The following is a 57,337-nucleotide window of genomic DNA, read 5'->3' as shown; positions in this document are numbered from 1 at the left end:
CGTCGGCGTGGTCGGCCGCAACGGTGCCGGCAAGTCCAGCCTGTTTGCCGCCGTGAAGGGGGAACTGGAGGCGGACAAGGGCGATCTCGACCTGCCCGGCAGGGTCCGTATCGCCAGCGTGGCCCAGGAAACCCCGTCGCTGCCCGATCCGGCGCTGCAGTTCGTGCTGGAGGGCGACACCGAGGTGGCCGCGGTCATGCGCGAGGAGGCCGAGGCCGCCGCGCGTGAAGACTGGGAGGCGGTGGCCAGCGCGCACCAGAAGATGGCCGAGATCGGCGCCTACGATGCCGAGGCGCGTGCCGGCAAGCTGCTGCACGGCCTGGGCTTCCCGGCCGAGACCCATTCGCGGGCGGTGTCCTCGTTCTCCGGCGGCTGGCGGGTGCGCCTGAACCTGGCGCGCGCGCTGATGATGCCCAGCGACCTGCTGCTGCTGGACGAACCGACCAACCATCTGGATCTGGACGCGGTGTTCTGGCTGGAGCAGTGGCTGCTCAAGTACCCGGGCACGCTGCTGCTGATCTCCCATGACCGCGAGTTCCTGGACAACGTGGCCACCCATACCCTGCACCTGCACGGCGGTGGCGCCAAGCTGTACCCGGGTGGCTATACCGATTTCGAGCGCCAGCGCGCCGAACAGCTGCGCCAGCAGCAGTTGGCCCACGACAAGGAACAGGCCGAGCGGGCCCACCTGCAGAGCTTCATCGACCGCTTCAAGGCCCAGGCCAGCAAGGCCGCGCAGGCGCAGAGCCGGATGAAGCGGCTGGCCAAGCTGGCCGGCACCGAGGCGGTGCGCGCCGAGCGCGAATTCCGCATCGAGTTCTCGCCGCCGGCCAAGCTGCCGTTCTCGCTGATCCGCCTCAATGGCGTCGATGCCGGTTACGGTGCCGATGCGGTGATCCTGCACAACGTGGGCTTCGGCCTGGAAGCCGGCCAGCGGATCGGCCTGCTCGGCCCGAACGGCGCGGGCAAGACCACCCTGGTCAAGACCCTGGTGGGCGAACTGGACCCGATCAGCGGCGAACGTGCCGCGCACCCGGACCTGCGCATCGGTTACTTCGCCCAGCACACGGTGGAATCGCTGCACGAAGGGCAGTCGCCGATGGAGCATTTCCGCGACCTGGCCCCGGACGCACCGAACCAGGCGTTCCGCGATTTCCTCGGCAAGTGGAACTTCGCCGGCGACCGTGCCTTCGAGCCGGTGGACGGTTTCTCCGGTGGTGAGCGCGCGCGCCTGGCGCTGGCGCTGATCGCCTACCAGCAGCCGAACGTGCTGCTGCTGGACGAACCGACCAACCATCTGGACCTGGAGATGCGCGAGGCGCTGGCCGAGGCCTTGGCCGACTTCGAGGGCGCGATCGTGATGGTGTCCCATGACCGCCACCTGATCGGACTGGTCTGCGATACGTTCTGGCGCGTAGCCGACGGCGTGGTCGAGCCGTTCGATGGCGACCTGGACGCCTATGCGGCCTGGTTGCGTTCGCGCCCGGCCGCGCAGGGGACCAAGCAGAAGATGGCCGCCGCTGCGCCCGAACCGCTGCCGCCGACCCCGCCGCTGCCGCCGAAGAAGCCGGTCAATCCCCACAAGCTGGCCGCCGCCGAAGCCAAGGTGGGCGAACTGGAGGCGCTGCTGGCCGATCTGGATCGCCAGCTGGCCGATCCGTCCAACTACGCCGATGCGACCCGCATGGCCGTGCTCGGCCGCGACCGCGAAGCCACCGCCAGCCTGCTCGGCAAGGCCGAGCAGGCGTGGATGGAGTTGCTGGAGGCCTGATCGCCGGCAGGTGTGGTGCCGCACGCATGCGTGCCGCACCACATCCGCGTAGATCCACGCCATGCGTGGATAGCGCAACGCCGGAACGGAGAGCATCCCCGCACGGCGTGGATCACCGGGTTTGCAACCACTCCCGGAACCTGCGCGCCGCGTCGCTCTCGGTACGCGAGCGCAGCCGGGTCAGCCAGTACCGGCCCAGGTCCAGCGTCTGCGCAAACGGCTGGATCAGGCGGCCCTGCGCCAGGTCCTGCTCGAACATCTTCAATGGCAGCAGTGCAACTCCGGCGCCCGCCGCCGCGGCACTGGCCAGGGTCAGCGAGGAGTCGAATACCGGACCGCGCGCGTCCAGTTCCGGGGCGCCGGCCGCCTGCAGCCAGCGCGGCCATTCATCGCTGCGGTAGGACCGCAGCAGCGGCGTGTTGGCCAGGTCGCGGGGGTGGTGCAGGCCGCGCGCCAGCGCTGGCGCGCACAACGGCGCAAAGGGTGCGTCCAGCACCGCGGTGCAGTGCTGGCCCTGCCAGTCGCCGTCGCCGAAGCGGATCGCCAGGTCCAGGCCTTCGCCGGCCAGGTCGATGCGGTTGTTGTGGGTCTGCAGGCGCAGTTCGATGTCGGCATGCCGTGCCGAAAAGTCCGCCAGCCGCGGCAGCAGCCAGCCGGTGGCGAAGGTGCCGACCACGCCGATGCTGAGCACGTCGCGGAAATGGCCGCCGACGAAGCGGTCCAGGCTCACTGCGATGCGATCGAAGGCCTCGTTGAGTACCGGGTACAGGCGCGCGCCTTCATCGGTCAGCGCCACCCCGCGTGGCAGCCGGTTGAACAGCGCTACCCCCAGCCGGTCCTCCAGTGCCCGGATCTGGTGGCTGAGTGCGGCCTGGCTGACGCACAGCTCCAGCGCGGCACGGGTAAAGTTCTGGTGGCGGGCGGCGGCCTCGAAGGCGCGCAGGGCATGGAGTGGCAGCTGGGGGCGGAGCATGCGGGGAGCCGTGAGCTGTAATGATGGGATCATCGCATTGTCGCGCGGGCCTGGGCGCTGAATGGCCGTCTGCGCCCGATGTTTCAAAGGCATCAGTGAATGGCGTGGACGGCGCACATTAGCCAGGCTAATGGCTCCCGCTGAAAATGGTTGCTGGTGGCCGGCCGGTGCGCTGGCAATACTCGGGCCTCACCACGGAGGATCCGCATGCTCGCTCGACGTCAATTCCTGCAATGGACCGGTGCCGCCGCCGCCTCGGCGCTGGCCGCCACCGCGTTCGCCAAGCCCCCGGCCGTGGCAACTGCCACGCGCCCGGCCGCCGGCGACTTTGCCGCCCTTGAGGCGGCCAGTGGCGGCCGGCTGGGGGTGACCCTGCTGGATACCGGCAGCGGAGCGCGGATCGGCCACCGCCAGGACGAGCGGTTCCCGATGTGCAGCACCTTCAAGTTCGTACTGTGCGCGTCGGTGCTGCGCCGGGTGGAGCAGGGCACGCTCGCGCTCGATCAGCGCATCGCCGTGCGCGCGCAGGACATCATCGCCCACGCACCGGTCAGCAGCCGTCATGTCGGCAAGGACCTCACCGTGCGCGACCTGTGCCGGGCGACCATGATCACCAGCGACAACCCGGCCGCCAATCTGCTGCTGGGAGTGGTCGGTGGCCCGGCCGGTGTGACCGCCTTCCTGCGCGCCAATGGCGATGCGGTGACCCGCAACGATCGCATCGAGCCGGAGATGAACCGGTTCGCGCCCGGCGACCCGCGCGACACCACCAGCCCGGCGGCGATGGCTGCCAGCCTGCAACGCTTCGTGCTCGGCGATGTGCTCGCGCCGGCGTCGCGGCAGCAACTGGCCGATTGGCTGATCGACAACGAAACCGGCGATGCGCGCCTGCGTGCCGGGCTGTCCCAGGCGTGGCGGGTGGGCGACAAGACCGGCAGCAACGGCAAGGACACCACCAACGACATCGCCATCCTGTGGCCGCTGGCCGGTGGTGCGCCCTGGGTGCTGACCAGCTACCTGCAGGGCGCGACGGTCGACGATGCCGGCCGCAACGATGTGCTGCGCCAGGTGGCGGTGATCGCCGAAGGCATCATGCAGTCGGCCCGGTAGGCCATGCAGCGCGGCAGGCACCGGGCGTTGGACGTGGTAGTGCCGGCCGCTGGCCGGCTCCTCATGAACCTGGCATTGCCTGGAGCCGGCCAGCGGCCGGCACTACCGGGGGGGATTGCCTGGAGCCGGCCAGTGGCCGGCACTACCGGGTGGGCTGTCAGGCCTCGGGATGGCTGTTGCGGACCGCTTCCAGGAACTCGCGCCCCCAGCGGTCCACGTCGTAGTACTCCACGCTGCCAAACAGCTGGCGCATGCGTCCGGTGGCTTCGTCCTCGGGCATCGACAGCGCCTGCAGCAGCCCGGCGGTCAGGTCGGCCGGGTCGTGCGGGTTGGTCAGCACCGCGCCCTTGAGTTCGGCCGCGGCCCCGGCGAACTCGCTCAGTACCAGCACGCCGCTGCTGCCTTCGATGCCCTGGGTGGCCACGAACTCCTTGGACACCAGGTTCAAGCCGTCGCGCAGCGGGGTGATCCACATCACCTGCGCGGCGGCGTAGTGCGCCACCACCTGCTCGAATGGCAGTGCCTGGGCGAAGAAGCGCACCGGGGTCCAGTCCAGCCGCGAGAAGCGCCCGTTGATGCGGCCCACCGCCTGTTCGATCTGGTTCTGCAGGGTGCGGTAGACGGTCATCTCGCGCGCGGCCGGTACGCAGATCATCAGCAGGGTGACCTTGCCCTGGCGCTCGGGATGCTGTTCGAGCAGGCGCTCGAAGGCTTCCAGCTTGGCCAGCGTGCCCTTGGTGTAGTCCAGCCGTTCCACCGACAGCACCAGTTGGCGCGCGCCGATCTCGCGGCGCAGCTTGAAGATATCGTTGCGTACATCGGCGCGCGCCAGCACGTTGTGGATGCGGCGCAGGTCGGTGCCGACCGGATGGGCGCCCAGCGCCACTTCACGGTCGCCCACCCGCAGCCGGGTGGTCATGGTGTCCAGGCCGACCGCGCAGCCGTAGGTCAGAAAGCGCGGCGCGCAACTTTCCCAGGCCAGGCGTTCGGCCGGCATCGCCCCGCGCACCACGTCCACGAAGTTCTCCACCTGGCGCGGGATATGGAAGCCGATGTAGTCGCAGCTGAGCAGGCTGCCGATGATCTCGCGCCGCCATGGCACCACGTTGAACACGTCGGCGGATGGGAAGTAGGTGTGGTGGAAGAAGGCGATCTTCAGGTCCGGGCGCAGTTCGCGCAGGGTGGCCGGCACCATCCACAGGTTGTAGTCGTGGATCCACACGGTGGCCCCGTGCGCGGCCTCGGCGGCGGTGGCATGGGCGAACTTGCGGTTGACCTTCAGGAACACCTGCCAGTCGTCCTCGCGGAACTTCGCGCGTTCCCAGAACACGTGCAGCATCGGCCAGAACGCTTCCTTGGAAAACCGCTTGTAGAAGATGTCCACTTCCTGCCTGCTCAACGGCACGCGCGCGGCGGTCAGGGTCGGGTAGCGGGCCGCATCGACGGCCAGGTGGGTCTGGAACGGGCCGCGCTTGGGCTCGTCGATGCCCCAGGCCACCCAGGAGCCCTTCTGGCCGCCGTCGAAGAAGCTCAGCAGCGAGGGAATGATGCCGTTCGGCGAGCGCGGCGGGCGCTGCACCAGCACGCCGTCTTCCATGACCTCGTCGAACGGCAGGCGGTGGTAGACCATCACCAGGTCGGCGCCATCGGCACGCGCCTGCACCGGCGGATACAGGTAGGCGTCATCGACGGCGAGCAGGCCGAACTGTTCGATCGCCTCGAGGATGCCGCCGCAACCGGGCGCCTGCGCGTGGTAGGTGTGGGCCAGGGTGGTGGTGGCCGCGGTCAGCGCCGGCTCCGAATCGCCCACGCACACCCCGCGGAAACCGGCGGTGTACATCGACAGGTCGTTGAGGGTGTCGCCGGCCACCAGGATGCGCTCGCGCGGCAGGTCCAGCAGGCGCGACAGCGCGGCCAGGGTGCGGCCCTTGTCGGTGTCCGGCGGCAGGATGTCCAGGTAGCGGTCGGCCGAATACAGCACATCGCAGCCCAGCGCCTGTGCGGCAGCCTGGATCTGCGCGCGCAGCGGCGCCAGCGTGTGGGGATCGCAGAAGTACGAGCAGCGGCGTTCCTGCGGCACGTCCTGGCGCTGCAGCGCGGGGAACGCGCGCATCGCCGCGGCCACCACCTGCTCGCCGGGCCAGTGCGCGTCGATCATCGATTGCAGCGGCTGCAATGGCTGCAGGGTGCGGCCATCGACCACGGTGGCGCCGACATCGCAGACCACGTAGTCCGGACGCGGAATGGCCGGGTCGGACAGCAACGGCATCACCGCCTCCAGGCCGCGGCCGGTGATGAAGATCAGGGCGATGCCGGGGTGCTGGTCGACCAGCCGGTACAGCCGGTGGCGCGCGGCGGCATCGCCGGCCAGGAAGGTGCCATCCAGATCGGTGGCCAGGATCAGTTGCGGCGCCGGCGGGGCCGGCGGTGTACGGGTTGGCGTGAGGGAGGTCGGTGTCGAAACAGTCAATGCACTTCCTTATCGGAGTCAGAGGGGAGGAGAGGGGCGGGATCCGGCGGCGCGATGTCGGTCTCGGGCATCAATTCCAGCGCCGAGGGGGTGGTGCGCAGCATCATTCGGAACCCGACCGGGTGGGTGCGCAGGCGCTGGAAACGCAGCAGGCGCGCGCCGGTGAACAGCGCCAGCAGGGTCAGCACCAGCGCGAAATACAACGGCAGCGCCGCCGGCCCGAACTGCTGCATCGCCACCCCGGCCAGCGCCGGGCCGAGCGCGGCGCCCACCCCGTGCACCAGCAGCAGGCTGGAGCAGCCCGGCAGCAGGTGCTGGCGCGGCAGGTAGTCGAGCATGTGCGCCACCGCAAAGGGGTATAGCGAGAACGCCAGCCCGCCGTAGAAGAAGAACAGCCCGAACAGCAGGTGGGTCTGCAGCTGGATCATCGGCAACGAGGCCACCACCGCGATGCCGGCGGCGGCCAGGCTCAGGGCCACCAGCCCGCTGCGGCGGTCGTGGCCGTCGCTGATGTGGCCCAGCGGCCATTGCAGCAGCGCACCGCCGCCGATCGCGGTGAGCATGAACAGCGCAACGCCGTTGTCTTCCAGGCCGACCTGGCCGGCATACACCGGTAACAAGCCCCAGAAGGCGCCCATCGCCAGCCCCGACAAGCCGGCGGCCACCGTGGCCACCGGCGCCATCGCATACAGCCGGGCCAGCTTCAGCCGGCTGACCACCGGCACTTCCGGCTGGCGCAGGCCGGTGGCGGTGACCGGCAGCACGGCGGCGCAGATCAGGATCGCGGTGAGCATGAACATCGCCACGGCGCTGGCGTCGCCGAGCATCAGCAGCACCTGGCCCAGCGCCAGCGCCGACAGGTTGACCACCATGTACAGCGAGAATGCGCGGCTGCGCCGGGCCGGGTCGGGCTCGGCGTTGAGCCAGCTTTCAATCACCGTATACAGGCCAACCAGGGCGATGCCGGTGGCGATGCGCAGCACGCCCCAGCCCAGCGGGTTGAGCCACAGGGGATGCAGCAGCACGGCGATGGCGGCCAGCGCGGCAAAGAACGCGAACGCACGGATATGCCCGATGCGGCCGATCAGCGAAGGTGCGAAGAAGGTGCCGAGGAAGAAGCCGGCGAAATACCCGGACATCGCCAGCCCCAGCGTGCCGGCCGAAAAGCCGGCCTGCCCGCCACGCACCGCCAGCAAGGTACCCAGAAGCCCGCTGCCGGTCAGCAGCAATGCCACGCCCGTGAGCAGGGCGGTCAGCCGCAACATGCGCGCGACCTTCGTGGGGAAGAAGGCGGAAATGTCACGCAACGACCATAACACAGCGCAATGAAGCGCCGTTTTCAGGTGTGGCGCGCGATGCGCGCCTGTACCGCATGACCGGTGCGGTACAGGCACGGCGCTGACGGCCGCGTTTGCGCTGCCCGTCCATGCCGGCTAGGGTGGGGCGCATGAACCTGTTCAATGCCGCTCCCCTCGCCGCCGTGCTGCTGCTCAGTGCCTGCAGCGCCGCGCACGACGACAGCGTCGCCCATGACATCGCCAATGCGCCGGCCGATGCGTTCCTGGCGGCGGTGGCCGCCCATTGCGGCAAGGCCTACGAAGGCCGGGTGATCGCCAACGAACCACGCAGCGATGGCCCCGATCCGTTCGACGGCAAGCGCCTGGTGATGCACGTGCGCGGTTGCGACGATCCTGCGCACGAACTGCGTATCCCGTTCCATGTCGGCGACGATCATTCGCGGACCTGGGTGATCAGCCGCACCGACCATGGCCTGCGGCTCAAGCACGACCACCGCCACCGCGACGGCAGCCCCGATGCGGTAACCCTGTACGGCGGCGACAGCGCGCCGCCAGGTACTGCCCAGCGCCAGGTCTTCCCGGTCGACGCCGATTCGGTGGCGATGTTCCGCAAGGCCGGCATGTTGCCGTCGGTGCAGAACACCTGGGCGATGGAGATCGAGCCGGACCAGCGTTTCGTCTACGAACTGACCCGCCCGGGCGGGCGCCGGTTCCAGGTGGCCTTCGACCTCAGCAAGCCGGTGGCGCTGCCGCCGGCGCCATGGGGCAGCACCACGCCGTAGCGCGGGGCTGCCCGCGGTGTCGCTGTCGCCGGTGCATGGTGGGCTGGCCGGCGCCCGCGAGCCGCCGGCCAGCGGCCGGCACTACCTCACGCCGAAGCGGGCGCGGCAGCCGTTGCTGACCCACAGGCTGCTGTTGGTATAGCCCCAGCTGCGGCCTTCCACGCAGGCACTGCCGGACAACTGCTGCAGCAGCACCGGGCGGCCCTGGCGGGCTTCCCAGGCGCAGGTCTGCTGGCGGTTGTCGTTGCTGCTGCAGGTCACGCTGTAGTTGCTGTTGCCGCCGCCCCAGCCGCCGCCGCTGTTGCCGCGGCCTTCGACGAACTCGGCGCGGCAGCCACCGCTGACCCACACCGTGCCGTTGCGCGAGCCCCAGTTGCGGCCTTCCACGCATTGGGTACCGGAGATCTGCCGGGACAGGCGCGCGCTGCGCCAGCCGGTGTTGCAGGTCTGGTTGCGGTTCTTCTGGCTTTCGCAGCGCACCACGCTGGTGTGGCCGCCACCACCGCCGTTCCAGCCGCCCCCGCCGCCATTCCAGCCCCCACCGTTGCCGCTGCCGCGCAGCGAGGTGGCGATGTCCTGCTTGATCCGGGAGAAGCCCCAGCCGGAGTTGACCTGGGCCAGGTAGAAGCGCAGCTGGTCGTCGGGGATGCGCCGGCCATTGGACTGGTCGGCGTATTCCTGGGTGATGACCCGGCTGCGGTCCGGTGTCGACAGCTGGGACAGGTTCTCCGGGGCATAGGCGCGGGTGCTGATCTGGGCCTGGCTGGCCGGGGCGGCACAGGCCAGCAGGGCGGTCAGGCAGGCAATGGTCAGGCGGCGGTTCATGGCGGCATCCCTTGCAGTCGTTGGTGCGCGGACTATAGGAGCGGGCGGGGTTCAAAAGGCGTGATGCCGCCGGGCCGGGCCCTGGCCCAGCAGGGCGGCCGGGCGGCATTTGCCCCGGCCGGGTCTGGGCCGCAGAATAACGGGCTTTCCGGCGCAGCTTGGCGTCGGCACTCTCCTGCGGAGCTTTACCCCCATGCGTACCCACTTCTGTGGCCTGGTCGATGAGACCCTGATTGGCCAAACCGTTACCCTCGCCGGCTGGACCGACGTTGCCCGCAACCAGGGCGGCGTGTGCTTCATCGATCTGCGCGATCATGAAGGCATCGTGCAGGTGACGGTGGAAGTCGACAACGCGGCCGTGTTCGCCGTGGCCGCCAGCCTGGGCTACGAGGACGTGCTGCAGGTGGAAGGCGTGGTGCGCGCGCGCCATGCGGCCAACGACAAGCTCCGCACCGGCAAGGTGGAAGTGATCGCCACGGCCATCACCATCCTCAACAAGGCCGAGCCGCTGCCGTTCCACGCGCACGAGAACCCGGGCGAGGAAACCCGCCTGAAGTACCGTTACCTGGACCTGCGCCGCCCGGAAATGCAGCGCATGCAGCGCACCCGCATCAAGCTGGTGCAGGCCCTGCGCCGCCACCTGGACGCCACCGGCTTTCAGGACATCGAAACCCCGATCCTGACCAAGGCCACCCCGGAAGGTGCCCGCGACTTCCTGGTGCCGGCGCGCATGCACCCGGGCGAGTTCTACGCCCTGCCGCAGAGCCCGCAGCTGTTCAAGCAGATCCTGATGGTGGCCGGCTTCGACCGCTACTACCAGATCGCGCGCTGCTTCCGCGACGAGGCCCTGCGTGCCGACCGCCAGCTGGAATTCACCCAGTTGGACATGGAGTTCGCCTTCGTGCGCGAGCAGGATGTGCAGGACTTCGTCGAGAACATGATCCGCGCCATCTTCAAGGAAGTGGTGGACGTGGACCTGGCCGCCAGCTTCCCGCGCATGACCTGGGCCGAGGCGATGCGCCGCTATGGCTCGGACAAGCCGGACCTGCGCATCGCGCTGGAGCTGGTGGACGTGGCCGAGCTGGTCAAGACCAGCGAGTTCCCGGTGTTCACCGCCGCCGCCAACGATGCCGATGGCCGCGTCGCCGCGCTGCGCATTCCGGGCGGCGCCAGCCTGAGCCGCAAGCAGATCGACGAATACGCCGCGCATGCCGCCAAGTACGGCGCCAAGGGCCTGGCCTATATCAAGATCGCCGACAACGGCGAGGTCAGCTCGCCGATCGCCAAGTTCTTCGGCGAAGAAGCCTTCGCCGCGCTGGTCGCCCACGTCGGTGCCGGCAACGGCGACATCGTGTTCTTCGGGGCCGGTGGCTACAACAAGGTGTCCGACTTCATGGGCGCGCTGCGCCTGAAGGCCGGCAAGGACTTCGGCCTGATCACCGCCGGCTGGACACCGCTGTGGGTCACCGACTTCCCGATGTTCGAATACGACGACGAAGCCCAGCGCTACGTGGCCCTGCACCACCCCTTCACCGCCCCGGCGGTGGACGACATCGCCGACCTGCGCGCCAATGCCAGGATCGCGGTGTCGCGTGGCTATGACATGGTGCTCAACGGCAACGAGATCGGCGGTGGCTCGATCCGTATCCACCGTTCGGACATGCAGAGCGCGGTGTTCGAGCTGCTCGGGATCGGCGCCGAGGAAGCCGAGGCCAAGTTCGGCTTCCTGCTCGATGCGCTGCGTTTCGGCGCGCCGCCGCACGGTGGCATCGCCTTCGGCATCGACCGCATCGCCGCGCTGATGGCCGGCACCGAGTCGATCCGCGACGTCATCCCGTTCCCCAAGACCACCGGCGCGCAGTGCCTGATGACCGGCGCCCCGTCGCCGATCCCGGACGAGCAGCTGGCCGAGGTGCACGTCCAGGTACGCCCGCGCAAGAACTGATCCATACACACCAACCAGGAGATCCAGGCAATGACCGAGTTTGCGTTTTCGCTGGAGTGGGAAAAGCTGGGCAATGAAGGCGCCGATGCCAACCTGGTGACCGAACGCGCGCGCGTGTTCGGTGGCTGGCTGGTGCGGGTGGGCACCAACCCCGCCGCGATGGCGCTGACCTTCGTCCAGGATGGCGAAGGCCGCTGGGATGGCGAGGACTTCGGCGTGGAAGACTACGAAGACGACGAGGAAGAGCTCGACGAGGAAGAAGACGAAGACGGCGACGAGGACGACGAGGAAGAGTACGAGGACGAGGAAGAAGAGGAGGGCGACGACGAAGCCGACGCCCCCCGCGGAGGGCAGGCCTGAGGCCTGCCCCGGACCTGCCCATGTACACCATCCGCCGTGCCGGCGTGGAGGACGCACCGACCCTGTCGGTGCTGGCCACGCGTACCTTCGTGGAAACCTTCGGCCACCTGTATCCGGCCGCCGACCTGCAGGGCTTCCTCGATGAAGCCTATGCCGTGGACCGCCAGCGCACCATCCTGGCCCACCCCGAGTACGCGGTGTGGCTGCTGGAGCGCGACGGGGTGGCCGTCGGCCATGCCGCGGCCGGCCCCTGCGGCCTGCCGCATGCCGACGTCCAGCCCGGCGACGGCGAACTCAAGCGCCTGTACCTGATCAAGGACGAACAGAGTTGCGGCTGGGGCAGCCGCCTGCTGGAAACCGCGCTGGACTGGCTGGAACGTGACGGCCCGCGCACGCTGTGGCTGGGCGTGTGGTCGGAGAACTTCGGCGCGCAGCGGTTCTACGCCCGCTACGGGTTCAGCAAGGTGGGCACCTACGAGTTCCCGGTCGGCGGCGTGCGCGACCTGGAATTCATCCTGCGCCGTCCTGCCGGCCCGGCGCGCTGAGCCGCCGGGCATCCCCCTTCATTGACATGGATCGGCAACGGCGGCTTCACCCGCCGTTGGCCGGTCCATTTGTCTAATGAAGCCGCTTTTTACCGCAGGTCCCAAGCCAACCCGCTAGGCTGAGTGCATGAATCCCCCCGTTTTACTGCTACACGGCATCTGGAATGCGCGCGCCTGGGTCGGCCCGCTGGCCTGGCGGCTGCGCGCCCGTGGCTTCACGGTCGATACCTTCGGCTATTCCAGCGTGTTCGGCGGCCCGGATGTGGCCGTGCCGCAGCTGCTGGAGCGGCTGCAGGGCAGCGGCCCGGTGTCGCTGGTCGGGCACAGCCTGGGCGGCCTGGTGGCCCTGGAAGCCCTGCGCCGGCAGCCGGAACTGCCGGTGTCGCGGGTGGTCTGCCTGGGCTCGCCGCTGCGCGGCAGCGGCACCGCCCGTTCGCTGGCCGAACATGGCTGGTCGCTGGCGCTGGGGCGCAGCAGCGAGCTGCTGCGCGACGGCCTGCCGGCCTGGGAGGGCAGGGCCCGGGTCGGTCTGATCGCCGGCTCGGTGCCGCACGGGCTGGGCAGTCTGCTCGGCGCGATCGGCGAGGCTTCCGACGGCACCGTGGCGCTGGATGAGACCCAGCTGCCCGGCCTGGCCGACCATTGCGTGGTCGCGGCCAGCCACAGCGGGCTGGTGTTTTCCCCGGAGGCGGCCCGGCAGACCGCCGCGTTCCTGCGCGAAGGCCGCTTCCGCCACGACCGCGCCGCCCATGCCGCCTGAGCCTGGCCGCCGGCGCCCCGGCCACCGGCCCGGGCGCGACTAACACGGTCGCGGCGGCCGATCAGGTAGAATCCGCGCCCTGTTCCTGACGCAAGCACGGAAACACCCATGGGTAGAGGTCCCTCGATCGAGAACCGCAAAAACGCGTCCGACGCGAAGCGCGGCAAGATTTTCACCAAGATCATCCGCGAGATCGGCGTTGCCGCGCGCGGCGGTGGAGGCGACCCCAACAACAACCCGCGGCTGCGCGTGGCCATGGACAAGGGCCTGTCCTCGAACATGTCCAAGGACGTGATCGAGCGCGCCATCAAGAAGGCCACGGGTGAACTGGAAGGGGTGGAGTACGAAGAGATCCGCTACGAGGGCTATGCCCCCGGTGGCGTGGCCGTGATCGTGGACTGCCTGACCGACAACCGGGTGCGCACCGTGGCCGATGTCCGCCATGCGTTCAGCAAATGCGGCGGCAACATGGGCACCGAAGGCTCGGTATCGTTCATGTTCAAGCGCGTGGGCGTGCTGCACTTCGCCGCTGGCGCCAACGAGGAAGCCGTCACCGAGGCGGCCATCGAGGCCGGCGCGGACGATATCGTGGTGTACCCGGAGGACAGCGCGATCGACGTGCTCACCGCCGCCGACAGCTACCACGCAGTCAAGGATGCGATGGCCGCGGCCGGGTTTGCCCCGGACCATGCCGAGCTCACTTTCCGCGCCGACAACGACATCAAGGTCGAGGGCGACACCGCCGCCCAGGTCAAAAAGCTGCTGGACATGCTCGAAGACCTGGACGATGTGCAGGATGTGTTCTCCAATGCCGACCTCGGCGCGGACGCCTACGCCTGAGGCACGCCTCGCCGGTCGCTTTGCGCGACCGGTGGGCGGACAATGCGGACCATGATGACTCCAGCCGTTCCCCGCCATCGTCGCCGCAGCCGTCCGTCCCGGGCCGTGCCCGGCCGCGCGTGTGCCGCATGACCCGCATCCTCGGCATCGACCCCGGTTCGCAGCGTACCGGGGTGGGCATCATTGATGTGGACGCCGCTGGCAAGGTGGTGCACGTCCACCACCTGCCGCTGGTCCTGCTGGGCGCCGACGACTTCCCGCAGCGGATGAAGCTGCTGGTGCTGGGTCTGAACGCGCTGGTGGAGGAATACCGGCCCGACGAGGTCGCCATCGAAAAGGTGTTCATGGCGCGCAACCCGGATTCGGCGCTGAAGCTGGGCCAGGCCCGTGGCGCGGCGATCTCGGCGGTGGTGATGCGCGATCTGCCGGTCAGCGAGTACGCGGCCACCGAGATCAAGCTGGCCGTGGTCGGCCGCGGTGGCGCGGAAAAGCAACAGGTGCAACACATGGTCGGGCTTATGCTCAACCTGAAAACCAAGCTGCAGGCCGACGCCGCCGATGCGTTGGCGGTGGCCATCACCCACGCCCACGTACGGGCCACGGCGCAGCGCCTGGGCGTCAATGCCCGCATGGCCTGGAGCCGGAAATGAGGAAAACAGCATGATTGGTCGTCTGCGCGGGATCGTGGCCTACAAGGCGCCGCCGTGGCTGCTGATCGACGTCAATGGCGTCGGTTACGAACTGGAGGCGCCGATGAGCACCTTCTACGACCTGCCCGAGCTGGGCCGCGAGGTCACCCTGTTCACCCATTACGCGCAGAAGGAAGACAGCGTGTCGCTGTACGGCTTCCTGCGCGAGGGCGAGCGCCGGCTGTTCCGCGATGTGCAGAAGGTCAGCGGGATAGGCGCCAAGATCGCGCTGGCGGTGCTGTCGGGGGTCAGCGTGGACGAGTTCGCGCGGATGCTGCAGGCCGGCGACATCACCGCGCTGACCCGCATCCCCGGGATCGGCAAGAAGACCGCCGAGCGCATGGTGCTGGAACTGCGCGACCGCGCGGCCAACTTCGGCGGTGGCGAGGCGGCGATCGCCGGTGCCGCGCCGGCCACCGACCCGGTCTCCGAGGCCACCGTGGCGCTGCAGCAGCTGGGCTACAAGCCGGCCGAGGCCGCGCGCATGGCGCGCGAGGCCAACGCCGAGGGCGACGATGTCGCCATCGTGATCCGCAAGGCCCTGCAGGCCGCGCTGCGCTGACCCGCGCGCTACCTGCCCACTGATACCGACCGCGTTGCCCCGGAGCCCCATGTCCACTTCTTCCACCCCGCACGACAACGGCCATTCCGCGCACGGCCACGCCCCGGCGGCCGGCGGCATGGCGTTGATGATCGGCGCCATCGGCGTGGTGTTCGGCGACATCGGTACCAGCCCGCTGTACACGCTCAAGGAGGCGTTCTCGCCGCACTACGGCCTCAACAGCGACCATGACACCGTGCTGGGCGTGCTGTCGCTGGCGTTCTGGGCGCTGAACATCGTGGTCACGCTCAAGTACGTCACCATCATCATGCGTGCCGACAACGAAGGCGAAGGCGGCATCATGGCGCTGATGGCGCTGACCCAGCGCACGCTGCGCCACGGCTCGCGCTCGGCCTACGTGGTGGGCATCCTGGGCATCTTCGGCGCTTCGCTGTTCTTCGGCGATGGGGTGATCACCCCGGCCATCTCGGTGCTGGGTGCGGTCGAGGGCCTGGAGGTGGCCGCGCCGGGCCTGCATGCCTTCATCGTGCCGATCACGGTGGTGGTGCTGCTGGCGGTGTTTGCCGTGCAGCGTTTCGGCACCGAGAAGATCGGCAAGCTGTTCGGCCCGATCACCTCGATCTGGTTCATTTCGCTGGCCGCGATCGGCATCTGGAACATCGTCGATGCCCCCGAAGTGCTCAAGGCCTTCAACCCGATGTGGGCGCTGCGCTTCTTCATGGAGCACGGCTGGCACGGGGTGTTCATCCTCGGTGCGGTGGTGCTGGCGGTCACCGGCGGCGAGGCGCTTTACGCGGACATGGGTCACTTCGGGGCCAAGCCGATCCGCCACGCCTGGTACTTCTTCGTGTTGCCGTGCCTGGTGCTGAACTACCTGGGACAGGGCGCGCTGGTGCTCAACCACCCCGAGGCGGTCAAGAACCCGTTCTTCGAGGCGGTGCCGGAGTGGGCGCTGTACCCGATGATCATCCTGGCCACGATGGCCGCGGTGATCGCCTCGCAGTCGGTGATTACCGGTGCGTTCTCGGTGTCGCGCCAGGCCATGCAGCTGGGCTATATCCCGCGCATGCGCATCACCCATACCTCGCACGACACCATCGGCCAGATCTACATCCCCGGCATCAACTGGGGCATCGCGGTGATGGTGATCGGGTTGGTGCTGGCGTTCCGCAGCTCGTCCAACCTGGCGGTGGCCTATGGCATCTCGGTGTCGGCGACGATGCTCATCGATACGCTGCTGCTGGCCCTGGTGGCGCGCGCGCTGTGGCCGACCTCGCGCTACTGGATCATCCCGCTGTGCGCGGTCTTCTTCGTGATCGACCTGGGCTTTGTGATCGCCAACGGCGCCAAACTGATGCAGGGCGCGTGGTTCCCGGTGGTGCTGGGCCTGGTGCTGTTCACCATGATGCGCACCTGGCGGCGTGGCCGCGAGCTGCTGCGCGATGAGATCCGCAAGGACGGTATCCGCATCGACACCTTCCTGCCCGGGCTGATGCTGGCCCCGCCGGTGCGGGTGCCGGGCACGGCGGTGTTCCTGACCGCCGACCCCTCGGTGGCCCCGCATGCGCTGATGCACAACCTCAAGCACAACAAGGTGCTGCACGAGCGCAATGTGTTCCTGCACGTGGTGACCCTGCCGGTGCCGTATGCGCCGGAGGGCCAGCGCCTGAAGATCGAGTCGGTGGGCGACGAGTTCTACCGCATCTACGTACGCTTCGGCTTCATGGAGACCCCGGACGTGCCGTTGGCGCTGATGCGCTCGTGCGACCACGGCGGGATCTATTTCGACCCGATGGACACCACCTTCTTCGCCAGCCGCGAGACCATCGTGGCCACGGCCAACCGCGGCATGCCGATCTGGCGCGACAAGCTGTTCGCGCTGATGCACCGCAATGCGGCGCCGGCCACCGGGTTCTTCCGGATTCCGGGTAATCGCCTGGTCGAACTCGGGGCCCAGGTCGAGATCTGACCGGACGGCCGACCAACGGTCGGCCGCTACCCTCCATTTTCTCGATCCTGGTAGGTGACGACCGTTGGTCGTCACGCTTTTTGCCGCATAATCGCGGGATGACCGACGACCGCATCATTGCCGCCGGTGCCACCCGTGAAGACGAGGGCACCGACGCCAGCATCCGCCCCAAGCGCATGGCCGATTACCTGGGCCAGGCGCCGGTGCGCGAGCAGCTGTCGATCTATATCGAGGCGACCAAGGCCCGCGGCGACGCCCTGGACCACGTGCTGATCTTCGGCCCGCCCGGGCTGGGCAAGACCACCCTGAGCCATGTGATCGCCAACGAACTGGGGGTGGCGCTGCGGGTCACCTCCGGCCCGGTGATCGAGAAGGCCGGCGACCTGGCCGCGCTGCTGACCAACCTGCAGCCGCACGATGTGCTGTTCATCGACGAAATCCACCGCCTCTCGCCCGTGGTCGAGGAAGTGCTGTACCCGGCGATGGAGGATTTCCAGATCGACATCATGATCGGCGAGGGCCCGGCGGCCCGCTCGATCAAGATCGACCTGCCGCCGTTCACCCTGATCGGGGCCACCACCCGGGCCGGCCTGCTGACCGCGCCGCTGCGCGACCGCTTCGGCATCGTGCACCGGCTGGAGTTCTACACCCCCGAAGAACTGACGAAGATCGTCCGCCGCTCGGCGGCCATCCTCAACATCGACTGCACCGCCGAGGGCGCGGCCGAGATCGCACGGCGCTCGCGCGGCACCCCGCGGATCGCCAACCGGCTGCTGCGGCGGGTGCGCGACTATGCCCAGGTCAAGGCCGCCGGGCATATCGACCAGGAGGTGGCGCAGGCGGCCATGCAGATGCTCAAGGTCGACCCGGAAGGCTTCGATGAGCTGGACCGGCGCATGCTGCGGACCATGGTCGACTACTTCGACGGCGGCCCGGTGGGCATCGAGTCGCTGGCTGCGGCACTGTCCGAAGAGCGCGGCACGCTGGAAGACGTGGTCGAGCCGTACCTGATCCAGCAGGGCTTCCTGATCCGTACCGCGCGTGGCCGGATGTGCACGCACAAGGCCTACCGGCACATGGGCCTGAAGCCGAAGAACCCGCCTGCGGACCTGTTTGCCGAGGCGATCGATGGGAATTGAGCCCCGGTCCATGGAAATTGAGCCCCGGTTCAGTTGGCCGACACGCATTTACTGGGAAGATACCGACGCTGGCGGGGTGGTCTACCACGCCCGCTACGTGGCCTTCATGGAACGGGCGCGGACCGAATGGATGCGGGCCTTGGGCCATGGCCAGGAGCGCATGCGCAGCGAGCACGGCCTGGTATTCGCGGTCCGCGCGATGACCATGGACTTCCTCAAGCCGGCGCGGCTGGACGATGCGCTGGAGGTGACCGCCACGCTGGTGCAGTGCAAGCGCGCCAGCATGGTGTTCGACCAACGGGTGTGTCGCGGCGATGAAACGCTGCTGACGGCCCAGGTCAGGATCGCCGCATTGGATGCGGCCACTTTCAAACCACGCGGCATGGGCGATGCACTGCTGGCCGCGTTGAAACCCTACGAACTTCAAGTATCGGCACAATGAGGAACAACGGATGATCGCAATGCTCCTGGCCCTGCAGGCCACGGTGACCGAGGCGCTGCCGCAGGAAGTCACCAGCGCCGCGGCGCAGACGGTGGCGCAGGCCGCCCATGGCGGTGGCATCAACTACCTGGACCTGATGATCAAGGCCAGCATCCCGGTGAAGATCATCGTGCTGCTGCTGCTGGCCGGCTCGTTCATCAGCTGGGTGATCATCTTCCGCAAGGCGCGCGTGTTCAACGCGGCCAACCGCGAGGCCGATGAGTTCGAAAGCCGCTTCTGGTCCGGCGCCGACCTGGGCAAGCTGTACAGCGCGGCCACCGACCGCAACCGCAAGGTGGGCGGCCTGGAGGCGATCTTCGAAGCCGGCTTCCGCGAGTTCACCCGCCTGCGCGACAAGCGCCGGCTGGACGGCCGCGCCCAGCTCGAAGGCGCCCAGCGCGCCATGCGCACCACCTACACCCGCGAAGTGGACCAGATGGAGCGCAGCCTGGAGCTGCTGGCCAACATCGGCTCGACCGCCCCGTACGTGGGCCTGGTCGGTACCGTGTTCGGCATCATGGTGACCATGCACGACATGATCAACAGCGGCGAGCAGGCCGGCATCGCCTCGGTGGCCCCGGGCATCTCCGAAGCCCTGTTCGCCACCGCGATCGGCCTGTTCGTGGCGATTCCGGCGGTGTGGGCCTACAACCGCTTCACCACCCGCGTGGAGCGCATGTCGGTCCGTTTTGAAACCTTCGCAGAAGAGTTCAGCTCGATCCTGCAGCGCCAGACCGCGGGCGACGAGTAAGCGCCCAGCACAAGGACACTGTCATGACTGCTGCCATCGGCCGCCGCAAGCGCCGCAAGCTCAAATCCGAAATCAACGTGGTGCCCTACATCGACGTGATGCTGGTGCTGCTGATCATCTTCATGGTCACCGCGCCGCTGCTCACGCTGAGCTTCGATGTGGACCTGCCCAACTCCCGGGCCAAGGCGCTGGAGAGCAAACAGGACCCGGTGGTGGTCTCGGTGCGCCTGGACGGCCAGCTCGCGCTGACCCTGCCCGAGGCGAAGGAGCCGGTGGCGATGCCGGCGGCCGAACTGCAGGCCCGCCTGGGCGCGCTGTCGGCGCAGGACAAGAACGTGCGCGTGATCGTGGCCGCCGACAAGGCCGTGGCCTATGAAAAAGTGATCGCGGCGATGGACGTGATCAAGCGCGCCAACGTGGAAAAGGTGGGCCTGGCGACCGATGCACACTGACGCCCTGCCACCGCAGCGCCAGCCGGAAGAGAAGTGGGGTCTGCCGATCGCGCTGGCACTGGGCGTGCACCTGTTGCTGGCGCTGGTGTTCATCGCCGCCTGGCTGTGGTCGCCGCAGCGCAGTACCGAGGCCGCCGCCGGCGACCCGGCGATCGAGGCCAGCCTGCAGTTGTCCGCCTCCGAGGCCGCCGCCGCGCGCCAGGCGCTGCGCGCCGCGGAAAAGCTGCCCGACCTGCCCGAACCGGTCGCCCAGCCCGAGCCGGTCCCCGAAGACACCGTGCCGCCGCCACAGCCGATCGACGAGCCGCGCCCGCAGGACGCGCCTACCCCGCAGCAGCAACAGGCTCAGGAGCGCGTCGCCCAGCCGGACAAGGTCGACCAGGACGCGGTCAGCGCGCTGGCGATCTCGGCCGAGAAGGCCAAGCAGGAACAGGAAGCCAAGCGCCGCCAGGAACAGATCGACCTGACCGAGCGCCAGCGCCAGGAGCAGGCCGAGCAGAAGCTGCGCCTGGCCAAGCAGCAGGAAGCGGACGAGCAGAAGAAGAAGCTGGCCGAACAGGAACAGAAGGCCAACGACACCAAGGCCGAGGCCGAGCGCCAGAAGAAGATCGCCGAGATCCGCCGCCAGCGCGCCCAGGCCGAAAACGAGGCCAGGCTGGCCGAGCAGAAGCTGCGCCAGGTCAGCGCCGCCCGTGCCGCCAGCGCCACCGCCTCCACCGCCGGCGCCACCGGGGCGGCCAGGCCGGCCGCCGGTGCCGGTGGCACCAGCGACGACCTCAGCGCCAAGTACGCCGCGGCGATCCAGCAGAAGGTGTCGGCGCAATGGACGCGTCCGGATTCGGTGCCATTGGGCCAGCGCTGCCAGGTCACGATCACCCAGGTCCCGGGCGGGCAGGTCATCCAGGCCAAGGTCAGCGGCAGCTGCCCGTTCGACGAGGCCGGCAAGCGCTCCATCGAGGCGGCCGTGCTCAATGCCCAGCCCTTGCCGTACCGCGGCTTCGAGTCGGTATTTGCGCGCACCATCAATTTCACCTTCACCGCCCAGGACTGATCGGCGGCCTGCCGGCCCCTGGTCGCGGGGGCTGCCGGGGCGATGCGGCTGCCCGACTGATTCGTTAACGGTCTGTGAGTTTTGATGGCGCGGTGACTCTGCTTTCACGCACCGTTGGTTCATGATTGCGAAACTGTTCACCACAGTGCTGTTATCCCTCGTTCCGGTTTTCCCCCTATTGAGTGCTCCATGAAGAAGATGCCTCGCTGGCTTGCCGTGTTTGCGGCTCTGTTGCTGCCCTTTGCTGCCATGGCGCAGCAGAAGGGCTTGGATATCGACATCATCGGCGGCAACGCCTCGGCCACGCCCATCACCGTGGTGCCGATGCCGTACCAGGGCTCGGCGGCCGCGCCGCAGACCGACGTGGCCGCCGTGGTCCGTGCCGACCTGGAGCGGTCCGGCCAGTTCCGCACCCTGCCCGAAGCGCAGATCGTCGAAAAGCCCACCCGTGGCAGCGAGATCCAGTTCGCCACCTGGCGCGCGCTGAAGCAGAACTACATCGTGGTCGGCCGGGTCATGGACGCCGGCGCCGGCGCCTACCGGGTCGAGTACGAGCTGTATGACGTGCCCAAGGGCGAGCGCCTGCTGGGCCTGGCGATGACCGCCCGTGGCACTGCCATGCGCGATGTCGCCCACCAGATGGCCGATGCCATCTACGAGAAGATCACCGGGGTGCGCGGCGCCTTCTGGACCCGCATCGCCTATGTCACCGCCAGCGGCAAGGGCGATGCCATGCGCTATGCGCTGATGGTGGCCGATTCGGACGGCTTCAACCCGCAGACCATCGTGCGTTCGGCCGAGCCGCTGCTGTCCCCGTCGTGGAGCCCGGACGGCAACCGCCTGGCCTACGTCAGTTTCGAGCGTGGCAATTCGGCCATCTACATCCAGAACATCTCCACCGGCGCCCGTGAACTGGTCACCAGCTTCCGCGGCATCAACAGCGCCCCCTCGTTCTCCCCGGACGGCCGCCGCCTGGCGCTGTCGCTGTCGCGCAGCGGCAACCCGGAAATCTACGTGATGGACCTGGGCAGCAAGCAGCTGACCCAGCTGACCAACCACTTCGCCATCGATACCGAGCCGACCTGGAACGCCGATGGCGGCAGCATCTACTTCACCTCCGACCGCGGCGGCCGCCCGCAGATCTACCAGGTGCCGGCCAGTGGCGGCAGCGCCTCGCGGGTGACCTTCCAGGGCAACTACAACGCCACCCCGAGCCTGTCCTATGACGGCAAGAAGCTGGTGGTGGCCCAGGGCAGCGGCAATACCTACAAGATCGCGATGATGGACAGCAGCCTGGGCTCGGCCCGCTGGAGCACGCTGTCGCCGGGTTCGCTGGACGAGTCGCCGAGCTTTGCGCCCAACGCAAGCATGGTGTTGTATGCCGCCCGCGAGGGTGGCCGTGGAGTGTTGTATGCCGTCTCGGCCGATGCGCGCGTGCGCCAGCGGCTGGTACTGGCAGACGGTGACGTCCGGGAGCCTTCTTGGTCGCCTTACCGTACAAAGCGCTAACAGAGTGTTAAGATTTCCAACGTATTCATCCCACATCCGGCTTTAGGAGCCTCAAAGGTATCGCCATGAACAAGTCCACCCGAGTTCTGCTTGTCTCCCTGCTGTCCGTGGCCGCCCTGGCCGGTTGCGCAAAGAAGGTGAAGGAAACGCCGGTCGCCCCGGTCGATTCCGGCTCCTCGACCACCACCCCGACCGGTCCGTCGACCTCCGGCCTGTACGGCCCGGGCGACCTGGATACCGATTCCTGCCTGCGCCAGCGCGTGGTGTACTTCGACCTGGACAAGGAAGACGTGAAGCCGGAATTCCAGGCGATCATGGCTTGCCACGCCAAGTACCTGCGTGACCGTCCGTCCTCGCGCATGACCCTGCAGGGCCACACCGACGAGCGCGGTTCGCGCGCGTACAACCAGGCCCTGGGCGAGCGTCGTGGCAACGGCGTGTCCTCGGCACTGCAGGCCAACGGCGGCTCGGCTTCGCAGCTGACCGTGGTGTCCTACGGTGAAGAGCGTCCGGTCTGCACCGAGTCGGGCGAGTCCTGCTGGTCGCAGAACCGCCGCGTCGAGATCGTGTACACGGCTCAGTAATAGATGCGCCTTCGATTCCTATCGATGATCGTTGCGGCAGCCCTGGTGGCTGCCGCACCGGCCAATGCGCAGCGGCAGAGCCTGGCCGACCGGGTCGGCGCGCTTGAGCAGCAGGCCAGCAACAACCAGTCCAACATGGACATGCTCAACCAGCTGAACCAGCTGCGTGCCCAGGTGCAGGCCCTGCAGTCGCAGGTCGAGCAGCTGCAGCACGACAACGAGCAGCTCAAGCAGACCGGCAAGGACCAGTACCTGGACCTGGACGGCCGCCTGAACCGCCTGGAAGGCGGTGCCCCGGCACTTCCTGCCACGCCTGCGGCCGCCGCGCCCCTGCCTGTGGCACCCCCGAAACCGGCAACGGCCGCTTCCGAGCGGCCGCCTTCGGTGCACGGCGATGCCGGCAGCCTGGCTGCCAGTGGCGATGAACGTGCCGCCTACAACGTGGCCTTCAACTCGCTCAAGGCCGGCAAGTACGACGATTCGGCCCAGTTGTTCATGAGTTTCCTGGAGCTGTACCCCAACGGCGTCTACGCCCCCAATGCGCTGTACTGGCTGGGCGAAAGCTATTACGCCACCCGCAATTTCCCGCTGGCGGAGGCGCAGTTCCGCGATCTCCTCTCGCGCTACCCGACCCACGACAAGGCGTCCGGTGGCCTGCTCAAGATCGGTCTGTCGCAGTATGGCGAAGGCAAGGTCGACCAGGCCCAGGCAACCCTGGAGCAGGTGGTATCCACCTATCCCGGCTCGGACGCCGCGCGTACCGCGCAGGACCGCCTGCAGTCGATCCGGCTGGGCCAGCAGATCCGCTGAACCGCCTTGGGCCGCGTGGTCGGCCCGGACCGGTATAATCCCCGGTTGCACCCCCGTCCCGGGGGCCTGTAGAGCCGAGCCATGCTCGGCTATCGTCGTTTCCGAAGCCGTAGCCCAACCATCGCCGCCATGACCGTCCCCCTGTCCGCCGCCGCCGCGCTCCCCAGCGAGATCGTGCAGTCGCCGCTGCCGCGCCTGAAGATCACCGAGATCTTCACCTCGCTGCAGGGCGAAGCCGATGCCGCCGGTTGGCCGACCGTGTTCGTCCGCCTGACCGGCTGCCCGCTGCGCTGCAGCTATTGCGACACCGCCTATGCTTTCCACGGCGGCACCTGGTGGGACATCGACGATATCGTCGCCGAGGTGCTGGCCCAGGGCGTGCGCCATGTCTGCGTGACCGGCGGCGAGCCGCTGGCGCAGAAACGCTGCCTGTTGCTGCTGGAAAAGCTGTGCGAGGCCGGCCTGGACGTATCGCTGGAAACCTCCGGCGCGCTGGATGTGAGCGGCGTGGACTCGCGGGTGTCGCGGGTGGTCGACCTCAAGACCCCCGGTTCGGGCGAAATGGCGCGCAACCGCCTGGAAAACCTGCCGCTGCTGACCGCGCGCGACCAGATCAAGTTCGTGCTGTGCAGTCGCGCCGATTACGAGTGGGCGCGCGCGATGGTGGCCGAGCACCGGCTCAACGAGCGCAGCATGGTGCTGTTCTCGCCCAGCAAGAGCGAAGTAAGCCCGCGCGACCTGGCCGACTGGATCGTCGCCGACCGCCTGCCGGTGCGCTTCCAGATGCAGCTGCACAAGCTGCTCTGGAACGACGAACCCGGGAGATGATGTCGGCTGCCGAGCGGCCGCCAGAAGGGCGCGGCCGGTGCTCGGAATCGGCAGTCACTTTTCTGGGACGACGAGCGCGGCAAGCAACGCCGCCTCGGCGTACCTTGATGCACCCGGTGCGGGACAGCGTGCCGGTGATCCTGCAACCAACGGAAATTCCCTCATGAAAAAAGCAGTCGTCCTCCTGTCCGGCGGCATGGACTCCGCCGCCGTCGTCGCCATCGCCCGTGAACAGGGCTTCGCCGTGCATGCGCTGAGCGTGCGCTATGGCCAGCGGCACACCTCCGAACTCGATGCCGCCGCCGCCGTCTGCGCCGCACTGGGCGTGGTCGCGCACAAGACCGTCAGCGTCGACCTGCGCAGCATCGGTGGCTCGGCGCTCACCGACGACATCGACGTGCCCGATGCGGGCGGGCAGGGCATCCCGGTCACCTACGTGCCGGCGCGCAACACCATCATGCTGTCGCTGGCGCTGGGCTGGGCCGAAGTACTGGGCGCCAGCGACATCTTCTGCGGCGTCAACGCCGTGGACTATTCCGGCTACCCCGACTGCCGCCCCGAGTTCATCGCCGCCTTCCAGACCCTGGCCAACCTGGCCACCAAGGCCGGCGTCGAAGGTGCGGGCATCCAGGTCCACGCCCCGCTGCAGTTCCTGAGCAAGGCCGACATCGTGCGTGAAGGCGTGCGCCTGGGCGTGGATTTCGGCCTCACCGTGTCCTGCTACAGCGCCGACGACCGCGGCGCGGCCTGCGGCCATTGCGACGCCTGCCGCCTGCGCGCGCAGGGCTTCACCGAGGCCGGCGTCGCCGACCCGACCCGTTACGCCTGAGCGCCGGGCGGTTACGCTTGGGCGCCAAGTGGGTTAGAATGCGCACCCCCGGCAGCGATGCCGGGGCATGCATGGGCCGTTAGCTCAGTTGGTAGAGCAGAAGACTTTTAATCTTTTGGTCGATGGTTCGAATCCATCACGGCCCACCATTGCGAACAAAGGGTTTCAGAGCGATCTGGAACCCTTTTGTTTTTCCGCAATACCGTTTCTTTTCCGCAAAATCACTTGGTCGGCGTCACGCGGTCGCCCTTGCGCTTGCGTGTGTAGGTCTCCGTCATCACCGACGCCCCCCCCCGAGATTGAGTAGCGCGGCGGTTTGGAGTCCAATCCTCAATGACAAGGAGATTGGACGTGAAGAAGCGCTTTGACCAGACATTCGTCTGTTGAAAAGCCCGAAGAACAGATCATCGGCTTCCTGCGCGAAGCTGAGGCCGGCATGCCGATCAAGGATCTGTGCCGCCAGCATGGCTTCAGCGAGGCTTCGTACTACCTGTGGCGCAGCAAGTTCGGCGGTATGTCCACCACGCCGCTGACGCGGTACGCCCCCATCAGGTTGTAGCTGGCGGGCATGGACAGGCCGCCCACCAGCTCAGGAAAGCCCAGGCTGGCGGCGTCTCGGATCGGGGTCTGGACGAATCGGCCGCACATGGGGGAAGGCGAGGGGCGTTCGTGTGTTGATGAGGCGGGCAAAGGGGAAGAGCAGACCCCACTTTCAGGTGGCGGCTGCAGGTGAGCCGCAGGGCGCACCAAAACTAAGATCACCACGATGAGGTAGATAGTCCTTTGTTTAGAGGTCTTGCGCTTCGACATCTGCTTCGTCTGCGTCGGTTGGTTGGCGAAGAATGGGTGCATGAGCCACCATCCGGTCGCGGCCTTTTCTGCGCTCTTCAGAATGCAATGACACTCCGAAAACGAGCGGGGCCGAGCCGGGTGCACAGGCTCAGGGCTGCGACTACCTGAGGTAGTGTGCCGATCAGGTGACATCTTGTAAGCTCGTCGGCCGGTAGCGGGCCTTGGGCAGGACACTTGACCCGCAGGCATGGATGGAAATTCCGGGCCCTTGCTGCACCTTTCCTACATAGACATGGATGACACCGTGGACCTGAATTCTTCCTATTCGCGCTTCTATGCGCTCCCGCTTACCGAGCAGATCGTTGCGGCGATCTCGTCCGATTTCGCCGCGCTGGATGTCCCCGATCTGGTCCACGCGCACCTTGGCAACAATCCGCGGTACTTCGGCGGCATCGACAAGACGCTTTCCGGCTTCGTCGTGCTGGACGACGAGGGCGACAACTACACCCTGCTGGACCTGCGGGGAGGCGGTCAGGTGTGGTGGCAGGACCACGAGACCCGACTGGTGGAACCGCGTTTCGCCAGTCTGGCCGATTACCAGGCCTTCCGGGCGCGGATGTGGGAAAAGGAACTGGAGTTGGACGAGCTCGACGAGTGGGACGTCGGCGATGACAGGGAGGACGCAGAGGCCGCGCTGTTGCACGAATACGCGTGGACACCCTCTCCGCAGGACGCCGGCACCCCCAACCTGCTCACGCGCTACCAGTGGGTGATGCGGGCGCTTTCACAGGCTGCCTGCGACAACCAGGGCCAACCGTTACAGGGCCCGGATGAACTGGGTGCCGAGGCGTTCAACCATTATCTGAGCACGTTCCCCACCAAGGAATACGAACAGCGCGAGTTCGAGGCAGCACTGCCCTTACTGAGCGGGGACGTGCACCTGGCCATTTACTGGCTGCTGCACACGCGTCTGCTCGGCCAGGATGCGCGCCTTGCGCAGGTGCTGGAACAGGTCGCCGCGGTGGCGACGCCATTGCTGCGCGCATTCGTGGCCACTTTCGGGTCAATGGCTGACGACGCAGACCTGCCGGTCGTCCCCGATTTCCGCCACCGCCGCGCACGCCTGCTGGTGTGGGCGCAGATCGACGCAAAGGCGCCGGTTGCGCAGCGTCTGCGGGCGCTTGCGGTATCGCCCAAGTCGGTAGGGGCGATGGTTCTGGATCACATCGACAGCGCGCTGGAACGCGATGCCGACGCACTGGACCCGGTGGCCACCCTGCAGGCGCTGGATCGGATCGCCGACACCGATGCCCCGGCGACATGGGCCCTGCGCGCGCGCATGCAACTGCGCCTGGGCCAGGATGCAGGCGCGGCTGCGGACGCCGCCACGCAGTTGCTCGCCGCCTCACCGACGGCGCACTGGCAGGCCTTCGCCATCCTGCACCCTGTTCACCACGCCGTCGGCGATGGCCGCGCACTGGTGGCCGTCGTACAGCCGTTGCTGGCATGGGACGACCTGATGCTGCGCGTACTGGATATGGCCGAGCACGCGCAACGGTTGCTTGGCGACGCGGAGCCGGCGCTCAGTGCCGAGGCGCTGGCTGGCAACCGTCGCCTGGCCGAGGACCTTCTTACCATCTGGGATGCGCCTGACTTCGCCGAGGGCGTCGCCCAAGCCGCTCCGTCCACGCGCGATGCAATGGCCATACGCCTGGCACGACGCCCGGACCTGGCGGACGACGATGATGCGCGGCGATGGGCAATCGGCCATCTGCTCGACAGCACGCTGCCGACGCGGATGGAACTGGTGCAGCGCGCCCTGCCGCAGTTGAGCGGCAAACTGCAGGCGTCGCTGTTGCCGGAGCTGTGCCGCAGCGTCACCGATGCTGGCGACGCACTGGTCCCCCTGCTGATCGCGATGATCGAGGAGCCGCCCGCTGGCGATTATCTTGCCGAGTTGCAGGCCGATGAGCGGGTCGACGCCATCCTGGCGGGTCTGCGGGCCTTCTGGAGCGACGCGCGCCTGTTCGAGCCGCTGATGGCCCTGTTGAACGCCGCGCCGGTGAAAAGCGTGGTGACCGATCGGGTCAGCGAGGACATCAAACGTCTGCGGGAGGTGCTGGACACGACCCAGCGCCAGCGTCTGTTCCACTGGGCCCTGGCGCGGACTCAGGCCCGCGCGACGGCGCTCGCGCCTGACAGCAGCGACGACTACCCGGCAAGGCGCGTGCTGGAAGCAATGACGTCGGCTGACATGGCTGTCACCATCCGCGCCGCGCTGGAAGACGCGTCGGCCGCGATGCAGCGCGGCGAACATGCGCGCAAGCAGGTACTCGATACCCTGTACGGGAGTCTGGGCACCATGGGCCCACAGGCACCGGGCAACACCGACTACCTGTTCTCGCGCCTTTGGGACGAGAAAAGTTTTCCGCGCGGGCTGTGTTTCGCACTGTCCAAGTGCTGGACGCCGGCATTGCATGCCCAGGTCCTGGAGCGCCTGCGTGAGCAGCCGTCCCTTGCCGCGGCTGGCATCTACTGCGCAAGTCACGGTTGGGAAAGGCGCCACAGCGAAACGCTGGACGTCGCCGAGTTGGTGCTGGCCTGGCCGCTACCGGACGACGCGGCCGAGCGCGGACTGCTCAAGTATGTGCTGCTGATGGGCTGCGTTGCGGCATTGTCGCTGAATAAGCACGCGCAGGTGCGTACCCTCTATGCGCCCGCGAGCGCCATCGACGCCACCGCCTACATGGTGGGAGCGCACAGCACCACCGTGTTCGATCCGTTTGCCGACCGCGACTTGCAGTCCAAGCTGCGCAAGGCGCTGGATGGCAAGGGAGGGCAATAACAGACCACGTTGCTTCCACGGCTGCAGAAGGCACGCCCGCGACTGCGGTGATGTCCGCCGCTCATCGATTAAGCAGGATTTCCCCACAATCGTTCGGAAGCCTTTTGTGAACAAGAGGTCTGACCAGGCGGTAGCCCGCAAGCGGACTTAGCATCGCCGCAAGTCCAGATTGATTTCGTTCCGCAATTACGGAGCCGTCCTTGCAGTGCAAGGGTTCGGCGCACCACTTCTAGCCGTAGTTGCGGAACGCTCTATTTCTCAAGGCATTGATACATAAGGACTTGGCTGGAGACTTTTAGTCTTTTGGTCGATGGTTCGAATCCATCACGGCCCACCATTGCAGCAACGAATCAGGCGCCCAACGGGCGCCTTTTTCATGGCGCCAGGTCCACTGGGGGCACCTCAAAGGCGCCATGCGATGTCCCGGACAGGACCGAAGGCGGATCCCAGCCGCCGGGGTGCAACCCCTTCTGCTACCAGCCTGTTCGCTCGCCATCCTCATCGTCTACCGACATCCCGGTGTAGGCGCGAATCCATCCAAAAAGACCGGAAAGATCCGCCTCGATGCTCTTCGGGTGGGCGCTGATATCAAGAAGAACGCGCTCGTCTTCCAGGAACAGGCGTACGTCGTAGCACCAATCATCCGCGCTTCTCGGCTCGGTGCCCAGCAACCGGAATTCGCGTTCTCCAACACACCCGGAAAACGTCTCAAGGTGGGTGATGTGCCGCTTCATCTCGTCCAGATGGGACACGTACCAACCGATGTCCTCAAACGAAAGCACGAATTCTGCTGACATCCACATCACCTCCCTGCTGTCATGAACCCCGGCGAGACACCCCGGCAGGCGCCGTCCCGGGGGGGGAATGATCCAGGACGTTAACAGCAGTGCGGGAATGTTGGACACCTGGCCGATCTGTAGCGCCGCCGCCACCGGTCGCCCCGCTTTGACTCGCCAGGCTGCTGGCCAAGGCCAGTAGCATCTATGAGATCCACATCAAATACTCCCCGGCCACAGGGTTGAGCTGAATGAGAGCCGAGAGGAGTGTCTTCCAAGGCAGGCTAGAGAGCCCGTCCGCCAAGGATTGAGCTACGTTGAATCGCAATAAATTGCATGGACGTGCATTGGCTTAGTAGGCAGGATATGCGCCCACTTTTGTCATTACCAAGCTCATATGAAATTAACCTCATGGCGTAACATCGGACTTGCCGCGCTGGTGGCGGTGTTCTTCTCGTACCTCAGCTACAAGGAGCACCATCGGTTTACCCTGACAGAAGGCGAGAAAGGGCGTGACGCAATTGCCTCGATCGATGAGGTTCGCTGGACTGAAAAAAAGGGTCGTAAGAGTGGCTACGTTATCCATGTAGCATTCGAGGCCGAAAATGGTGAAAAGCGCAAGGAGAAAATCGATGTCTCCGATCAGCTCGGCGAGCGCATCAGGGTTGAGGATGATTTTCTGGAGGTCGATATCCGCTACAACACCAGTAACCCTAGTATTGCGGTGGTTAAAGGGGAAGAGAGCACAGAGACTTCGCAGCTCTGGGCTGCAGTGGCAGCTTCAGTCGTCGCCCTGTTGCTACTGGCGTTCCGTATCATCGGGCGTCGGCGTGGTCGCGCTCTCGATTGAGCGGCTGGCCATCCCTCTGACAGTACAAGGAGGGTAGCGTTAACCGTCACCCTCTTTTTCTACATGGCCCTCCAGTAGCTAGCGCGCTGATGCCGATCAGCCTCACCAGCCAGCTGCCCACGCAGGTCCAGTAGGTGCGGCTGCCAGCCATCGTCCTGCCGACTGCCATCGGCCCGCCGGGGCCGGGGAGCCACCGTTACCGCCGCTGTGGGCCTGTCTTGGGCGGTTGCGGCCGGCGCCGTCGCACCATGCGCTTGCCGGTGCGCAGTCGGCTCACAGCGTGCAGAGCCCGGTGCAGGTGCCGTCGTCGAACGCGGTGGCGATCTTTTCCAGCGCGGGTCGGCTGATTGCGTCATTACGCAGCACGCTGCGCCTGGCCTGTTCGGCCAGTGCGTGGCGCTGGGCAACCGGCATGGCGCGGGCGTACACGGTGGCGTCCTCGCTCAGGGCCGACAACACCGCTTGTTTGAACGCAGGGTCGTAACGCGGGTCTTCGACCACGTCCAGGCCGCCCAGATAGGTCATCCGTGCGCCATCGCGCACCTGGGCCAGCCCACGCTCGAGCGCGGACTGGTCGCGCGGTGCGGAGGACGCTGCCAGGTCAGCCAGCGCAGGGAAGACGCGGGCCAGGCAGTGCGAGACGAACGGGAAAATCAACTGCTGCTGCCGCTGGAAGCGCACGCTGTTGGCATCGGCCTGGCGGCGCACCTGCGCGGCCAGCTCGGCCTGGCTTTGTCCTGCGCCAGGCTGGTCTGGGATATCGAACAGCAGCAGCTGAAACATGGTCTTCTGCGCGACAGCGCAGATGCCCATCTGTTGCGTCACGCCCTCCATTCCCTGCACGGGCTGCTGCAGCAGCCCGCGCCGGTCGGTGATCGTGCGCAGCAACTGCATGGCCTGCGGGCTGTCCAGCGGCGGCGATTGCCGGGCGCTGGCCGCGTTCTGCAGTACGGCTTGGAACTGCTCGCCGGCCCGCGCCTGGGCGGCCAGCCGCGCCGGGAAGTCATCGGCACTGGCGCTGCCGGCGAGCAGCCAGGCCAGGCTCGACAGCGCCAGGGCAAGTCGACGCCGTGGCATCGATGCAGGCGCGATGCGCGTGGGTGCGGGCCGGGTTGGCATGAGAGCGTGCATCCTTGCGTGTGGTCTGGCCGCCGAGCGTAGGCCAACGGTGGCGGCGGCCACAAGCCGGGGACGACCGCAGCGGTTGCGCCCGATGCGACCGGCCGGCCGGGAGCATGGCTATACTCGATCCATCCCGGTAGCTCCCGGGCGCTGACCATGTGCGACACAGTGAAGATTCTCCTGACAGGAAGTTCAGGCCGGGTCGGGCGCGCGATTTTCGGCGCGCTCGCCGCACGGCACGAGGTGGTCGGGATCGACCGCAATCCCTTCAATACCACCCGCCATGTGGCCGACTTCACCGATGCCCGGGTGCTGCGCCGTGCGCTGGTCGGGGTGGAGGCGGTGATCCATGCCGCGGCGCTGCATGCGCCGCATGTAGGGCTGGCGCCCGATGCCGAGTTCCAGCGCATCAATGTGGAGGGCACGCGGACGCTGGCGATGCTGGCGCGCGAGGCCGGGGTGGCGCGCCTGGTGTTCACCAGCACTACCGCGCTGTACGGGCATGCGATCGTGCCGGGGCAGTGCACCTGGATCGACGAGCATACCCGGCCGCAGCCGCGTACCGTCTACCACCGCTCCAAGCTGGCCGCCGAACAGTGGCTGGAGCAGGCCGCTGCGCCGGGATTCGCGGTGCGGGTGATCCGCATGTCGCGCTGTTTCCCGGAAACCGCCGAGCGGATGCTGCTGTACCGCCTGCACCGTGGCATCGATGTGCGCGATGTGGCCGACGCGCACGTGGCGGCACTGGGCAACCCGGGGGCGGCGTTCCAGCGCTACATCGTCAGTGGCTGGACGCCGTTCCAGCCGCAGGATTGCGCGGGGTTGGTGCAGCAGCCACGGGAGGTGCTGGCGCGGCGCTGCCCGCAGTGGCTGGCCGAATACGACCGCCGTGGCTGGACCTTGCCGGTGGTGGACCGCATCCACGACCCGCGCGCGGCCAGTATCGGCCTGGGCTGGCGCAGCCAGCGCGGGCCCGAGGCGGTGCTGGCGCAGCTGGAAGCGCGTTCGATCGAGGTGCTGCCGCACCCGGCGCCGGTGGCCGATTGCACGGTGGAGTAGCGCAGGCGGCGTACACACCCTGCAGGCGACCGATCCCGCACAATGGGACGTCTTTCCGTCGACCGTTGTTGGAGGTGCCATGAACCGTTTCGTCCTGCTCAGCATGGGGGCGCTTGCGCTCGCGGCCTGTTCCAAGCCGGTACCGACCGATACCGCTGCGCCGACGGAACCGCCGGCCGCCGATGCCAAGGCCCCGGCCGCCACCGCACCGGCGACCCCGGCACTGGAGGTACCGTCGTTCGATTGCGCCAAGGCGGGAAACGAGGCGGAGAAGCTGGTATGCGGCGATGCGCGCCTGGCCGCGCTGGACCGCCAACTGGCCGCGCTGTACAAGCGCGCGCAGACCAGCCCGGATGAACTGGATATCGCCGCCGAACAGCGCGGCTGGGTCAAGGGCCGCGATGCCTGCTGGCAGGCGGTGGACGCCCATCGTTGCCTGCTGGAGGCCTACCAGACCCGGATCGTCGAGCTGAGCATCGGCAACGGCGCGGTCAAGGCCCCCACGCCGGTGGAATACCGCTGCGACGACAACAGCAAGCCGGTCACCGCGGTGTTCTACAACGAACTGGATCCGCAGGCGGCGGTGATCCGCTGGGGCAACGACCAGGCCATCGTGTTCCCGGCCGAAGCGGCCAGTGGCGCCCGTTATACGCGCGAAGGCGTGGAGTTCTGGGAGCACCAGGGCGAGGCCACGCTGAATTTCTATGGCACTGCATTGAGCTGCAAGGCGGTTGGTTGAGCCGGTGCCTGCGCCGCGGGACGGGCACCGGCAGGGGGCGTCCCGACTGGCACCAGCGGTTGCTGTCGATCGATGATCCTGCGTTCGTCGGCGTGCTCGTTGTGGTCGGCGGTCGATCGGGATCCGACCCTACCGGTGATTGTCGCGTTCGATGATGGTGTTCAGCGCACGCGGCGGTAGCGCACTTCGTTCTGGCGATCGCCGACTTCGGTGGTGACGAAACCGTCGCGGCTCTGGCTGATGTCGAACACGCTGCTGCCGACGTTGAGCTGGCCGCCGTTGACCCAGCCGGACAGGTTCTGCCCGCGTGCCTGCGCACTCATGCGCCCGCTGCTGTCGATGGTCATGCGGATGTCGGCGTTGTAGATCGGGTTGAACCCCTCGAACTCGCCGACCATCCAGCCCGGTACGTAGGAGCTGTGACGCGCGCCCTGGTAGGTGTCGTCGTCGTAGCGGTCGTCCTGCTTGTTGGCGTTGTGCACCAGTGCGCCCAGGATCGCCGCGCCGATCAGCACGCCGGCGGCGACCTTGGCATCGTGGTTGCCGTCATGCCGGTCATCGTCATCGCGCCCGCCACCGCCATGCACGCGGAACGAAGCACGACAGCCGTCGTCCACCCACACCTCGCGGCGGTCGTAATCCCAGCTGCGGCCCTGCCGGCAGTCGGCGCCGGAGAGCTTGCGATCCAGGCTGACGTAGCCGGCCCACGGCAATGCGCAGGACTGGTAGCGGTTGTCGCGGCTTTCGCAGGTGATGAACTCGTCGGCGCGGGCGTCGGCGAGCGAGGCGACAAGCAGCAGCGGAGCGGTCAGCAGCAGGCGGGTAGGCATGTCCGTCGGTTCCGGCAGGTGGGAACAGCGCGCCGCCGGCCCGGGCGGGGCACAGCGGACCTTTCGAGCCGGACGATGACAGTTGCCGATGAAAACCGGATGAAGGCGGCCGCTCAGGCCGTCGGCATCAGGTCGTGCTGCTGGAAACAGGCGCGGATGGCGTCCAGCAGGTCGCTCATCGAATAGGGCTTGGGCAGGAAGTGCATGCCGGCGCGCAGCTGGCCGATGACCTGGGCCGGTTCCAGGCCGGAGGTGACCAGCACCGGCAGGCCGGGCTGGTACTGCTTGATCTGGTGCGCCGCCTCGATCCCGCTCAGCCCGCCCAGGCAGACATCGGTGAACACCAGGTCGAAACATTCGCCGGCCTGCAGCAGACCCAGGGCCGCTTCGGCCGAACTCACCGCGACCACATCGCAGGCCTGGCTTTCCAGCGTCATGCGGCTCAGCTCACGGGTTTCTTCGGTGTCTTCGATCAACAGCACGCGCGGTGCAACATGGCGCTTGGACAACAACATGACACGGTATTCCTGGGTTGGGCCGGAAAAGGCGGGCAAGTATCGCCGGCCCGAGGTTAGCGAGCCGTGCACGCCGGCAGGGGGCGAACATGGGGGTTCAGCCGGCGTTGGTCGCGTTGCGCAACGCTCAGCCGGGGCAGGGTAGAGTCGGGGTTTGAACGATGGAGCACGGAACATGCAATGCCCCGTATGCAAGACCCAGGCGCTAGTGATGTCCGAGCGCCAGGGCATCGAGATCGACTACTGCCCGCAGTGCCGTGGCGTGTGGCTGGACCGTGGCGAGCTGGACAAGATCATCGAGCGTTCGGTCGGTACGGCCGAACCGGTACGCGCCGCCGCGCCGCCGCCGTCGCAGCACCGCGACACCCGCCATCTGGGCCAGCAGCAGCCGTACGGCGACCAGCAGGGTTACCGCAAGAAGAAGAAAGAGAGTTTCCTGTCGGACCTGTTCGACTTCTGACCGTCGCGCCGGCCCTGTCGCTCAGGGCCGGCGCAGGATGAACTCCAGGTCGCGGCTGTCGCCGACCACGAACTCATAGGTGCCGACCTTGACGCAGCCGTAGCGGGCATAGAAGCGCTGGGCACCGACGTTCTCCGACCACACGCCGACCCACAGGCGGCGGTGCACCGGGTGATCCAGCCAGGCCAGGAATGCCTCCATCAGCCGCGCACCGTGGCCGCCGCCCTGGTGGCTGGCCAGCACGTACAGACGCTTGAGCTCGATATCGCCAGCGGCCGCATCGGCGTGCGGCAAGCCGTTCGGGCCGGCCGCCAGATAGCCCACGGCGCGGCCGTCCTCCTCCAGCAGCCAGGCCGCGCTGTGCGGGTCTTCCAGTTCGCGCCGCTGCGGGGCCGGGCTGTAATGGTCCTGCAGGAAGGCCTGCAGATCCTGCGCCGGGTAGGAGTCGCCGAAGGTCTCGGTATAGGTGGCGATGGCGATCGCCGACAAGGCGTCGGCGTCGGCCGGGGCGGCGCGGCGGATCAACAGGGCCATGGCGCGGGTCTTCACGGGGCGGGGCGGCAGCTTACGCCATCGGCGGCCGGCGGAAAAAACCGCCGGCCGATGGCGGAACCTTTGCCCGGGCGCATCCAATCAATACCCGGGTGCCAACGAGCAAGGCTGCCCGGGTGTCGGACAGCACAGGCCGCGCTTCGACGCGGCCACCTGTGACGCCCCGCCTGCGGCCCGTCGGATCCGGCATGCACAACCCCTGTTGTCCCGGGCGCTCGCCGCGCCCGGGATCTTTTTCCTCAGAACCAGACGCGCACGCCGGCCACCCAGCGGGTGTCGCGGGCACGTTCGCCGGCGGCCAGGTGGTAATCGGCGGTGTCGCCGAACAGGCGTTCGTGGCTGATGCCGATGTAGGGGGCGAAACGACGACTGAACTCATAGCGCAGCCGCAGCCCGGCTTCGATCTTGTTGAGCCCGGCGCCGTTGCCGTACTCGGGCTCGTCCCTGGCCGAGAAGCTGGCTTCCAGCAGCGGCTGCAGGATCAGGCGGTTGGTCAGCAGCAGCTCGTACTCCACCTCCACGCTCGCCGCCACCTGGCCACCTTCGCCGACATAGGCCGTGGCCGAAGTCTCGAACTTGTACGGGGCCAGGCCCTGGATGCCAAGCGCGGCCCAGGTGCGCGAATCGGCCGGCCGGAAGTCCTGTTTGACCCCGACCAGCACATCCCACCAGGGCGAGACGCTGCGCCCGTAGAGCACTTCCAGATCGGCCGACCCGGTGCTGCCGCCACTGCGCTCGCCTTCGCTGCGCAGCCACAGGCGGTGGATGTTGCCGCCGACCCAGCCGCTGGCTTCCCAGGCCTGGCCGTTGCCATGCCGGCCGTCCCACTGCTCCAGCCGGTTGACCAGCAGCATGCTGTGCACCTGCGGGGCGTGTTCCATCGCACCGTGGTCGATCGGTGGGAATGCGGCGGCGCGGTCGGCGGCGGTCACGGCGGGGATCGGTTCCAGCGGCTCGCTGGGGGCGGGCGGTTTCGGAGCGCCGTGGCCCATCGCTGCATGGTCCATCTGGCTGTGATCGGTGCTGTGATGGTCCCTCTTGGAGTGATCCGTCGCGCCGTGATCGCTGCTGTCATGGCCCATCTTCGAGTGGTCCATCTGGCTGTGATCCACACTGCCGCCATCCACCGGCGGCGCGTGGGTCGTGGTCGGCGTCGCGGCATGGCCGGCATGCGACTGCGCCCACGCCGGTACGGACAAGGCCAGCAGCAGGGCCGTGGTCAGTGCGGTGAGAGGGAAGCGGCTCATTCTTCGATCCTCACTTCGCGCATCATGCCCGCTTCCATGTGGTACAGCAGGTGGCAGTGGTAGGCCCAGCGGCCCAGTGCGTCGGCGCGCACGCGGTAGGTGCGGCGGGTGCCCGGTGGCATGTCGATGGTGTGCTTGCGCAGCTGGAAGTCGCCATCGGCGTTTTCCAGGTCGCTCCACACCCCGTGCAGGTGGATGGGGTGCTGCATCATGGTGTCGTTGACTAGCACGATGCGCATGCGCTCGCCGTAGTTCAGGCGCAGCGGTTCGGCACCGGCGAACGGGATGCCGTCGAAGGACCAGCTGAATTTCTCCATGTGCCCGGTCAGGTGGAGCTCGACCTCGCGGCCGGGGTCGCGCCCGTCCGGGTCATCGAACAGGCTGCGCATCGCGCCGTAGGTGAGTACGTTGCGGCCGTTGTCGCGCAGGCCGATGCCGGGGTCGTCGAGCTTGGGCTCGGTGGCCATGCTCTGCATGTCGATCAGCGGATTGCCCTTTTCGCTGGGCGCGTGGCGCGGTGCCTTCGGATCGGCGCCGTGCGCGCCGTGGCCCATGTTGGCGCCGCAGCCGCCTTCCATGCCCTTCATGGCGTGGCCCGCCATCGCGTTCGAGGCATGGCCCATGTCATGTCCCATGTCGCTCATGGTCAGCAGCGGGCGCGCGTCGCGCTCGGGAATCGGCGCCTGCAGGCCGTGGCGGACCGCCAGCGTGCCGGCCGCATAGCCGGTGCGGCCCATGTCCTGGCAGAAGATCGTGTACGCGTCCTGGCCGCTGGGCTCGACGATCACATCGAAGGTTTCGGCCGGGGCGATGCGGAATTCGTCGATGCTGACCGGATGGATGTACTGGCCGTCGGCGGCTACCACGGTCATCTTCAGGCCGGGGATGCGCACGTCGAAGTAGGTCATCGAGCCGCCGTTGATGAAGCGCAGCAGCACCTTTTCGCCGCTGCGGAACAGCCCGGTCCAGTTGCCGGCCGGGGCGGTGCCATTGAGCAGGTAGGTATAGGTGTGGGCGTTGATGTCGGAGATGTCGGTCGGGGTCATCCGCATCCGGCCCCACATGCCGCGGTCGGCGGTGGCTGCGGCCCAGCCGTCCTTGCGGACATCGCGCAGGAAGTCGGGCAGGGTGCGCTTGTAGTAGTTGTCGTATTCGGCCAGTTTCTTCATGCGCCGGAACAGCGCGCCGGGGTCCATGTCGGTCCAGTCCGACAGCAGGATCACGTGCTCGCGGTCGAAGCGGTACGGCGCCGGCTGCAGCGGGTCGATGATCAGCGCGCCGTACAGCCCGGCCTGTTCCTGGAACATCGAATGGCTGTGGTACCAGTAGGTGCCCGACTGCTTGAGGGTGAAGCGGTACTGGTAGGCCTGGCCGGGGGCAATGCCGTTGAAGCTCAGGCCGGGCACGCCGTCCATGTTGGCCGGCAGCAGGATGCCGTGCCAGTGGATCGAGGTGGGGTGGCCCTGCAGGGCGTTGGCCACGCGCACGCTGACGGTGTCGCCTTCGCGCCAGCGCAGGATCGGTGCGGGCAGGCTGCCGTTGACGGTGATCGCCGGGCGGGTGCGGCCGGTGAAGTTGGCCAGCGATTCACCGATGCTCAGTTGCATCTGCGTGCCGCTGAGGACCTGCGGGGCGCCGGCCACGCGCGCGCCGGCCGCGGCGAAGGCGCGGCTGGGCAGGCCGCTGGCGACCAGGCCGGCGACCACGCCGCCGGCGGCGGCGCCTTGTACGAACAGGCGGCGCGACGGCATGGGCAGCTGGCCCGGGCCGGGTGTATTGGGGAATGACATTGCAGCTCCGAATCGGATGGGAGTGGCACCGGCAGGTGCCATCAGGATGCCCGCGCGGCAAGGCGTGGCATCGCATCGAACAGACGCGCCCGCAAGGGGCGCAGGGTCAGCCGATCGGAGGGCGGGTGATGCGGTCCAGCGGCAGCGCCGGCAGGGCCTGCCGGGTGCGCTCGAGCGGGGCCAGGGTCAGTGGCGGCGGGCTGGCGATCCAGGCGATGGTCGCCGCCAGGCTGGGCTGCTGTGCGCAGTTGCGCAGGCATTCCTTGATCTTGCAGTGGTCGCCGTCATGCGGGGCCTGTGCGGCCGCATCGGGGTGATGGTCGTGGTGCATGGCCGCGGCCTGGGCATCACCGTGGCAAGGCGCGGCCGGTGCGGCGGCAACCGGTGCGGCCAGGGCCATGGCCATCGGCGCGGCCATGGCGACATTCAACCCGTTGAGCAACAGGCTGAAGATCAGAACCACTCGCAGGAGCAGGCTACCGGCGGACATGGAGCCTACCCTAGCGCCAAACCGGCGCGCGTGCACCTGCAGCTGAACGTGCCGTTCAAGCCTGGCACCTGGTCCGTGGCCGGGCCGGCGGCCCATCAGCCTTGCTCGCGGACGATGTCCACCAACCGCTCGCCATAGCGGGCCAGCTTGGTGCCGCCGATGCCGCCGACCCGCCCGAGCGCGTCGATGCTGGTCGGGCGCTGTTCGGCGATGTTGCGCAGGGTGCTGTCGTGGAAGATCACGAAGGCCGGCACGTTCTGTTCCTTGGCCAGTTCGGCGCGCAGGCTGCGCAGCGCGTTGAACAGGCCCAGGTCCTGCGGCAGGACCGACAGGCCGGTGCGCTGGCCGCTGCGCTCGCGCTCGCGGGCCTTGGGGCTTTCGCGGCGCATCATGACCTTGCGCTGGCCCTTGAGCACCTCGCGGCTGCCGTCGGTCAGGCGCAGGCCACCGTAGGCTTCGCTGTCCACTTCCAGCAGGCTGGCGGCCACCAGCTGGCGGAACACGCTGCGCCAGGTGCGCGCGTCCAGGTCCTTGCCGATCCCGTAGGTACTGAGCTGGGCATGCCCGAACTGGCGGATCTTGTCGTTCTCGCCGCCGCGCAGGATGTCGATCAGGTGGCCCACGCCGAACCGCTGGCCGCTGCGGTAGACGCAGCTCAGCGCCTTCTGCGCGGCCACGCTGGCATCCCAGGCATCGGGCGGCACCAGGCAGTTGTCGCAGTTGCCGCAGGGCTGGGGGTAGGTTTCGCCGAAGCCGGCCAGCAACACCTGGCGGCGGCACTGCATGGATTCGCAGTAGCCCAGCAGGTGGTCGAGCTTGTTGCGTTCCAGGCTTTTGCGTTCTTCGCCGGCTTCGGACTGCTCGATCATCTGCTTGAGCAGCACCACATCGCCCAGGCCGTAGCAGAGCCAGGCTTCGGCCGGTTCGCCGTCGCGGCCGGCGCGGCCGGTTTCCTGGTAATAGCCTTCCATCGATTTGGGCAGGTCGGTATGCGCCACGAAGCGTACATCGGGCTTGTCGATGCCCATGCCGAAGGCGATGGTGGCGCACATGACGATGCCGTCCTCGCGCAGGAAGCGGCGCTGGTTGGCCGCGCGCACCTCGGCCGGGAGGCCGGCGTGGTAGGGCAGGGCGTTCATGCCCTCTTTGCAGAGGAACTCGGCGGTTTCCTCGACCTTGCGCCGCGACATGCAGTAGACGATGCCGGCTTCCTGGCGGTGGACCTTGAGGAAGTCCAGCAGCTGGCGCTTGGCGTTGTCCTTCTGGACCACGGTGTAGCGGATGTTGGGGCGGTCGAAGGAGCTGACGAAGTGCTGGGCGCCGGTGAGGTCCAGGCGTTCGGCGATTTCGCGCTGGGTCGGCGGGTCGGCGGTGGCGGTCAGGGCGATCCGCGGCACGTCCGGCCAGCGTTCGTGCAGGACGGTGAGCTGGCGGTACTCGGGGCGGAAGTCGTGGCCCCACTGCGAGACGCAATGGGCTTCGTCGATGGCGAACAGGGCGATCCTGCTGCGTGCAAGCAGCGACAGGAAGCGGCCGGTGAGCAGGCGTTCGGGGGCGACGTAGAGCATGTCCAGTTCGCCGGCGAGCAGTTCCCGCTCGACCCGGGCGGCGGTGTCGCCATCGAGGGTGGAGTTGAGGAACTCGGCGCGCACGCCCAGCTGGCGCAGGGCTTCGACCTGGTCCTGCATCAGCGCGATCAGCGGCGAGATGACGATGCCGGTGCCATCACGCAGCAGCGAGGGCACCTGGTAGCACAGCGACTTGCCGCCGCCGGTAGGCATCAATACGAGCGCGTCATTGCCGGCGGCGACATGTTCGACGATCGCTTGCTGCGGACCGCGGAAATCGTCGTAACCAAAAATACGGCTGAGCAGGTCGTGCGCGGGGCGGGAAGACATCGGACTAGTTTACCCCGCCGCGCAGGCCGGCCGTGTCCTCCAACAGCGGACCGCTGCGTAGGCGCACGCCCACAAGCCTCCGGCACCGTCCAGGATCAGGGTAGTGCCGGCCGCTGGCCGGCTTCCCGCAGAATCGACTCCAAGCCCAAAGCCAAAGCTCCAGAGCCCAAGACAATAGTTATCCTGCCGATGGTTGGCGCGGGGTGTCCCGGCAAGGGGCTGGGACCCTCGCCGCGCGCGCAGAACATGAGCGCGCCAAACAACCCGCTTTACTGGAGCAACGACCGCAGCATCCAGGCGTACTTCTCGTGGGTCTGCAGGCGCTGGGTCATCAGGTCCTCGGTCGGGGCGTCGTCGGCGTCATCGGCCACGTCCAGCACCTTGCGCGCGGTCCGGCACACCGCCTCGTTGGCGGCCACCAACTGGCGTACCATCTCACGCCAGTCCGCGCTGTCGGTCAGGCCCGGCTCTTCGGCGATCGAAGTCAGGGCGGCGAATTCGCGGTAGGAACCTGGCGCGTTGAAGCCCAGGGCGCGGATGCGTTCGGCCACGTCGTCCAGCGCGGCCCACTGTTCGGTGTACTGGGTCTCGAACATGGTGTGCAGCGAGTTGAACATCGACCCGGTCACATTCCAGTGGAAGTTGTGGGTCTTCAGGTAGAGCGTGAACGCATCGGCCTGGAAGGCCGCCAGCCCATCGGCAATCTTCTTGCGATCGCCTTCCTTGATCCCGATATCGATGTTCGGGGCCGATGGGGCTGCCGTTGCCAGCTTCTGCTTGCCGGTCTTGGCCTTGATTGCCTTGACCGGGGTCTTGGTCTTCGCCATGGGAAACGTCTCCTGTTGGATTGGGATGGCCTTCACAATAGATCAGACTACTCTTTCAGTAGTAAACAAAAGTTCTAAACAATTCGATTGATGAACCCTATTAACAAAACCAGCGCCTCCCCCCGGCACCCGCCGCAGCCGGCCCTCGACCAGGCCATGAGCCGTGACCGCGGCCGCCTGCTGGGCCTGCTGTCGCGCATGCGCGCCAAACCCGGCGATGCCGGCGTGGCGGCCGCCTTCGAGCAAGCCCTGCAGGCCTCGGTGGAGCGCCGCCAGGCGCGTGCGCGCAACCTGCCTGCGGTCACCTTGGATGAGCAGCTGCCGATCGCGCGTGAAGCGGCGCAGATCACCGCGCTGATCCGCGACCACCAGGTGGTGGTGATCGCCGGTGAAACCGGCTCGGGCAAGACCACCCAGCTGCCCAAGCTGTGCCTGGCTGCAGGCCGCGGGGTGGCCGGCATGATCGGCTGCACCCAGCCGCGACGGATTGCCGCGCGCGCGGTGGCCACCCGCGTGGCGCAGGAGCTGAAGTCCGAACTGGGCACTACCGTGGGCTACCAGGTGCGCTTCACCGACCGGGTCGGCGATGACACCCGCATCAAGTTCATGACCGACGGCATCCTGCTGGCCGAAATCAGCAGCGACCGCTGGCTGTCCCAGTACGACACCATCATCGTCGACGAGGCGCACGAGCGCAGCCTGAACATCGACTTCCTGCTGGGCTACCTCAAGCAGCTGCTGCCCAAGCGCCCGGACCTGAAGCTGATCGTCACCTCGGCCACCATCGACACCTCGCGCTTTGCCCAGCATTTCAACGATGCCCCGGTGATCAGCGTCGAAGGTCGTACCTTCCCGGTCGACGTGCGCTATCGCCCGCTGGAAGGCGAATCGGGCGGGGAGGGCAGCGACCGCGAAGGCGAGCGCACGGTCAACGACGCCGTGGTGGCGGCGGTGGATGAGATCACCCGGCTCGACCCGCGGGGCGACATCCTGCTGTTCTTCCCCGGCGAACGCGAGATCCGCGACGCGCACCAGGCATTGGAACGGCGCAAATACCGCGAAACCGACGTGCTGCCGCTGTATGCGCGGCTGTCGGTGAAGGACCAGGACGAGGTGTTCAACCCGGGCAGCAAGCGCCGCATCGTGCTGGCCACCAATGTCGCCGAAACCTCGCTGACCGTGCCGCGGATCCGCTACGTGATCGATCCCGGCCTGGCCCGGATCAAGCGCTACAGCCCACGCCAGAAGCTGGACCGGCTGCATATCGAGGCGGTGTCCCAGGCCAGCGCCAACCAGCGCAAGGGCCGTTGCGGGCGCGTGTCCGAGGGCATCTGCTACCGGTTGTATTCGGAGGCCGATTTCCAGTCGCGCGCGGAGTTCACCGATCCGGAAATCCGCCGCTCCAGCCTGTCCGGGGTGATCCTGCGCATGCTGCAGCTGGGCCTGGGCCGGATCGAGGATTTCCCGTTCCTGGAAGCGCCCGACGAGCGCGCGGTGGCCGATGGCTGGCAGCAGCTGGGCGAACTGGGCGCGGTCGATGCCGAGCGGCGGCTGACGCCGGTCGGGCGGCAAATGGCGCGCCTGCCGGTGGACGTCAAGCTGGCCCGCATGCTGGTGGCCGCCCAGGCCCAGGGTTGCCTGCGGCCGATGCTGGTGATCGCCTCGTTCCTGGGCATCCAGGACCCGCGCGAACGCCCGCCCGAGGCACGCGGCGCGGCCGATGCCGCCCATGCCCTGTTTGCCGACGGCCGCTCGGAGTTCGTCGGCGTGCTGCGGCTGTGGGACGGCTACCGCCAGGCCCATGAAGACCTGACCCAGTCCAAGCTGCGCGGCTGGTGCGAGCGCCATTTCCTCGGCTTCCTGCGCATGCGCGAATGGCGCGAACTGCATCGCCAGCTGCGCCTGCAATGCGAGGAACTGGGCTGGACCGAAGAACCGGCCGCTACCGCGCTGGAGCCACTGCTGGCCGGTGCCGCCGCGCCGGGCCCGGCCGCCGATGACCCGGCCAGGATCAAGGCTACGCGCGGCCAGCAGCACCGTGCCGCGCGCCTGGCCCGCGAAGGCAAGGCCGAACCGGCGCCGGCCAGCGCCCGGTCGGCCGCTGCGTTGCCCGAGGCGCGCAGCGCTTTCAGCGAAAAGGTGCGCGCGGCCGCCTACCAGACCCTGCACCGCGCGCTGATCGCCGGCCTGCCCACCCAGATCGGCCACCGCAGCGACAAGGGCGATTTCCTCGCCCCGCGCCAACGCCGTTTCCTGCCGTTCCCCGGCTCGGTCCTGGCCAAGCGGCCGCCACCGTGGCTGCTCACCGCCACCTTGCTGGACACCCAGAAGATCTGGGGCCTGACCAATGCGGCGATCGAACCGGACTGGGTGATTGCCGAACTGCCGCACCTGCTGCTGCGCAAGCACTTCGACCCGCACTGGTCGCGCGCCCAGGGCCAGGTGCTGGCCTCCGAGCAGATCAGCCTGTTCGGGCTGGTGCTGGCGCCCAAGAAGCCGGTCCACTACGGCCGCATCGCGCCGGCCGAGGCGCATGAGCTGTTCGTGCGCCAGGGCCTGGTCACCGGCGAAATCAACACCCGCGCCGGGGTGATCGGCGACAACCTGGCCGTGCTCGAGCAGGCGCGCGAGGAAGAGGCCAAGCTGCGCCGCGCCGGCATCGTCGCCGACGAGGGCTGGCAGGCGCGCTGGTACCTGGACCGGATTCCCGGCGAGATCCATTCGGCCGCCGCGCTGGATACCTGGTGGCAGGCGCTGGCCCCGGAAAAGCGCCGCGCGCTGGCCTGGTCGCTGGCCGACCTGCTGCCCGGCGAGGGCAGCGATGCCGAGCGGTATCCCAAGTACCTGGCGCTGGGCGATGCACGGCTGGCCCTGCATTACCGGTTCGAACCGGGCAGCGAGGACGACGGGGTCAGCCTGGATGTGCCGCTGCACCTGCTCAATGCGCTGGATGCGGCGCGGTTGTCGTGGCTGGCGCCGGGCTTTGTCGCCGACAAGGCCTCCGCGCTGATCCGCAGCCTGCCCAAGGCGATGCGCCGCAACTACGTGCCGGCACCGGACTTCGGCCGCGCCTTTGCCGAAGCCTTCGCCGAGCCCAGCGCCGACGATATCCGCGGCGAGCTGGCCCGGTTCCTGGCACGCGCCACCGGCGCGCAGCTGGCCGCCACCGATTTCGATCTGGCTGCGCTGGACACCCACCTGCACATGAACCTGCGGCTGTACGCCGCCGACGGCAAGCTGCTGGCCAGTTCGCGCGACCTGGACGGCCTGCGTGCGCGCTTTGGCACCCAGGCCGGCGATGCGTTTGCCGCACGCGCCGGGCGCGCGCTGGCCGCTACCGGCCTGCGCGACTTCCCGGCCACGCCGATTCCGCTGCAGGTGCCCGGCGAAGCCGGCGTGCCGGCCTACCCGGCCCTGGTCGATACCGGCGAGACGGCCGCGCTGCGCATCTTCGCCGACCGCAACGAAGCCCTTGAGCAGCATCCGCGCGGCGTGCGCCGGTTGCTGGAGATCGCGCTGGCCGACAAGGCCAAGCAGGCCCGCAAGCAGTTGCCGGTGCCGCCCAAGACCGGCCTGCTGTATGCGGCGATCGAATCGCAGGAACGCCTGCGCGGCGATCTGGTCGACGCGGCGATCAATGCGGTGCTGGCCGATGGGCTGGGCGAGATCCGTGACCCGGCCGCGTTTGCCCAACGCCGCGATGCGGCCGGCAAGGGACTGTTTGCCGAAGCGATGGCACGGCTGAAGCTGGCCGAAAACATCCTGGCCCACGTCGCCGAACTCAAGCCCTTGCTGGAATCGCCGCTGATGGGCTGGGCGCGCGGCAACCTGGACGATCTGGAGCAGCAGCTGGCCGCGCTGGTGCATCCGGGCTTCCTGCGCGATACCCCGGCCGACGCATTGGCCCAGTACCCGCGTTACCTGCGCGCGATGATCCTGCGCAGCGAACGGGCCAAGCGCGATCCACCGCGCGACCAGGCGCGCATGCTGGAACTGCGGCCGTTCATCGATGCGCTGGACGAGGCCGACGCGCGCGGGCAACGCCAGCGCCCGCAATGGCAGGCACTGCGCTGGGACCTGGAAGAGCTGCGGGTGTCGCTGTTCGCCCAGGAACTGGGCGCCAAGACCGGTGTGTCGGCCAAGAAGCTGGCCCAGCGCGTGGCCGCGCTGCGCCAGGCCTGACCCCGGGCCGCCCCGTGCCGGAGCGGTCCGGGGCGATGCCGGCCTACTTGACCCGACGCACCTTGGCGCGGGCGTTCACCCCTTCCACGCGCAGGTACCAGACGCCGGCCACGCCCGGGGTGATGGCCACCCCCGCATCGGTCTTGCGCACGCCCGCTAGCTGGGTGTCGTCGGTCTGTTCCCATTCCTGCGCATTGGCCAGCACGTAGCGGCGGCCCTTGGTGAAACCGCGGAACTCGCCGGGCAGGGTGCTGGCGATCGGCTCGCTGCTGCCGAAATCGAAGAAGCCGCGGTTCTTGACGATCACTTCCCGGCGGCCTTCCTCGCGCGCCTGTTCGCGGACCTGCTCGCGCACATTGGCGGTGACCGCGGCCACCTTGCCCTGCAGCCAGCTGTTGAGGGCGGCCAGTTCGGTGGGGTTGAGCTTGTCCAGGCCGGCGGCCTTGAACTCGGTCGGCGACATCTGCTGCTGTAGATCACCCTCGACCACCCGCTGCGCCAGCGCCGGGCTGGCCAGGCTCAACAGGACGGCCGCACTGGCCAATACACGTAGACGGGAAAAGCGCATGGCAACTCTCCTGGATGTGGCCGCAGTGTAGGGCCAGCGGCCGCGTTTGGGCGAGCATCGGCGCACAGCGCCAGGTGGCCCGGCGGGCGCTGCGGGAATCAGCTGATGCGCAACCATGCGGCGGTTTTGATTGTCCCTGAACAGCGGCGGCGCTAGTGTAGGGGTCTCTGTCTTGCCTGCACGATGCTGTGAACCGCGCTTCTGTCCCCGGCCTGGATGCCTTGTTGAACCGACCCTCGGCGGCGTCGCTGCCCACGGCGTTGCGCGAGGCGCTGCTGCTGCGCTGGCAGGCAGCCGACGCCGAGCCGCCGCTGCGCTCGACCTGGTCGGTGCTGGCCGACACGCTGGATGCGCTGGCCTTGCTGTCGGCCGACGAAAGCGCCTTGCTGGCAGCGCTGCTGTTCGACCTGCCGTGGCTGCGCGCCGGCCTGGACGCCCTGCCGCTGGGGCCGCTCAAACCGGCCGTGGCCGGCCTGCTGGAGGGCCAGGATGCGGCCGACCAGGTCTGGGCCCTGCATGCCGGCCGCGATGCCGGCCGCAACAGCGAAGGGCTGCGCCGGCTGCTGCTGTCGATCATCCAGGACCTGCGGGTGGTGCCGATCCTGCTGGCCCGGCAACTGGCGCGCATGCGCGGCGCCGACCGCCTGGCCGAGTCCGAGCGCCGCGCGCTGGCCCAGCTCACCCGCGACATCCACGCCCCGCTGGCCAACCGGCTGGGCATCTGGCAGTTGAAGTGGGAACTGGAAGACCTGGCCTTCCGCCACCTGGAACCGGACACCTACCGGCGCATCGCGCGCGAAGTGGATGAAACCCGGCTGGCGCGCGAACGCTATGTGGAAACGGTGAAAAAGGTGCTCTCGCGCGAACTGCATGCGCAGGGCCTCAGCGCCGAGGTCAGCGGCCGCCCCAAGCACATCTACAGCATCTGGCGGAAGATGCAGAAGAAGAAGCTGGCCTTCGAGCAGCTTTACGACATCCGCGCGGTACGGGTGATGGTGCCCGACGTGGCCGCCTGCTATGCCGCGCTGGGCGTGGTGCATTCGCTGTGGGCGCCGGTGCCCAGCGAATTCGACGACTACATCGCCCGGCCCAAGGCCAACGACTACCGCTCCCTGCACACCGCGGTGATCGGCCCGGAAGGGCGCACCATCGAAGTACAGATCCGCAGCCATGACATGCATGCCCAGGCCGAACTCGGCGTGGCCGCGCACTGGCGCTACAAGGAAGGCAGCAAGGGCGCCGAAAAGGCCTTCGACCGCAAGATCACCTGGATGCGCCAGTTGCTGGAACAGTCCCAGGACGGCCATGCCGGTGAACTGGCCGGTGCGCTGGATGCCGAGCTGACCGAAGACCGGGTGTATGCGCTCAGTCCCAAGGACGAGGTGATGGACCTGCCGCAGGGCGCCACCCCGCTGGACTTCGCCTACCACGTGCACACCATGGTCGGGCACCGCTGCCGCGGGGCCAAGGTCAACGGCCGCATCGTGCCGCTGACCTACCGGCTGCGCAGTGGCGACCGGGTGGAGATCCTCACCGGCAAGGAGGCCGACCCGCGCCGCGACTGGCTGCTGGCCTCCAATGGCTTCCTGGCCAGCAACCGCTCGCGCGAAAAAGTGCGTGGCTGGTTCCACAAGCTCGACCGTGCGCGCAACGTGCACGCCGGGCGCGAGCTGCTGGAGCGCGAACTGAAGCGGCTGGGCCTGCAACATGCCGACCTGGGCGTTGCGGCGAAGAAATTCCACGCCGACAGCGTCGATGATCTGTATATCCAGGTCGCGCTGGGCGACACCGGGCCCAACCAGGTCAGCCGCGCGCTGCTGGAAGCCGAGCGTGCCGCCAGCCAGCCGGCCGCACCGGCACTGCCGCGGCCGACCGCGCGCCGCGACAGCCTGGGCAAGTCCAAGTTCACCGTGCAGGGCGTGGGCAACCTGCTGGTGCAGCTGGCGCGTTGCTGCCAGCCGGTGGCCGGTGAGCCGATCGTGGGCTATCTCACCCGCACCCGCGGGGTCACCGTGCACCGCACCGACTGCGCCGCGCTGGCGCGCCTGGCCGCGGCCAGCCCGCAGCGGATCCTGCCGGTGGAGTGGGGCCAGGCCGGCAATGGCTACGAAGTGGACGTGGTGGTCGATGCGGTCGACCGGCGCTGGCTGCTCAAGGACATCACCAACCTGATCGCCCAGGAAGACGCCTACGTGCTGGACATCCACAGCGACAACGTCCGCAACAGCGGCCGCGCGCATCTGCGGCTGCGGTTGAAGGTGAGCGATTACGGCCAGCTGTCCACCCTGCTGGGCAAGCTGGATGCCCTGCCCGGGGTCAGCGATGCGCGCCGTCTAGGCTGACCTCACGTGTCCCGCGCTAGGCTCAACGGATGAGCCGTTCTTCCGACCACGACGATGCCGCGCACGCCGCGCTGCGCCGGGTGCGCCGCGAAGGCCGCTGGTGGTGGCTGCAGGCGCGCCATGCGCGGCGCGTGTGGCGGTGGGCGGTGCCGGCTGCGGTGCTGGTGTTCGTGCTGCTGGCGCTGTTGCGCGGGCCGCTGGCCAACTGGTTCTGGAATGAACCGCAGGTCGAACAACTGCTCGACCAGGGCGACCGCGCGCTGGCCGCCGGGCGCCTGAGCGCGGCCGACGGCAGCGGCGCACGCGAGTCCTACCAGGCCGCGCTGGCCCTGGACGGCGACCGCAACCAGGCCCGCAACGGATTGGCGCGCACCGCGCAGGCGGCCTTGCAGCAGGCCCGCGATGCGCTGGCGGCCGGCGACCTGGACGCGGCCGGGCGCGCGCTGGCGCTGGCCCGCGAGCTGCAGGTGCCGCAGCTCGATGCCGACGTGCTGGCCGAACAGCTGCGCGCGCGGCGCGGGGTGCAGGCCGGGGTCGGCGTGCTGCTCGGCCGTGCCGAAGCGGCCCTGCTGGCGCAGCGCCTGGACGGCAGCGAGGATGCGGCGCTGCCGTTGTTCCAGAAGGTGCTGGCGGTGGCGCCGAACCAGCTGCGCGCGCTGGAAGGGCGCGAGGATGCGTTGTCGGACCTGTTGCTGCAGGCGCGCCAGGCCGCCGCGGCCGGCCAGCTGGCGCAGGCGGCCGGGCTGGTCCAGCGGGCGCGCCGGTTCGATGCCGGCCACGTCGACCTGCCGGCCACCCAGGAAGCCTTGAACAATGCGCTGGAGCAGCGCCAGCGACAGGCCGAGCGTGCGCTGCAGCGGCAGCGTTGGGATGCCGCCGCCGCCGATTTCCAGGCGGTACTGGCCGCGCTGCCCGACGATCCGGCGGCCCGCCTCGGCCTGCAGCGCGTCGGCGAGGCGCAGCTGGCGCGGGCCGTCCGGCTGGCCGGCGATTTCCGCTTCGACCAGGCCGAACTGGCCTTGCAGGCGGCGCAGTCGCTGGGCGCGGGCGAGGCGGGGGTTGCCCAGGCACGCCAGGCGGTCGCCCAGGCGCGCCAGGCCCAGCGGGCCTTGAAGACACCCACGGCGCCGCGCGCACAGCGTGAGCGGGCGCTGGCCATCCTGCTCGAGCGCATCGCCGATGCCGAGGCGCAGGGCCATTTCCTGACGCCGCCGGGGCGCAGTGCCTACGATGCGCTGCGCGAAGCACAGGCCCTGGCCGCAGGCGATGCGCGCGTGCGCGCGGCGGCGCAACGGTTGCTGCCGGGCACCCGCCGCTGCTTTGAAGACCGCCTGCGTGAAAACCGCGTACAGGCCGCCGGTGCCTGCCTGGAAGCCTGGCAGGTGCTGGCCCACGCCGATCCGGCCCTGGCACCGGCACGGCAGCGGCTGTCGCAGCGCTGGCTGGCGATCGGCAGCGAGCGCCTGGGCAGTGGCGATCTGGATTTTGCACGGCGGGCGCTGCAGCAGGCCGACGCACTCGGGGTGGATGCCTCCAACAGCGACTACCAGTTGCTGCAGCAGCGCCTGCGCGACATCGAGGGTGCCCGCTGAGGGCGCCGGTCGGCTTGGGCTATAGTGCTCGGCCCGTTCGAGCGTGAGTCCGGCATGACCGTTCTTGTTTCCGGCGCGACCAGCCAGATCGGCCGGTTCCTGTTGCCGCGGCTGGTCGCCGCGCAGCTGCCGGTGCTGGCGGTGAGCCGGCAGCGGCAACCGGAACAGCAGGGCGTGCGCTGGCTTGCAGGCGACTTGCCCGGCGTGCTGCGCAGCGCCGCCGGCGGTTCCTGGCAGGCCATCGTCAGCTTCGGCCCGATGGACCCTCTGGTGGATTGGCTGGCAGCCCAGCCGGTGGCGCCGGCGGCGAAGATCATCGCCACCAGTTCGATGAGCGTGGTGACCAAGCAGAACTCCGCCCAGGCCGATGAGCAGGCCGTGGTGCTGCGCCTGCAGCGCGGCGAACAGGGCATTGCCGCGCAGGCGGCGCGACTGGGCATGGCCTGGACCCTGCTGCGGCCGACCCTGATCTACGGCGCCGGCATCGATCGCAGTCTTACCCCGATCGTGCAGCGTGCGCGGCGTCTGCGCGTGTTCCCGATCCCGATGACCCATGGCCTGCGTCAACCGGTGCACGCCGACGACATCGCGCAGGCGGTGATGGCCGCCTTGGCCGGCGATGCGGCCAGCGGCCAGGTGCTGGAGATCGGCGGCGGCGAGCGGCTGGATTACCAGCAGATGTTCCAGCGCGTGCATGCCAGCCTGGCCGAGCGCACGCTGCCGCTGTACCTGCCCGCGGCCGGGTTGCGCCTGCTGGCCAGCCTGGTGCCGCGTGCACGTGGCCCGGTGTCGCGGCTGGGGCAGGACCTGTTGGCCGACAATGCCCGGCTGCAGGCCCTGCTGGGCGTGCAGCCGCGTGGGTTCTGGCCCGATGCGGCCACCTGGCAACCGATGTCGCCGGCACAGGCGCGCGTGCGCATCGGTACGGGCACGTGCTGATGCACGCGCGGCCTGCACGCGGTGCGGCCGATCGGCTCTGCTACCATCGCGCCGCCCGATCGCAACCGAGTACGAGCTGATGTCCGGCGCCCGCCCCGCATTGACCGCTGCGCCCCGCGTCGGGGTCGCACTGTGCACCTACAACGGCGAGCGCTACCTGCAGGCGCAGCTGGACAGTCTGCTGGCGCAGACCGTGGCGGTCGAAGAGGTGGTGATCGGTGACGATGGTTCCAGTGACGGTACCCTGGCCATCCTGGAGCGGTTCGCGTCGCGCGCGGCCGCCCTGGGCATCCATGTCGAGGTGATCCGGCACCCGCGCAATCTGGGCTACGTACTGAATTTCTCCGAGGTGCTGCGACGCTGCCGCGCCGAGATTCTGTTCCTGTGCGACCAGGACGATGTCTGGTACCCGGACCGCGTGGCGAGCTTCCTGCAACGCTTCGACGCCGACCCGGGCCTGCTGCTGCTGCACAGCGATGCGCGTCTGGTCGATGGTGCCTGCATGCCGCTGGGCGCCACCCTGCTGGATGTACTGGGAGTGCATCCGGCCGAGCTGGAACTGGAGCGGTCCGGGCGCGTGTTCGATGCCATTCTGCTGCGCAATTTCATCACCGGGGCAACTTGCGCGCTGCGCCGTGGTCTGCTCGTTCCGGGCCTGCCGATCGGGCCGCGCTGGAGCCACGACGAATGGCTGGCGGTGATCGCCTCGTTGCGGGGCGGGTTGGGGCTGCTGCCGCAACCGACCATCGACTACCGTCAGCACGGCAACAACCAGATCGGTGCGCGGCGGCGTTCCCTGCTGCAGCGGCTGGGCGGGCTGGACCTGTTCGATGCGCAGGCCCGGCACCGGACCGGCGAGCGCCTGCAGGCATTGCTGGGCTTGCTGGAGGGACACGCGGTGCAGATCGCGCCGGCGCCGGTCCAGGGCCTGCCGGCACTGGCATGGACGATGGCCTGGTCGCGCCTGCTGCTGTATCGCCGCGCCGATGTCCACTGGCGCTGGATCCTCGGTGATGCGCCGCGCCTGCTCGGGCGCCTGGCCAATGCCTGCCTGGCCGGGGCCGGCTGGCGCGGGGTCGGCGCCGCCTGCGCCGGCGCATGGGCGGGCTGGCGCGGACGGCGGTTGACGTGATTGAACTGGGGTGAAACGAAGGGCCGGCCGCCGACGGATGCCGCGGTGGCTGCGTTAGACTCGGCAGAATTTACTCTCCAGCATTCCCGTGCCCCGACGCTACGATTCCGACGACATCGACGAGTTCGACGACGACACCGACAGCCGCTGGCCGCTGTGGCGTCGACGCCTGATCACCTGGGGCATGGCCGCGTTCGCGCTGGCGCTGGGTTTCCTGATTCCCTATACGGTGTACCTGAACAAGCAGGTCACCCAACGGTTCGGCGAGCTGCGCTGGCAGATCCCGACCCGCGTCTATGCCCGTCCGCTGGCATTGGCGCCGGGGGTGGCGATGGATGCGCAGACGCTGAAGACCGAACTGGCCGCGGCGGCCTACCGCGATGACGGCACCGGCAAGGCGGCCGCTACCTACAGCCAGGACGGCGGCCGCTTTGTGATCTCCAGCCGCGGCTACAACGATGTCGATGGCCCGGTCGCCCCGCGCCAGGTCGAGTTGACCCTGTCCGGCGGGCAGATCGGTTCGCTGCGCGATGCGCGCAGCCGCAAGGCCCTGAAGGCCGCGCGGCTGGACCCGGCCCGGATCGCCACCCTGTACGGGCAGAAGCAGGAAGAGCGCCGGCTGGTACGCATCGAGGAAACCCCCGAGCTGCTGGTCACCGGCCTGCAGGCGGTGGAGGACAAGGACTTCAACCGCCACCACGGCATCGATCTGAGTGGTATCGCCCGCGCGATCTGGGTGACCGTGCGCTCCGGCGGCCAGAGCCGCCAGGGCGCGTCCACCCTGACCCAGCAGCTGGCGCGCAGCGGGCTGCTCGGGATCGGCAAGGAACAGACCGTCACCCGCAAGTTCAACGAGGTGCTGTACGCGCTGATCATGGAAGCGCGCTATGACAAGCGCACCATCCTGGAGGCCTACCTCAACCAGGTCTACCTGGGCCAGCGCGGCAGCCAGGCCATCCACGGCATGTCTTCGGGCGCCGAGTTCTGGTTCGGCCGCGACCTGTCCTCGCTCAATACCGAACATGTCGCGCTGTTGATCGGGCTGGTCAAGGGCCCGTCCCACTACGACCCGCGGCGCAACCCCGAGCGGGCGCTGGACCGCCGCAACTTCGTGCTGGGCAAGCTGCGCGAAAGCCAGCTGATCGACGATGCCGAGTACCAGCGTGCGCTCAAGGCGCCGCTGGGGGTGCCCAAGACCCCGGGCCTGATCGCGGCCAATCGCTTCCCGGCCTACGTGGACCTGGTGCGGCGCCAGCTCGGCCATGACTACCCCGAATCGCTGCTGCAGGGCGCCGGCCTGAGCGTGATGACCGGCATGGCGCCGTCGGCGCAGGCGTATGCCGAGGGCGCGGTGACCAAGACGCTCAAGTCGCTGGAAACCAAGCGCCGCCCCGAGTTGCAGGCCGGGTTGGTGCTGACCGATGTGCACAACGGCGACGTGCTGGCCGTGGTCGGCAGCCGCGATGTGTCCGAACCTGGCTTCAACCGCGCCATCGAGGCGCAGCGCCAGGTCGGCTCGCTGCTCAAGCCGTTCGTCTACCTGCTGGCCCTGGCCCAGCCGGACCGCTATTCGCTGGCCAGCTGGGTGGATGATTCGCCGGTGACGGTGCAGCTCAGCGGCGGCCGCAAGTGGAGCCCGGGCAACGCCGACAACCGCAGCCACGGCACGGTGCGGATGATCGATGCGCTGGCGCACTCCTACAACCAGGCCACGGTGCGGATCGGCATGGCGGTGGATCCGGAACGGCTGACCAAGCTGATCCACGTGCTGGCCGGGATCAAGGCGGACCCCAACCCGTCGGTCATCCTGGGCGCCACCGACCAGAGCCCGTATGCGATGGCCCAGCTGTACCAGTTCCTTGCCTCGGGCGGCGAAATCCAGCCGCTGCATGCGGTGCGTGGCGTGCTCGACCCGCAGGGCAAGCTGCTCAAGCGTTACGACAAGAGCCCGGCGCCGGCCCAGGAGGGCGATTCGATCGCGGCCAACCTGATCAGCATCGGCCTGCAGCAGGTGGTGGCCAGCGGCACCGCACAACGGCTCAATGCCGACGGCCTGGCCCGCCTGCAGGCGGCCGGCAAGACCGGTACCTCCAACGATGGCCGCGACAGCTGGTATGCCGGCTATACCGGCGACCACCTGGCCGTGGTGTGGATGGGCAACGACCAGAACGCGCAGACCGGCCTGTTCGGCGCCAGCGGCGCGATGCGGGTGTGGTCGGGCATTTTCAGCCGCCTGCCCAGTTCGCCGCTGAAGGTCAGCAACAAGGGCCTGGACTGGCAGTACGTGGAGGCCAGCGGGACTGCGGCCACCGATGAAGCCTGCCCAGGGGCGCGCCGCTTCCCGTTCGTGGTCGGCTACGCGCCGGCGTTTGCCGCGTGCACGCCGCCGGCCGCCCTGCCGGAAGGCGAGGGCGGTGGCGAAGGTGCCGAAGGCGGTGGCTGGCGCAGCTGGTTCGGGCTGGACAAGAAGCCCGAGCCTGCGGCCGAGCCGGCCCAGGCCGCCACCACTCCCCCTGCGCGATGATTCCGGAACGAGGCCGGCCCGCATGACCTACCGAACCCTGATCCGTTGTACGTCGCTGCTTGCGCTGGGCGTGGGCCTTGCCGCCTGCGTCACCTCCACCCCGCCACAGAAGGCGCCGCCGGATACCACCACGCCGGCCCAGCGCATGGCGGCGGTGGACGCAGCCGCCGCCGGTGCCGATGAGAAGGAGCTGGCGGTGCAGCCGCTGCGCGATGCGCAGATCGAAGACCTGCGCATGGCCGCACAGGCACAACGCCAGGCCAACGACCTGGCCGCTGCCGCCGAGTCCTTGAACCAGGCCCTGCTGGTCTCCGAAGGCGATCCGTCGATCCTGCAGGAACGTGCCGAGATCGCGTTGCTGCAGGGCGACTGGGCGCGCGCTGAAACGCTGGCGCGCAAGGCCGTGGACCTGGGCTCGAAGACCGGCCCGCTGTGCCGCCGGCACTGGGCCACCATCGAACAGTCGCGCCTGGCCCGTGGCCAGAAGGAAAACGCGGTGTCCGCGCACGCGCAGCTGGATGGCTGCACGGTGCCGGGGATCAAGCGGTATTGACGCAGTGCCGGCCGTTGGCCGGTAGTGTCCCGCGTGATCCGGGCGTCATGGGGAGCCGGCCAGCGGCCGGCACTACAATAGCGTCATGTCACGCCTTGCCCATGCCAGCAGCGAAGCCCTCAGCGAGGGCGGCACGCTTGCCAGCCAGCTCGATGCCTTCGTTGCGCGCCCGGCGCAGCTGCGCCTGACCGCGGCGATCGCCGAGGCGTTCGACCAGCGCGACGTGCTGCTCGCCGAGGCCGGCACCGGCACCGGCAAGACCTACGCCTACCTGGTGCCGGCGCTGTTGTCCGGGTTGAAGACCATCATTTCCACCGGTACCCGCGCGCTGCAGGACCAGCTCTACCACCGCGACCTGCCGCGCGTGCGCGCCGCGCTTGGGGTGGGGCACAGCAGTGCGCTGCTCAAGGGCCGGGCCAACTACCTGTGCCGTTACCGCCTGCAGCAGTCCAGGGGCGAGCCACGGTTCAGTTCGCCCGAGCAGGTCGCGCAGTTCCAGCGCATCCTGGCCTGGTCGGGGCGCACGAAGTTCGGTGACATGGCCGAACTGGACGCCTTGCCGGAAGACTCGCCGCTGTACCCGATGGTGACCTCCACCGTCGACAACTGCCTGGGCACCGAATGCCCGTTCTGGGACGACTGCTTCGTGGTGCAGGCGCGCCAGCGTGCGCAGTCGGCCGACGTGGTGGTGGTCAACCACCACCTGCTGCTGGCCGACCTGGCGCTGAAGCAGGAGGGCTTCGGTGAAATCCTGCCCGGCGCGCAGGCATTCGTGATCGACGAGGCGCACCAGCTGCCCGAGCTGGCCGCCAATTTCTTCGGCGAAAGCTTCGGCATGCGCCCATGGCAGGAACTGGCGCGCGACTGCCTGGCCGAGAGCCGCAGCGTGGCCGGCGCCCAGGCCGCGCTGCAGGTGCCGGCGGCCGGCCTGGAACAGGTGCTGCGCGAGCTGCGCACGGCGATGGACGGCCTGCCGCCGCGCGGTACCCAGTGGCGCGCGCTGGCCGTGCCGCAGGTACGCGACGGCTTCGATGCGGCGATGAGTGCGCTGGTCACCCTGCGCGATGCGCTGGCCGGGGTGCGCGAGGCATCGCCCGGCCTGGATGCCTGCCATGCGCGGGCGCTGGAAGCGGTATCGCGGCTGTCGCGCTGGCTGGGCGAGGATGCGCCGCTGCTGGATTTCGACAGCGATCCCGGCCAGGCCCCTGCCGCCGCCGAAGTGCTGTGGTACGAACTGACCCCGCGCGGTTTCCGCTGCCAGCGCACCCCGATGGACGTATCCGGCCCGCTGCGCGAGCATCGCCAGCGTTCGATGGCGGCCTGGGTGTTCACCTCGGCCACGCTGACCGTGGACGGCGGCTTTGCGCATATTTCGCAGCG

The 57,337-nt window shown here is 68.4% G+C and carries 49 protein-coding genes, 1 tRNA gene and 1 pseudogene (2 of these 51 cut by a window edge); 36 read left to right on the top strand and 15 right to left on the bottom strand.

Annotation, left to right across the window (positions count from 1 at the left end; translation table 11 throughout):
• Positions 1–1,771: the 3' portion of an ABC-F family ATP-binding cassette domain-containing protein gene (locus tag AC3ITM_RS14645; protein WP_489265998.1), read on the top strand. It extends 86 nt beyond the left edge of the window; only the last 1,771 of its 1,857 coding nucleotides appear in the window; the start codon falls outside the window, past its left edge; the stop codon is at positions 1,769–1,771.
• Between the two features lie 112 nt (positions 1,772–1,883).
• Here the strand turns inward: AC3ITM_RS14645 and AC3ITM_RS14640 are convergent, their stop codons facing one another.
• A complete protein-coding gene (locus tag AC3ITM_RS14640) occupies positions 1,884–2,744 on the bottom strand; it encodes a LysR family transcriptional regulator (protein WP_489265996.1) in 861 nt (286 codons plus the stop codon).
• A gap of 207 nt (positions 2,745–2,951) precedes the next feature.
• Between AC3ITM_RS14640 and blaL2 the strand changes: the two genes are divergently transcribed.
• Complete coding sequence (blaL2, locus tag AC3ITM_RS14635) at positions 2,952–3,854, top strand: L2 family extended-spectrum class A beta-lactamase (protein ID WP_489265995.1); 903 nt, start codon at positions 2,952–2,954, stop codon at positions 3,852–3,854.
• A gap of 157 nt (positions 3,855–4,011) precedes the next feature.
• On the opposite strand, the gene ggpS is transcribed toward blaL2, so the two are convergent.
• Both ggpS and AC3ITM_RS14625 read right to left on the bottom strand, forming a co-directional pair.
• On the bottom strand, positions 4,012–6,258 hold the full coding sequence (gene ggpS / locus AC3ITM_RS14630; protein WP_489270114.1) for a glucosylglycerol-phosphate synthase: 2,247 nt from the start codon (positions 6,256–6,258) through the stop codon (positions 4,012–4,014).
• Between the two features lie 62 nt (positions 6,259–6,320).
• Complete coding sequence (locus tag AC3ITM_RS14625; protein WP_489265993.1) at positions 6,321–7,589, bottom strand: MFS transporter; 1,269 nt, start codon at positions 7,587–7,589, stop codon at positions 6,321–6,323.
• A 182-nt stretch (positions 7,590–7,771) separates the two neighbouring features.
• On the opposite strand from AC3ITM_RS14625, the gene AC3ITM_RS14620 reads away from it, so the two are divergent.
• Positions 7,772–8,404, top strand: coding sequence for a hypothetical protein (locus AC3ITM_RS14620; RefSeq protein WP_489265991.1), 633 nt, complete (start codon positions 7,772–7,774; stop codon positions 8,402–8,404).
• Positions 8,405–8,485: 81 nt separating this feature from the next.
• Here the strand turns inward: AC3ITM_RS14620 and AC3ITM_RS14615 are convergent, their stop codons facing one another.
• Entirely contained in the window at positions 8,486–9,229 is a 744-nt protein-coding gene (locus tag AC3ITM_RS14615; protein ID WP_489265990.1) for a DUF3011 domain-containing protein, read from the bottom strand.
• Between the two features lie 193 nt (positions 9,230–9,422).
• Here AC3ITM_RS14615 and aspS point away from each other — a divergent pair, with 193 nt between their 5' ends.
• From aspS to AC3ITM_RS14510, 21 genes and pseudogenes are all read left to right on the top strand, one after another.
• Positions 9,423–11,174, top strand: a complete 1,752-nt coding sequence (gene aspS / locus AC3ITM_RS14610) for an aspartate--tRNA ligase (protein WP_489265988.1) — start codon at positions 9,423–9,425, stop codon at positions 11,172–11,174.
• 30 nt (positions 11,175–11,204) lie between these two features.
• A complete protein-coding gene (locus AC3ITM_RS14605; RefSeq protein WP_489265986.1) occupies positions 11,205–11,534 on the top strand; it encodes a DNA primase in 330 nt (109 codons plus the stop codon).
• A gap of 20 nt (positions 11,535–11,554) precedes the next feature.
• Positions 11,555–12,079, top strand: a complete 525-nt coding sequence (locus tag AC3ITM_RS14600) for a GNAT family N-acetyltransferase (protein ID WP_489265984.1) — start codon at positions 11,555–11,557, stop codon at positions 12,077–12,079.
• Between the two features lie 127 nt (positions 12,080–12,206).
• Positions 12,207–12,839: an esterase/lipase family protein gene (locus AC3ITM_RS14595; protein ID WP_489265982.1), complete on the top strand. Its 633-nt coding sequence runs from the start codon at positions 12,207–12,209 to the stop codon at positions 12,837–12,839.
• A gap of 108 nt (positions 12,840–12,947) precedes the next feature.
• A complete protein-coding gene (locus AC3ITM_RS14590; RefSeq protein ID WP_489265981.1) occupies positions 12,948–13,679 on the top strand; it encodes a YebC/PmpR family DNA-binding transcriptional regulator in 732 nt (243 codons plus the stop codon).
• Positions 13,680–13,807: 128 nt separating this feature from the next.
• A complete protein-coding gene (ruvC, locus tag AC3ITM_RS14585) occupies positions 13,808–14,329 on the top strand; it encodes a crossover junction endodeoxyribonuclease RuvC (protein ID WP_332809880.1) in 522 nt (173 codons plus the stop codon).
• 10 nt (positions 14,330–14,339) lie between these two features.
• A complete protein-coding gene (gene ruvA / locus AC3ITM_RS14580; protein ID WP_489265978.1) occupies positions 14,340–14,930 on the top strand; it encodes a Holliday junction branch migration protein RuvA in 591 nt (196 codons plus the stop codon).
• Positions 14,931–14,979: 49 nt separating this feature from the next.
• The gene (locus AC3ITM_RS14575) at positions 14,980–16,899 is read left to right on the top strand and encodes a potassium transporter Kup (RefSeq protein ID WP_429000307.1); all 1,920 of its coding nucleotides are present in this window, start codon (positions 14,980–14,982) and stop codon (positions 16,897–16,899) included.
• 98 nt (positions 16,900–16,997) lie between these two features.
• Entirely contained in the window at positions 16,998–18,038 is a 1,041-nt protein-coding gene (ruvB, locus tag AC3ITM_RS14570) for a Holliday junction branch migration DNA helicase RuvB (protein WP_489265977.1), read from the top strand.
• 10 nt (positions 18,039–18,048) lie between these two features.
• Positions 18,049–18,480, top strand: a complete 432-nt coding sequence (ybgC, locus tag AC3ITM_RS14565; protein WP_489265976.1) for a tol-pal system-associated acyl-CoA thioesterase — start codon at positions 18,049–18,051, stop codon at positions 18,478–18,480.
• A gap of 10 nt (positions 18,481–18,490) precedes the next feature.
• Positions 18,491–19,270, top strand: coding sequence for a protein TolQ (gene tolQ / locus AC3ITM_RS14560; protein WP_228884069.1), 780 nt, complete (start codon positions 18,491–18,493; stop codon positions 19,268–19,270).
• A gap of 23 nt (positions 19,271–19,293) precedes the next feature.
• Complete coding sequence (gene tolR, locus AC3ITM_RS14555) at positions 19,294–19,722, top strand: protein TolR (RefSeq protein ID WP_489265974.1); 429 nt, start codon at positions 19,294–19,296, stop codon at positions 19,720–19,722.
• Positions 19,712–20,773 carry a cell envelope integrity protein TolA gene (gene tolA / locus AC3ITM_RS14550; protein ID WP_489265973.1) on the top strand — a complete coding sequence of 354 codons (1,062 nt, stop codon included), beginning with the start codon at positions 19,712–19,714 and terminating at the stop codon, positions 20,771–20,773. Before tolR ends, tolA begins: the two co-directional genes overlap by 11 nt.
• Positions 20,774–20,962: 189 nt before the next feature.
• On the top strand, positions 20,963–22,282 hold the full coding sequence (tolB, locus tag AC3ITM_RS14545; RefSeq protein WP_489265972.1) for a Tol-Pal system beta propeller repeat protein TolB: 1,320 nt from the start codon (positions 20,963–20,965) through the stop codon (positions 22,280–22,282).
• Between the two features lie 65 nt (positions 22,283–22,347).
• Positions 22,348–22,866: a peptidoglycan-associated lipoprotein Pal gene (gene pal, locus AC3ITM_RS14540; RefSeq protein WP_228884073.1), complete on the top strand. Its 519-nt coding sequence runs from the start codon at positions 22,348–22,350 to the stop codon at positions 22,864–22,866.
• Between the two features lie 3 nt (positions 22,867–22,869).
• Positions 22,870–23,676, top strand: a complete 807-nt coding sequence (gene ybgF, locus AC3ITM_RS14535) for a tol-pal system protein YbgF (RefSeq protein ID WP_489265971.1) — start codon at positions 22,870–22,872, stop codon at positions 23,674–23,676.
• Positions 23,677–23,805: 129 nt separating this feature from the next.
• Positions 23,806–24,504 (top strand): 7-carboxy-7-deazaguanine synthase QueE, encoded by a 699-nt coding sequence (queE, locus tag AC3ITM_RS14530; RefSeq protein ID WP_489265969.1) that lies wholly within the window; start codon positions 23,806–23,808, stop codon positions 24,502–24,504.
• Positions 24,505–24,667: 163 nt separating this feature from the next.
• On the top strand, positions 24,668–25,333 hold the full coding sequence (gene queC / locus AC3ITM_RS14525; protein ID WP_489265968.1) for a 7-cyano-7-deazaguanine synthase QueC: 666 nt from the start codon (positions 24,668–24,670) through the stop codon (positions 25,331–25,333).
• 73 nt (positions 25,334–25,406) lie between these two features.
• Positions 25,407–25,482: transfer RNA gene (locus AC3ITM_RS14520), tRNA-Lys, on the top strand.
• Positions 25,483–25,769: 287 nt separating this feature from the next.
• Positions 25,770–25,871: pseudogene (locus tag AC3ITM_RS14515) on the top strand (transposase); the annotation flags it as partial.
• 522 nt (positions 25,872–26,393) lie between these two features.
• A complete protein-coding gene (locus tag AC3ITM_RS14510) occupies positions 26,394–28,970 on the top strand; it encodes a hypothetical protein (protein WP_489265966.1) in 2,577 nt (858 codons plus the stop codon).
• A 473-nt stretch (positions 28,971–29,443) separates the two neighbouring features.
• Here AC3ITM_RS14510 and AC3ITM_RS14505 read toward each other — a convergent pair whose 3' ends face one another.
• On the bottom strand, positions 29,444–29,875 hold the full coding sequence (locus AC3ITM_RS14505; protein WP_489265964.1) for a hypothetical protein: 432 nt from the start codon (positions 29,873–29,875) through the stop codon (positions 29,444–29,446).
• 268 nt (positions 29,876–30,143) lie between these two features.
• Here AC3ITM_RS14505 and AC3ITM_RS14500 point away from each other — a divergent pair, with 268 nt between their 5' ends.
• Positions 30,144–30,596: a hypothetical protein gene (locus tag AC3ITM_RS14500; RefSeq protein WP_489265962.1), complete on the top strand. Its 453-nt coding sequence runs from the start codon at positions 30,144–30,146 to the stop codon at positions 30,594–30,596.
• A gap of 273 nt (positions 30,597–30,869) precedes the next feature.
• On the opposite strand, the gene AC3ITM_RS14495 is transcribed toward AC3ITM_RS14500, so the two are convergent.
• Positions 30,870–31,715: a hypothetical protein gene (locus tag AC3ITM_RS14495; RefSeq protein ID WP_489265961.1), complete on the bottom strand. Its 846-nt coding sequence runs from the start codon at positions 31,713–31,715 to the stop codon at positions 30,870–30,872.
• A 171-nt stretch (positions 31,716–31,886) separates the two neighbouring features.
• Between AC3ITM_RS14495 and AC3ITM_RS14490 the strand changes: the two genes are divergently transcribed.
• Both AC3ITM_RS14490 and AC3ITM_RS14485 read left to right on the top strand, forming a co-directional pair.
• Positions 31,887–32,777 carry an NAD-dependent epimerase/dehydratase family protein gene (locus tag AC3ITM_RS14490; protein WP_489265959.1) on the top strand — a complete coding sequence of 297 codons (891 nt, stop codon included), beginning with the start codon at positions 31,887–31,889 and terminating at the stop codon, positions 32,775–32,777.
• 79 nt (positions 32,778–32,856) lie between these two features.
• Positions 32,857–33,516, top strand: a complete 660-nt coding sequence (locus AC3ITM_RS14485; RefSeq protein ID WP_489265957.1) for an MliC family protein — start codon at positions 32,857–32,859, stop codon at positions 33,514–33,516.
• 161 nt (positions 33,517–33,677) lie between these two features.
• Here the strand turns inward: AC3ITM_RS14485 and AC3ITM_RS14480 are convergent, their stop codons facing one another.
• Together AC3ITM_RS14480 and AC3ITM_RS14475 are read right to left on the bottom strand one after the other, a co-directional pair.
• Entirely contained in the window at positions 33,678–34,346 is a 669-nt protein-coding gene (locus AC3ITM_RS14480) for a DUF3011 domain-containing protein (protein WP_489265955.1), read from the bottom strand.
• Positions 34,347–34,459: 113 nt separating this feature from the next.
• On the bottom strand, positions 34,460–34,861 hold the full coding sequence (locus AC3ITM_RS14475; RefSeq protein ID WP_489265953.1) for a response regulator: 402 nt from the start codon (positions 34,859–34,861) through the stop codon (positions 34,460–34,462).
• A 175-nt stretch (positions 34,862–35,036) separates the two neighbouring features.
• Between AC3ITM_RS14475 and AC3ITM_RS14470 the strand changes: the two genes are divergently transcribed.
• Positions 35,037–35,321, top strand: coding sequence for a TFIIB-type zinc ribbon-containing protein (locus tag AC3ITM_RS14470; RefSeq protein WP_489265951.1), 285 nt, complete (start codon positions 35,037–35,039; stop codon positions 35,319–35,321).
• Between the two features lie 21 nt (positions 35,322–35,342).
• Here the strand turns inward: AC3ITM_RS14470 and AC3ITM_RS14465 are convergent, their stop codons facing one another.
• From AC3ITM_RS14465 to AC3ITM_RS14440, 6 genes are all read right to left on the bottom strand, one after another.
• Positions 35,343–35,855: a GNAT family N-acetyltransferase gene (locus tag AC3ITM_RS14465; protein ID WP_489265949.1), complete on the bottom strand. Its 513-nt coding sequence runs from the start codon at positions 35,853–35,855 to the stop codon at positions 35,343–35,345.
• A gap of 257 nt (positions 35,856–36,112) precedes the next feature.
• Positions 36,113–37,120, bottom strand: coding sequence for a copper resistance protein B (locus tag AC3ITM_RS14460; RefSeq protein WP_489265947.1), 1,008 nt, complete (start codon positions 37,118–37,120; stop codon positions 36,113–36,115).
• The gene (locus tag AC3ITM_RS14455) at positions 37,117–38,910 is read right to left on the bottom strand and encodes a copper resistance system multicopper oxidase (RefSeq protein ID WP_489265945.1); all 1,794 of its coding nucleotides are present in this window, start codon (positions 38,908–38,910) and stop codon (positions 37,117–37,119) included. Before AC3ITM_RS14455 ends, AC3ITM_RS14460 begins: the two co-directional genes overlap by 4 nt.
• A gap of 106 nt (positions 38,911–39,016) precedes the next feature.
• Positions 39,017–39,400: a CopL family metal-binding regulatory protein gene (locus tag AC3ITM_RS14450; RefSeq protein ID WP_489265943.1), complete on the bottom strand. Its 384-nt coding sequence runs from the start codon at positions 39,398–39,400 to the stop codon at positions 39,017–39,019.
• A gap of 95 nt (positions 39,401–39,495) precedes the next feature.
• Positions 39,496–41,298 (bottom strand): DNA helicase RecQ, encoded by a 1,803-nt coding sequence (recQ, locus tag AC3ITM_RS14445; protein ID WP_489265941.1) that lies wholly within the window; start codon positions 41,296–41,298, stop codon positions 39,496–39,498.
• Positions 41,299–41,567: 269 nt separating this feature from the next.
• Positions 41,568–42,125 (bottom strand): Dps family protein, encoded by a 558-nt coding sequence (locus tag AC3ITM_RS14440; protein ID WP_489265939.1) that lies wholly within the window; start codon positions 42,123–42,125, stop codon positions 41,568–41,570.
• Positions 42,126–42,215: 90 nt separating this feature from the next.
• On the opposite strand from AC3ITM_RS14440, the gene hrpA reads away from it, so the two are divergent.
• Entirely contained in the window at positions 42,216–46,307 is a 4,092-nt protein-coding gene (gene hrpA, locus AC3ITM_RS14435; protein ID WP_489265937.1) for an ATP-dependent RNA helicase HrpA, read from the top strand.
• 43 nt (positions 46,308–46,350) lie between these two features.
• Here the strand turns inward: hrpA and AC3ITM_RS14430 are convergent, their stop codons facing one another.
• Positions 46,351–46,875, bottom strand: a complete 525-nt coding sequence (locus AC3ITM_RS14430) for a hypothetical protein (protein ID WP_489265935.1) — start codon at positions 46,873–46,875, stop codon at positions 46,351–46,353.
• 188 nt (positions 46,876–47,063) lie between these two features.
• Between AC3ITM_RS14430 and AC3ITM_RS14425 the strand changes: the two genes are divergently transcribed.
• The 7 genes from AC3ITM_RS14425 to yoaA form a co-directional block, all read left to right on the top strand.
• Positions 47,064–49,217, top strand: coding sequence for a RelA/SpoT family protein (locus AC3ITM_RS14425; protein WP_489265933.1), 2,154 nt, complete (start codon positions 47,064–47,066; stop codon positions 49,215–49,217).
• A gap of 29 nt (positions 49,218–49,246) precedes the next feature.
• Positions 49,247–50,809 (top strand): hypothetical protein, encoded by a 1,563-nt coding sequence (locus AC3ITM_RS14420; RefSeq protein WP_489265931.1) that lies wholly within the window; start codon positions 49,247–49,249, stop codon positions 50,807–50,809.
• A 54-nt stretch (positions 50,810–50,863) separates the two neighbouring features.
• Entirely contained in the window at positions 50,864–51,748 is an 885-nt protein-coding gene (locus AC3ITM_RS14415; protein WP_489265929.1) for an SDR family oxidoreductase, read from the top strand.
• A gap of 79 nt (positions 51,749–51,827) precedes the next feature.
• Complete coding sequence (locus tag AC3ITM_RS14410; RefSeq protein ID WP_489265927.1) at positions 51,828–52,880, top strand: glycosyltransferase family 2 protein; 1,053 nt, start codon at positions 51,828–51,830, stop codon at positions 52,878–52,880.
• Between the two features lie 88 nt (positions 52,881–52,968).
• Complete coding sequence (gene mrcB, locus AC3ITM_RS14405; protein WP_489265925.1) at positions 52,969–55,404, top strand: penicillin-binding protein 1B; 2,436 nt, start codon at positions 52,969–52,971, stop codon at positions 55,402–55,404.
• A gap of 22 nt (positions 55,405–55,426) precedes the next feature.
• A complete protein-coding gene (locus AC3ITM_RS14400) occupies positions 55,427–55,957 on the top strand; it encodes a hypothetical protein (protein ID WP_489265923.1) in 531 nt (176 codons plus the stop codon).
• A gap of 85 nt (positions 55,958–56,042) precedes the next feature.
• Positions 56,043–57,337, top strand: partial view of a DNA repair helicase YoaA gene (gene yoaA, locus AC3ITM_RS14395; RefSeq protein ID WP_489265921.1) — the 5' portion only. Its footprint extends 763 nt past the window's final position; 1,295 of the gene's 2,058 nt are visible here — the first part of the coding sequence; the start codon lies at positions 56,043–56,045; its stop codon lies beyond the right edge, outside the window.

It is taken from the genome of Stenotrophomonas sp. KH_029 (assembly GCF_057839765.1).
Note: the sequence above shows the minus strand (reverse complement) of the source record. Positions and strands in the feature narration are given on the sequence as shown.

Bases quoted from the DNA above. Each gene is read 5' to 3' on its own strand.
- AC3ITM_RS14420 (WP_489265931.1), top strand. From the start codon at position 49,247: ATGAGCCGTTCTTCCGACCACGACGATGCCGCGCACGCCGCGCTGCGC.
- tolR (WP_489265974.1), top strand. From the start codon at position 19,294: ATGACTGCTGCCATCGGCCGCCGCAAGCGCCGCAAGCTCAAATCCGAA.
- AC3ITM_RS14480 (WP_489265955.1), bottom strand. From the start codon at position 34,346: ATGCCTACCCGCCTGCTGCTGACCGCTCCGCTGCTGCTTGTCGCCTCG.
- queE (WP_489265969.1), top strand. From the start codon at position 23,806: ATGACCGTCCCCCTGTCCGCCGCCGCCGCGCTCCCCAGCGAGATCGTG.
- AC3ITM_RS14410 (WP_489265927.1), top strand. From the start codon at position 51,828: ATGTCCGGCGCCCGCCCCGCATTGACCGCTGCGCCCCGCGTCGGGGTC.
- AC3ITM_RS14440 (WP_489265939.1), bottom strand. From the start codon at position 42,125: ATGGCGAAGACCAAGACCCCGGTCAAGGCAATCAAGGCCAAGACCGGC.
- AC3ITM_RS14600 (WP_489265984.1), top strand. From the start codon at position 11,555: ATGTACACCATCCGCCGTGCCGGCGTGGAGGACGCACCGACCCTGTCG.
- AC3ITM_RS14595 (WP_489265982.1), top strand. From the start codon at position 12,207: ATGAATCCCCCCGTTTTACTGCTACACGGCATCTGGAATGCGCGCGCC.
- recQ (WP_489265941.1), bottom strand. From the start codon at position 41,298: ATGTCTTCCCGCCCCGCGCACGACCTGCTCAGCCGTATTTTTGGTTAC.
- AC3ITM_RS14500 (WP_489265962.1), top strand. From the start codon at position 30,144: ATGAAATTAACCTCATGGCGTAACATCGGACTTGCCGCGCTGGTGGCG.
- ybgF (WP_489265971.1), top strand. From the start codon at position 22,870: ATGCGCCTTCGATTCCTATCGATGATCGTTGCGGCAGCCCTGGTGGCT.
- tolB (WP_489265972.1), top strand. From the start codon at position 20,963: ATGAAGAAGATGCCTCGCTGGCTTGCCGTGTTTGCGGCTCTGTTGCTG.
- tolA (WP_489265973.1), top strand. From the start codon at position 19,712: ATGCACACTGACGCCCTGCCACCGCAGCGCCAGCCGGAAGAGAAGTGG.
- AC3ITM_RS14430 (WP_489265935.1), bottom strand. From the start codon at position 46,875: ATGCGCTTTTCCCGTCTACGTGTATTGGCCAGTGCGGCCGTCCTGTTG.
- AC3ITM_RS14605 (WP_489265986.1), top strand. From the start codon at position 11,205: ATGACCGAGTTTGCGTTTTCGCTGGAGTGGGAAAAGCTGGGCAATGAA.
- queC (WP_489265968.1), top strand. From the start codon at position 24,668: ATGAAAAAAGCAGTCGTCCTCCTGTCCGGCGGCATGGACTCCGCCGCC.
- AC3ITM_RS14495 (WP_489265961.1), bottom strand. From the start codon at position 31,715: ATGCCAACCCGGCCCGCACCCACGCGCATCGCGCCTGCATCGATGCCA.
- ruvC (WP_332809880.1), top strand. From the start codon at position 13,808: ATGACCCGCATCCTCGGCATCGACCCCGGTTCGCAGCGTACCGGGGTG.
- AC3ITM_RS14575 (WP_429000307.1), top strand. From the start codon at position 14,980: ATGTCCACTTCTTCCACCCCGCACGACAACGGCCATTCCGCGCACGGC.
- AC3ITM_RS14475 (WP_489265953.1), bottom strand. From the start codon at position 34,861: ATGTTGTTGTCCAAGCGCCATGTTGCACCGCGCGTGCTGTTGATCGAA.
- tolQ (WP_228884069.1), top strand. From the start codon at position 18,491: ATGATCGCAATGCTCCTGGCCCTGCAGGCCACGGTGACCGAGGCGCTG.
- ruvA (WP_489265978.1), top strand. From the start codon at position 14,340: ATGATTGGTCGTCTGCGCGGGATCGTGGCCTACAAGGCGCCGCCGTGG.
- AC3ITM_RS14415 (WP_489265929.1), top strand. From the start codon at position 50,864: ATGACCGTTCTTGTTTCCGGCGCGACCAGCCAGATCGGCCGGTTCCTG.
- aspS (WP_489265988.1), top strand. From the start codon at position 9,423: ATGCGTACCCACTTCTGTGGCCTGGTCGATGAGACCCTGATTGGCCAA.
- AC3ITM_RS14450 (WP_489265943.1), bottom strand. From the start codon at position 39,400: ATGTCCGCCGGTAGCCTGCTCCTGCGAGTGGTTCTGATCTTCAGCCTG.
- AC3ITM_RS14455 (WP_489265945.1), bottom strand. From the start codon at position 38,910: ATGTCATTCCCCAATACACCCGGCCCGGGCCAGCTGCCCATGCCGTCG.
- AC3ITM_RS14470 (WP_489265951.1), top strand. From the start codon at position 35,037: ATGCAATGCCCCGTATGCAAGACCCAGGCGCTAGTGATGTCCGAGCGC.
- ybgC (WP_489265976.1), top strand. From the start codon at position 18,049: ATGGAAATTGAGCCCCGGTTCAGTTGGCCGACACGCATTTACTGGGAA.
- pal (WP_228884073.1), top strand. From the start codon at position 22,348: ATGAACAAGTCCACCCGAGTTCTGCTTGTCTCCCTGCTGTCCGTGGCC.
- AC3ITM_RS14620 (WP_489265991.1), top strand. From the start codon at position 7,772: ATGAACCTGTTCAATGCCGCTCCCCTCGCCGCCGTGCTGCTGCTCAGT.
- hrpA (WP_489265937.1), top strand. From the start codon at position 42,216: ATGAACCCTATTAACAAAACCAGCGCCTCCCCCCGGCACCCGCCGCAG.
- AC3ITM_RS14465 (WP_489265949.1), bottom strand. From the start codon at position 35,855: ATGGCCCTGTTGATCCGCCGCGCCGCCCCGGCCGACGCCGACGCCTTG.
- AC3ITM_RS14590 (WP_489265981.1), top strand. From the start codon at position 12,948: ATGGGTAGAGGTCCCTCGATCGAGAACCGCAAAAACGCGTCCGACGCG.
- AC3ITM_RS14640 (WP_489265996.1), bottom strand. From the start codon at position 2,744: ATGCTCCGCCCCCAGCTGCCACTCCATGCCCTGCGCGCCTTCGAGGCC.
- AC3ITM_RS14460 (WP_489265947.1), bottom strand. From the start codon at position 37,120: ATGAGCCGCTTCCCTCTCACCGCACTGACCACGGCCCTGCTGCTGGCC.
- AC3ITM_RS14485 (WP_489265957.1), top strand. From the start codon at position 32,857: ATGAACCGTTTCGTCCTGCTCAGCATGGGGGCGCTTGCGCTCGCGGCC.
- AC3ITM_RS14400 (WP_489265923.1), top strand. From the start codon at position 55,427: ATGACCTACCGAACCCTGATCCGTTGTACGTCGCTGCTTGCGCTGGGC.
- AC3ITM_RS14615 (WP_489265990.1), bottom strand. From the start codon at position 9,229: ATGAACCGCCGCCTGACCATTGCCTGCCTGACCGCCCTGCTGGCCTGT.
- ruvB (WP_489265977.1), top strand. From the start codon at position 16,998: ATGACCGACGACCGCATCATTGCCGCCGGTGCCACCCGTGAAGACGAG.
- AC3ITM_RS14625 (WP_489265993.1), bottom strand. From the start codon at position 7,589: ATGTTGCGGCTGACCGCCCTGCTCACGGGCGTGGCATTGCTGCTGACC.
- blaL2 (WP_489265995.1), top strand. From the start codon at position 2,952: ATGCTCGCTCGACGTCAATTCCTGCAATGGACCGGTGCCGCCGCCGCC.